The following is a 56,372-nucleotide window of genomic DNA, read 5'->3' as shown; positions in this document are numbered from 1 at the left end:
CCGCCGGACACCCCGCGGGGCGCGCTCGCGCGTGGTGCGGTGGCCCAGCTCAGGGGCGGCGGTCGTGGGGCGGGGGAGGAGTCACCCGATGGCCCCGGTGCTGCCGCCCGCGGCCCCAGGCGCGATGGCGGGGCCGCCCGCCGCCCGGGAGGGTCTCGTGGCTCTCGGGGGACATGCGGTTGCCGTTCTGGACATTGGTCCGGTGGATCAGCAGGGCGCCCACGGCGATCAGCGCGAGGATGACGACCACGGTGATCAGGGTCTCCATGGCTCACTCCCTGGGGCCGGGCCCACAGCTGGAGGGGATCCGGCCGGTTTGTGCGAAATGCTCCTGGTGTCTATACGGTACCTCCGGCCGGAGGTGGCGTCGCTTCCCGTGCGCGGGGCCCCGGCGTCCGCACGCGCCGAGCGTCCGCACGCGCCGAGCGCCCGCGCACGCCGAGCGCCCGCACCCGGCGTCGGGAACCGGGTGCGGGCGGTCAGGCCCTGATCCAGCGGATCAGCGGATCAGCGGGTTCGGCGGGCCGACGGGCCCAGCGGGTGGCTCAGTGGCTCTTGGCCAGCTGCTTCTCGAGCTTGGCCAGGCCATTGGCCCAGAGCTGGTTCACGCGGCTGATCTCGGCCTGGTTCGGCTGCGAGTTGGTGCAGGACGTGCCGGGGCCGCCACCGGACATCAGCTCGCTGCACGGACCCGAGTAGTGGTCCGGCAGGCCCAGCACATGGCCGGTCTCGTGCGCGGTGACCCGGGTCGAGTCGTACTGCTGGTTCTGGGCGTAGTCCAGGAAGACATAGCCGCTGCCGTGCCCGTCGGTGCTCGCGTACGAGCCCCGGGGGTCATTGCCCTCGCGGTAGGTGAAGTCCGGGCTGCCGCCCTCCTGGAGCTTCACGTTGCTCACCGCGGAGTTCCAGATCTGGGTGGAGCGGGCTATCACCGACTTGAAGGTGGGGGCCTGGCTCGCGCTGTAGGTCACGGTGACGGCCGCCGTCGCGCTGCGCGCCTTGGCCCGCTTCTCCAGCGCCGACTTCATGACGGCCTTGATGAAGGCGTCGGTGTCGGCCCGCTCCTCGCCGCTCGCCGTGTAGGCGGCGGCCGCGGCACCGCGCTGGGCCGTGGAGTGGTCGGGCGTGGCCGCGGACGCGGGCATGGCGGACAGGGAGACCGCCAGGCCGAGGCCGATCGTCGCGGACAGCGCCAGCTTGGGGAGTGACATGGTGGGGGGCTCCTCATCGTCCTCGGGCCCCGGTCGCCGTGTGGGGTGGCGGCCGGGGCCGTGGGATGAACTCTTGGCTGACGCAGAGTCTTGAGGAGAACCGGCCGTACGCGGAGATATCAACTGGTGATAGGACGAGGGCATCTCCCCCGCCGGGTGTTCGGAAGCCGTCCGATGACCGGCGTTTGACACCCCGTTGACCCGTGTTTGACCGCCGATTGATCGTTTCCGGTACGAGTTGGCGGGGTTTCAGAGTCTGGTGTGACGGACAAGTGCGCAGTTATGCTCCCGCCGTGGAGCTCGAGGTGAGGCACCTCCGTGCACTGTGCGCCATAGCCGACACCGGCAGCCTACGGAAGGCTGCGCGTCAACTCGGCATGACCCAGCCATCCTTGACGACCCAGCTCCGGCGGATCGAGAACACCATCGGTGGCCGGCTGTTCTCGCGGGAGGTCACCGGCAGTCGGCCGACCCCGCTGGGGCGGTCCGTGCTGTGTCGCGCCCGGCCGATCGTTGCCGAGATGAACGCCCTCGTCAGCGAGGTCCGGCTGGAGGCGGGGCAGACCGCCGACGCCCGGCTGCGCATCGGCAGCACCGGCAGCCGCGCCGTGGTCGGCTGGCTGCGCAGGCTGCGCGCCCGCTACCCCGACGCGGACACCACCATCCACATCGACGTCTCCGCCAACGCGCTGCTGCAGATGGTCGCCGCCAACCAGCTCGACGTCGCCTTCGTCCACGAGGTCGAGGGCGCGCCGCTGCGGGTGCCCGAGGGCGTGGAGCGCCGGGTGCTCGTGGAGCGGGAGCCGCAGTTCGTGGCGCTGGCCGAAACCCATCCGGCCGCCGCGCGGCCCGTGGTGCGGCTCGCCGAGCTCGCCGCCGACCAGTGGATGGTGGACCCCAGCGTGGACGGCGAGGGCCCCGGGCTGCGCCGGGTGCTGGCCGCCGCCGGGCTCAATCCGAGGGTGGTCTATGGGGACTATCTGACCGCCGCCGACCTGGTCGCCTCGGGCGAGGTGGTCACACCCTGCCAGCCCACCGCGCGGTCCCGCCAGGGCGTGGCGGTCCGCCCGCTGCACGGGGATCCGCTGACGGTCCGGCTGTTCCTGGCCTCACGGGCGGCTCCGGCGGCCCGTACCGGCGACGGCGGATCCGCTCCGGACGCGGTGGTCCGTACCGGTGCCGCCGAAACCGCCCCGGACGCGGCGTCCGCCGCGCCCCTCGGCGTCGAGGCCACGGCGTCCGGTGGACCCATCGACGTGGACGCCCTCTTCGGCGACCTGGCGGACGCGTACTTCGAGATCGCCTGGGCGAGCGTCGCGTACCGCCAGTGGCTGGTCCGCAACGAGAGCCCGCTGCTGCGCCTCCAGGAGCCCCCGACCCGCGACGAGCTCGACATCCTGGGGCTCGCCGGGCCCGCCGAGGTCTCGTAGCGCGGGGGTGGCGAGGCCCCGAAGGGGTGGCGAGCGATGACTTTCGCTCCGCCGGGCGGTCCAAGCACACGGGACCGCACCGGCCCGCCACACCATGCGAGGAGCGAGCAGATGATCACCGAGCACGAACCGCAGACCGCGCTGGACACCCGTTTCAGCAGCCCGGACGCCACCGCCACCGGCTGGCCGGAGGGGCGTGTGCGGCTGGCGGCGGCGGAGCTCTACTGGCTGTCCACGGTCCGCCGGGACGGCCGTCCCCACGTCACCCCGCTCATCGCCGTCTGGCTCGACGGAGCGCTCTGCTTCTGCACCGGCCCCACCGAGCAGAAGGCCCGCAACCTCGCGCACGATCCGCGCTGCGTCCTCACCACGGGTGCGGGGGTGCTGCGCGAGGGGCTCGACCTGGTGGTCGAGGGCGCGGCCGAGCCGGTGCGGGACGACGCCACGCTCCGGCGGATCGCCGCGGCGTACGTGGAGAAGTACGGCGACGAGTGGACCTTCGAGGTGCGCGACGGCGCCTTCCACCACGAGAGCCATGCGGCCCTGGTCTTCCGGGTCGCCCCGGCCACGGCGTTCGGCTTCCGCAAGGGCGAGTACGGCCAGACGCGCTGGCGCTTCTGACGCCTACGGGACGCCCCCCGCCGAGCCCCGGGCCGTTCGGCCCAGTCGGCCCAGTCAAGCCAGTGAGGCCAGTCAAGCCAGTGAGCCCAGTCAGCCCAATTGGTCCAGGCCGAGCAGCCCGCCGGGCAGCCCCACCGGAAGCGTCTGCTCCGACCAGATCGTCTTGCCCTCGGCGGTCTGCCGGCTTCCCCAGCGCTGGCTGAGCCGCGCGACCAGCAGCAGCCCGCGGCCGCCCTCGTCGAAGGTGCGGGCGCGGCGCATATGCGGGGCGGTGCTGGAGGAGTCGGTGACCTCGCAGATCAGCGAGTGGTCATGGATCAGCCGTAGCTGGATGGGCGGGACGGCGTGCCGGATGGCGTTGGTGACCAGCTCGCTGACGACCAGCTCGGTGGTGAAGACGGCCTCGTCGAGCCCCCATTCGGTCAGCCGCTCCGTCACGTCCCGGCGGGACCGGGCCACCCACGCCGGGTCGGCGGGCACGTCCCAGGTGGCCACGTGCGCCGTGTCCAGGGTGCGGGTGCGGGCGAGCAGCAGCGCCACGTCGTCCAGTACGCCCTCGCCGGGGAGGAGCGTCCGCAGTACGGCGTCGCAGGTGCCGCTCAGCGAGCCGCAGGGGTGGGCCAGCGCGTCCGCCAGCAGCAGACGCCCCTCGTCCACATCGCGGTCCCATTCGCCCATCAGCCCGTTGGTGTAGAGGGCGAGCACGGCGTTCTCGGGCAGCTCGGTCTCCATCGCCTCGAAGGGCAGCCCGCCGACCCCGAGCGGCGGTCCGGGCGGCACCGGCAGGAACTCCACGGAGCCGTCGGGCCTGGTCAGCGCCGGGGCCGGGTGTCCGGCCGCGGCCAGCGAGCAGCGGTGCGAGACCGGGTCGTAGACCGCGTACAGACAGGTGGCCCCCACATCGCCGGTGGCCTCCTCGGCCCCGGTCTCCGCGGCCAGATGGATCACCAGGTCGTCGAGGTGGGTGAGCAGCTCGTCCGGCGGCAGATCGACGTCGGCGAGGGTACGGACCGCCGTCCGCAGCCGGCCCATGGTGGCCGACGCCTGGATGCCGTGGCCGACCACATCGCCCACGACCAGCGCGACCCGCGCCCCGGAGAGCGGGATGACGTCGAACCAGTCCCCGCCCGCCCCCGCGTACGGACCCGCGGGCAGATAGCGGGAGGCGACCTCGACGGCCGGCGGCTGGGGCAGGGTCTGCGGCAGCAGGCTGCGCTGAAGCGCCAGGGCGGTGTTGCGCTCCCGGGTGAAGCGTCGGGCGTTGTCCACGCAGACGGCGGCCCGGGTGGTGATCTCCTCGGCCAGCACCACATCGTCCTGGGTGAACGCCTCGGGGGTGCGGTGGCGGGCGAACACGGCCACCCCGAGCGTCGTCCCCCGCGCCCGGATCGGCACCGACATGATCGAGTGGACGCCGAACCGCCGGATCGTCCCGGCGCGCTCGGGCTTCAGCGCACCCCACTCGGCGATCGAGGGGTCGGTGGACGTGTGGATGATGGGATGCCCCGCCACCAGGCATTCGGCCATCGGCGAGACCTGCGGGTAGGTGTCCACCTTCCCCACCGGCACCACGGACTCGGGGCATCCCTCGTAAATGGACTGCCGGGCGGTGCGGCGCAGCACGACCGGGTCGGCGAGCGGCCCGGACGGCAGCTCCTCCTCCTGGGTCAGCCGGTCCAGCAGGTCGATGCTGGCGTAGTCGGCCAGCCGCGGTACGCAGACGTCGGCGAGCTCCTGCGCGGTGTGGTCGATGTCGAGGGTGGAGCCGATCCGTTCGCTGGCCGCGCTCAGCAGCAGCAGCCGCTGGCGGGCCAGATACTGATCGGTGATGTCGTGCGCCGCCATGCAGACCGCGTACACCCGGCCGTCCCTCGCCTGCAGCGGGGCGAACCGGGTCGACCAGGCCTGTTCCTTGATCTCGCCGCTGCCGGTGCGCAGATACGTCTCCACCTCGCGCGGCTCGCCGGTGGTCAGCACATGGTGCATGGCCGCCTCGAGCTGTTCGCTCTGGAGCTTGCCCTTGATCTCCGACAGCCGCAGACCGCGGATCTCCGACTCGGGGAGGCCGGTGACGCGGGCCATCTCGGCGTTCACCTTGCGCAGCCGCATATCGGCGTCGTAGATCGCCATCGGGCAGGGCGACTGGGTGTAGGCCCATTGCATCAGCGCGTCGTTCCACGACTCGGAGGGCTGCTCCGCGTGGGGTGCCGCGGTCACCAGCAGCCAGTCGCCCTCCGGCCGTCTGCGGTGCGCCAGCAGCGGTACGGGGACCTCGTGGCCGTCCCGGTGGCGCAGCGCCACGGTCCCGTGCCACCGGGTCAGCCGGGTGCGGGCACGGCGGGCCTCGGCGTCCGTCGCACGGCCCGGATCGGCCAGCAGCTCGGCGGCGGGCCGCCCCACGACATCGGGGGACGGATGCCCGAGCAGCCGACGGGCGCCCTCGTTCCAGCTGGTCAGCGTCCCATCGTCGCTGACGGTGGCGCGTGCGGTATCCGCTTCGTCGAAGCCGCCCCGCTGCCGCGCGGGGCCGCCGTCGTGGCGCTTCATCCTCGCCATCCCTCCGGGACGGCACCATCCCTCCGGGACGGCACCGGGTCCGTCCACCAGGGCTCCCTTCCACCCTCGTCCACTCCGGTCCGGGCATCAACCACAGCCCGGAGCCCGGAGCCCGGAGCCCGGAGCCCGGAGCCCGAGCCCGGAGTGGACGCCTTGGGGAGCGCGTGGGAGCGCGCGGGTCAGACCACCGTGGGCCGCGCGGGCCGCAGATGGCGTCCGGCCCACTCGGCGAAGCCGGTGAGCGGGAGGCCGAGGGCCCGCGCGAACTCGGGGCGGGCGGGCTGGCCGACCGTGTTCGTCCACTCATGTCCGAGGCCCCACTGCGGCATCCCGGCGGCGAGCGCCTCGTCCACGGTCATCGACGGGGCGGTCAGATCGGTGCCCGTGACCTCGGAGAGGACCTCGGCGACCCGGGCCATGGTCATGTGGTCGCCCGCCAGCTCCAGCTCGACCTCGTGGAACCGCTCCGGGTCGGCGAAGGCCGCGGCGGCCGCCGTGCCGATGTCGGCGACGGCGATGAGGGCGAGTTCGGTGCCGGGCTTGAGGATGGTGGCCAGGCCGCCCTCGGGGCCGTTCGGGAGCAGGGACAGGAAGTTCTCCATGAAGAAGGCGGGCTTGAGCAGCGTCCAGTGGCGGAAGCCCGCCTCGCGGACCCGGTCCTGGAGGCCGGTCTTGGTCGCGAAGTAGTGCTCCATCGCCGCCCAGCGGCCCTCCGCCCAGCCGGGCGCGGTGTGGTGCTGCCCGGCGCCGGAGACGGAGGTGTGCACGAACTGCGCCACCCCCGCGTCCCGCGCGGCGTCGATCAGGTTGCGCCCCTGGACCCACTCGGAGTCGCCCTGGAGATCGTTCATATCGGGCATCTGGATCGAGAAGACGGCACGCGCCCCCTCGGCGGCCCGCCGCACCGAGTCGAGGTCGAGGAGGTCGCCCTTGACCAGCTCGGCGCCGAGCGCCGCCACGGCCTTGGCCCGCTCGGTCGCGGGGTCGCGGACCAGGGCCCGCACGGGAACGCCCGCCGAGAGCAGGGCGCGGGCGGTGGCACCGCCCTGCTGTCCGGTGGCACCGGTGACAAGGACGGGGGCGGACGTCGGGGATTGCGAAGGCATGCTGCTCCTCGGGCAGAGGTGAATCGACTCATCGACAAGTCGACCGGAAAGGCTAAACGGCGGGCCCCGCCACTTATGTCTCGGTACGATACGGAGGACCCCGCCACTTAGCAACCCGGAGGTGACCGCCATGCCCGCCCAGCGCGCGGACGCCCGGCGCAACTACGCGCGCATCCTCGCCGTCGCCGAGGAGGAGGTCGCCACCCACGGCGCCGAGGCCTCCCTGGAACAGATCGCCCGCACCGCCGGAGTCGGCTCGGCCACCGTGCGCCGCCACTTCCCCACCCGGCACGCCCTGCTGGAAGCGGTCTTCCGCGAGCGCATCGAATCCCTGGCCGCCCGTGCCCGTGAACTCGCGGAGGCGGACGACATACGGGCCGCCCTGCTGGACTGGCTGGACGCGCTCACCGTCTACTCCGCCACCGTCCAGGGCCTGGCCGCCGCGCTCCTGCGGAACGGGGAACTCGACCCGGAGCACGCGAACCCCTGCGTCAGCACCCTCGCCGAGGCGGGCGAACCCCTGCTGCGGCGAGCCGCTCAGGTCGGCGCGGTGGCCCCCGGCGTGACCCCGGTCGACCTGGTCACCCTGGTCGCCGGCATCGCCCTGACCACCCAGCACCACCCCGACCCGGCCACCGAGGCGACCCGGCTGCTGCGCCTGACCGTGGCGGGCATCAGCCCGCGGGGGTGAGGGGCGGGGCGTCAACCGCGGCGCTCGGCAAGGACGTTCAAGGCAAACCAGCAAGGTTCACGCAAAGTTCACGACAAAGAAAACCGCACCCGGGCCACTCGGGGCGGCTCGGGTGCGGTCTGGTGGTGCTACGGAAGGGCGGGGTCAGCCCTTCTTGGTCTCCCAGAAGATCTTGTCGATCTGGGCGATGTAGTCCAGGGCCTTCTGCCCGGTGGCCGGGTCGGTCGAGCCCTTGGCCGCGCTCAGGGCCTTGAGGGTGTCGTTGACCAGCTGGTGCAGCTCGGGGTACTTCTCGAAGTGCGGAGGCTTGAAGTAGTCGCTCCACAGCACCGAGACATGGTGCTTGGCGAGCTCCGCGCGCTCCTCCTTGATGGTGGTGGCACGGGCGCGGAAGTGCGGGTCCTCGTTGGCCTGGTACTTCTCCTGGACGGCCTTGACGGACTCGGCTTCGATGCGGGCCTGGGCCGGGTCGTACACACCGCAGGGCAGGTCGCAGTGGGCGCTGACCTGAACCTTGGGGGCGAACAGGCGGGAGAGCATAGAGCTGTCCTTCCATTCGTGATCGTCTTCTCAGGTGCGAGATTACTCCGTGGGGGAAGCCTTTTCTCGGGTGCCCCGGGGGGCTTAGGTCAAAAGTCCAGTGCAAGGCTGGGATGCCTGGGATCGTGATGGGTGCAGGGTGAGGACCGGAGGTGCCGTGATGCGGGAGCAGCAGGGCGATCGCGGGCAGGAGTCGGACCGCGACCAGCGCGGGCTGCTGCGGATCGGGCTCGCGGAGGTGTACAACCCGTCGATGCAGCCGACGCTGTACCCCGGCGACCAGTTGGTGGTGCGCTACGGCGCGCCCGTACGGCCGGGGGACGTGGTGGTTCTGCGCCATCCGTTCCGGCAGGATCTGCTGATCGTCAAGCGCGCGGTGGAGCGGCGCGACGGCGGCTGGTGGGTCAAGGGCGACAACCCGTATGTGGAGAACGACAGCCGGGAGTTCGGCGTCGTGCCGGACGAACTGGTGGTGGCGCGGGCCTGGGTGCGGCTGCGGCCGCTGCGCGGCGCCGGGCGAGGTGGTCAGCGGTCGATGGCCGGGCTGGTCTCCTGGGCGGTGTCCGCCGTACGGCCCGTGGGCTCGCGGTCCTGGCGTCGGCTGCGCTCGGCGCCGGCCGTCCGCTCGGCGTCCAGGCGTTTGCGGGCGCGGTAGGCGGCCACATTGGCGCGGGTGGCGCAGCGGTCGGAGCAGTAGCGCCGGGAACGATTTGTCGATGTGTCGAGATAGGCGTTGCGACAGGGTGACGCCTCACAGATGCCCAGCCGGTCGGCGCCCAGTTCGGTGAGGTGGAAGGCCAGCCCCATCGAGGCGGTCGCGGCGAAGCCGGCGCCCGCGTTGGCGGCGTAGTCCGCGATGTGCATATGCCAGTCGGGGCGGCCGTCCTCGTCGCGGGTCTCGTGGCCGGAGATCTGCGGGCTCACCGGGAACTCGATCAGCAGCGCGTTCAGCAGGTCCACCGCCAGCACCTCGTCGCCGCCCGCCGCCGCCTCGAAGACCGCGCGCAGCCGGGCCCTGACCGACCTCAGCCGGGTGACATCGGCGTCGGTCGTCCGCCGGGCCGCCTGCTGGCTTTCCCCGAAGAGCGCCCGTACGGCCTCCACCGAGGTCAGGGTGTCGGTGCCGCGGCTCGGCTCCTCGCTGTTGACCAGGCGCACGGCGAGATCCGAGTAATAAGCCAATTCCACTTGTGGTCCTTACGGTGGCGGTCTAGGGTCATATCGGGTCAGGTAAGAGGCGTTCTGCCTACGAGGGTATTACGGGCGGATGCGCCGAGGCGATGACGCATGGCTTGGAGGGGCTCGATGACGGACACCGTCGCCGTGGCGGACTGGCAGGCGTGGCAGCGGAGCTGGGACCGGCAGCAGGAGTGGTACCTCCCCGATCGTGAGGAACGGTTCCGGGTGATGCTCGACGCGGTCGAGGCCATCGTCGGCCCGGAGCCCCGGATCCTCGACCTGGCGTGTGGCACGGGCAGTATCTCGGACCGGGCGCTGCGCCGGTTCCCGGGCGCCACCAGCACCGGCGTGGACCTCGACCCCGCGCTGCTGACGATCGCCCGCGGCCACTTCGCGGCCGAGCCGCGCGCCGAGTTCGTGACCGCCGATCTGCGCGACCCCGGCTGGACCGAGCGGTTGCCGCACCGTGCGTACGACGCCGTGCTGACCGCCACGGCGCTCCACTGGCTGCGCTCGGACGAGCTGCGGGTGCTGTACGGGCAGATCGCGGGCGTGGTGCGGGAGGGCGGGGTGTTCCTCAACGCGGACCATATGCCCGATCCGGCCACGCCCCGGCTGAACGCCGCCGACCACGCGTACCAGGAGGCGCGGCGGACGCGGGCCAGGGCCGAGGGCAGCCAGGACTGGGCGGACTGGTGGCGGACCGCCGCACGGGACGAGGTGCTGGCCGGGCCGGTCGCCGAGCGGTTCACGATCTTCGGCAACCCGGCCGACGGCGACCACGCGGACGGTGAGACGCAGTCCGTCGCCTGGCATGTCGGGGCACTGCGCGAGGGGGGCTTCGGCGAGGCGCGGGCCGTCTGGTGCTCGCCCTCGGACGCGATGGTGCTCGGGCTGAAGTGACCCCGGGGCGGAGTGCGCGAGGGCGGTACGGGCGGGTGCCCGTACCGCCCTCGCGCATATGCGGCGGCTCAGCGCTCCGCTGGAAGTGCCCTGACCTGCCGTCGATCGTCCGCGGCGCCGTCGTGGCTGGTCGCGCAGTTCCCCGCGCCCCTTCGGGGCGCCACCGAACCCCAGCCGACTTCCGCCGATCCGCCTACAGCACCTTGGAGAGGAACGACTTCGTCCGCTCGTGTCGCGGATTGGTCAGCACCTCCCGCGGATGCCCGGACTCCACCACCACGCCGTCGTCCATGAAGACGACCGAGTCCCCGACCTCGCGCGCGAAGCCCATCTCATGCGTCACGACGATCATCGTCATGCCGTCCTCGGCGAGCCCGCGCATCACATCGAGCACATCGCCGACCAGTTCCGGGTCGAGCGCCGAGGTGGGCTCGTCGAAGAGCATCAGCTTCGGCTCCATCGCCAGCGCCCGCGCGATCGCCACGCGCTGCTGCTGGCCGCCGGAGAGCTGGGAGGGGTAGTTGGCCGCCTTGTCGGCGAGGCCCACCCGGTCCAGCAGCTTCAGCGCACGCTCCCGCGCCACCGCCTTGGACTCCCGCTTGACCTGGACCGGCGCCTCGATCACGTTCTCCAGCGCGGTCATGTGCGGGAAGAGGTTGAAGCGCTGGAAGACCATGCCGATATCGCGCCGCTTCTCGGCGACCTCGCGGTCCTTGAGCTCGTAGAGCTTGTCGCCCTTCTGGCGGTAGCCGACCAGATCGCCGTCCACGTACAGCCGCCCGGAGTTGATCTTCTCCAGGTGGTTGATGCAGCGCAGGAAGGTGGACTTGCCGGAGCCGGACGGGCCGATCAGGCAGAACACCTCGCGCGGGGCGACTTCGAGGTCGATGCCCTTGAGGACCTGAACCGGGCCGAAGGACTTGTGGACGCCCTCGGCCTTCACCATGGCGGTCATACGTTGACACCTCCGGAGCGGTTGCCGAGGGAGAGCAGATTGGCCCGGACCCGCTGCAGCGGGGTGTCCGGCAGGCTACGGCTCGAGCCGCGCGCGTAGTACCGCTCCAGGTAGTACTGGCCGACGCTGAGCACGGAGGTCAGGATCAGGTACCAGGCGGCCGCGAGGAAGAGCATCTCCGCCGTGGCGCCGGAGTTCTGCCCGACCTCGGAGGTGGCCTGGAGCAGGTCCCAGTACTGCACCGCGATCACCAGCGAGGTGGTCTTGAGCATGTTGATGAACTCATTGCCGGTCGGCGGCACGATCACCCGCATCGCCTGCGGCAGCACCACCCGGCGCAGCGTCTTGGCGTGGCTCATGCCGAGCGCCTGGGCGGCCTCGGACTGGCCCTCGTCGACCGACTGGATGCCGGCCCGGCAGATCTCGGCCATGTACGCGGCCTCGTTCAGGCCCAGGCCCAGCAGGGCGGCCAGGAACGGGGTCATGAAGTCCGACCACTCGTCCTTGTAGATCGGCATGATGTTGATGTAGTCGAACACCAGACCGAGGTTGAACCAGACCAGCAGTTGCACATAGACCGGGGTGCCGCGGAAGAACCAGATGTAGCCCCAGGCGATGGAGGCGGTCACCGGGTTCTTCGACAGCCGCATCACCGCGAGGATGATGCCGAGGGCCACGCCGAGCACCATCGAGAGGATGGTGATCCAGACGGTGTTGCGAACGCCCTTGAGGACCTCGCCGTCGAAGAAGTAGTCCGGGATGGCGTTCCAGTTGACATCACCGCGGGCGAAGGCGGAGATCAGCAGGGCGATCAGGGCGATGGCGATGATCGCGGCGACCCAGCGGCCGTAGTGCCGCACCGGGATGGCCTTGATGCTCTCCGGCGCCGGCGGCGGGGCGTCGACCGGGCCCGCCTTTTCGATCTTAGTAGTCACGGATGGTGCCTTTCAGCGCGAGCGCGGACGGGGGAGGGCCGGATCACTTGCCGCCGTTGATGATGGCCTTGGTGACCGCGCCGTCCTTGACGCCCCACTTCGCGATGATCTTGTCGTATTCGCCGTTCGCGATGATCAGGGCGAGGGCCTGCTTGATGGCATCGCGGAGCTGGGTGTTCTTCTTGGCGACGGCGATGCCGTACGGGGCCGCCTCCACCTGATCGCCGACGAGCTCGAAGTCCTTGCCACCGCCCGAGGTCTTCACCGCGTACGCGGCCACCGGGAAGTCGCTGGAGCCGGCGACGGCGCCACCGCCGCGCAGCCGGGTCTGGGCCTCGGTGTCGTTGCCGAACGCCTCGACCGAGATCTTGCCCTTGCCGTTCTTCTGGCAGGTCTTCGACTGGGACTTGGCCAGGTCGTGGGAGACCGTGCCGCGCTGCACGACGATCTTCTTGCCGCACAGGTCGTCCCAGGTCTTGATCCCCGAGTTGGCGCCCCTCTTGGTGTAGATCGAGACACCCGCGGTGAAGTAGTCGACGAAGTCGACGCCCTCGCCCGCCTTCTTGCCGGTGTCCGGGTCGACGCCCTCCTGGCGGCCCTTGTTGTCGGTCATGGCCGACATGGCGATGTCGTAGCGCTTGGAGCGCAGACCCGAGAGCAGGGTGTCGAAGGTGCCGTTGTTGAACTCGAACTTCACCCCGAGCTGCTTGCCGAGGGCGTCCGCGATGTCCGGGTCGATGCCCATGACCTGGCCGTTCTTCTTGAACTCGACCGGCGGGTAGTTGATGTCCGAGCCCACCTTGATCACCTTGGAGCTCTGGATCTCCTTGGGCAGCTGGTTGAACAGCGGGGCGGAGTTGCTGTTGGAGCCGCCCGTGGCCTTGTCGGTCTGATCGCCGCAGCCCGTCAGCAGCAGGACGCCCACCACCGCTATCGCGCCGACGGGGGCCATCCGGGACTTCAGGGTGGCCCCACGGGGCGTGAAGCTGGCGGTCATGCTGGTTCCTCCGGCAGGGTGAGGGGGCGAGATCTGGGGAACACGTTTGTGGGTGTCGCGATCTCGTGTGATTGGGGCATCTTGCCATCGGACAGGCCCGTACGGGCCGCTGGCCATGTCAAAATCGGATAACGGGCGATCCCCGTGGTGCACAACCGGACAGCGGTACCGGCCGGACAGCGGCGGCCGGCGGCGCGGGGCGGGCTCATGATCACGCGGGGAACAGCGCGTGACAGCGGCGTGGACTTTCCCTAGAGCTTCGCCCGCCTTCAGGCGTAATGCCTGGTTTTCCGGCGTCATGGCACCAGAACTCGTTCGTCCCTCGACGCGCGCTTCAGGTAGAACAGACGGCTACCCCCCTCACCCGGGGCTCAGGGCGCGTGTGCGACGCGCCCGGCGTTCGTACCCACACCCATGCGGTGGTCATCCGCTGAATGGGACGACGCGGTGCCCGCCCGCTCCGAACCTGGGGCGGATACCCTCGACAGAAAAACGACAAAGGGGTCAAACAGTGGCAGCGGAGATGGTCAATCCTCGCAGCGACAGCACAAGCGACAGCGGCGAAGGAGCCGAAGGCGTGACCGATGGTGAGCCCTTCGATCCGGCGTTCGCCCTGCACCGCGGCGGCAAGATGGCCGTCCAGGCGACCGTGCCCGTGCGGAACCGGGACGATCTGTCCCTCGCGTACACACCGGGCGTGGCCAAGGTGTGCAGCGCGATCGCCGAGCAGCCCGAGCTCGTCCATGACTACACCTGGAAGTCCCAGGTCGTCGCCGTGGTGACGGACGGCAGCGCGGTGCTGGGGCTCGGTGACATCGGTCCGGAGGCGTCCCTTCCGGTGATGGAGGGCAAGGCGATCCTCTTCAAGCAGTTCGGCGGTGTGGACGCGGTGCCGATCGCGCTCGACTGCCGGGACGTGGACGAGATCGTGGAGACCGTCGCCCGGTTCGCGCCCTCGTTCGGCGGCGTCAATCTGGAGGACATCTCCGCGCCCCGCTGCTTCGAGATCGAGCGAAAGCTCCAGGAGCGGGTCGACATCCCGATCTTCCACGACGACCAGCACGGCACGGCGGTGGTCACCCTCGCCGCGCTGCGCAACGCGGCCAAGCTGACGAACCGTGCGCTGGGTCAGCTGCGCGCCGTCATCTCCGGGGCGGGCGCCGCCGGTGTGGCCATCGCCCGGATCCTCACCGAGGCGGGCATCGGCGATGTGGCGGTGTGCGACCGCAAGGGCGTCGTCTCGCCGGACCGCGAGGACCTCACCGACGTCAAGCGCGAGCTGGCCGGCTTCACCAACAAGGCCGGGCTCACCGGGTCCCTGGAGGCCGCGCTGGACGGCGCCGACGTCTTCATCGGCGTCAGCGGCGGCACGGTGCCGCAGGACGCGGTGGCCAAGATGGCGCCGGACGCCTTCATCTTCGCGATGGCCAACCCCAACCCGGAGATCCACCCGGACGTCGCCCACCGGTACGCGTCCGTGGTCGCCACCGGGCGCAGCGACTTCCCGAACCAGATCAACAACGTCCTCGCCTTTCCCGGCATCTTCGCGGGCGCCCTCCAGGTCCGGGCCTCCCGGATCACCGAGGGCATGAAGCTCGCGGCCGCCGAGGCGCTGGCCGCCGTGGTGGCCGACGAGCTGAGCGCGGACAAGGTGATCCCCTCGCCGTTCGACGAGCGGGTCGCCCCCGCCGTGACCGCGGCCGTCGCCGCGGCCGCCCGCGCGGAGGGCGTCGCCCGCCGCTGACGCCACGCCCGCCGGGGCCCGGGTGACGTTCACAGGTTCACGGATCCGGGTGCCGCGTTACGGGCCGGGTGCCTTTACGGGCCAGGTGCCGCTACGGGCCGGGTGCCTTTACGGGCCAGGTGCCTTTACGGGCCGGGTGCCTTTACGGGCCGGGCCGTCCCTCGGCCGGAGGGGCGGCCCGGCCCGTGCGCTGTCCGGCCCGGCGGGCGAGCGGGGTCACACCGCGGTGCGGTTCCGCGGGGTCGCCCCGCGGCCTATGGTCGGGATCATGTTCGCTGCCTATGCCGCACGTATCGACCGTGACCAGCCGCTGAGCGGCCTCGAACTGGGGGAGCGCCCCGAGCCGGTGGCCCGGCCCGGCTGGACCACCGTGAACGTCAGGGCCGCCTCGCTCAACCACCACGACCTGTGGTCGCTGCGCGGGGTGGGCCTCGGCGAGGAGTCGCTCCCGATGATCCTCGGCTGTGACGCGGCCGGGATCGACGAGGACGGCAACGAGGTCGTCCTCCACTCCGTCATCGGCCAGAGCGGACACGGCGTCGGCCCGAAGGAGCCCCGCTCCATCCTCACCGAGCGGTACCAGGGCACCTTCGCCGAGAAGGTGACCGTCCCGAGCTGGAATGTGCTGCCCAAGCCCGAGGAGCTCTCCTTCGAGGAGGCCGCCTGTCTGCCGACGGCCTGGCTGACCGCGTACCGCATGCTGTTCACCAACGCGGGGGTGCGCCCCGGCGACAGCGTCCTGGTCCAGGGCGCCGGCGGCGGTGTGGCCACCGCCGCGATCGTGCTGGGCGCGGCCGCCGGGCTGCGGGTGCTGGCCACCAGCCGCGACGAGGCCAAGCGGGCCCGCGCCGTCGAACTGGGCGCCGAGGGCGCGTACGAGCCGGGGGAGCGGCTGCCGCGCCGGGTGGACGCCGTGATCGAGACGGTGGGCGCCGCGACCTGGTCGCATTCGGTGAAGTCCCTCAAGCCCGGCGGCACGCTGGTGATTTCGGGCGCCACCAGCGGCCCCAACCCGAAGGCCGCCGAGCTCAACCGGATCTTCTTCCTGGAGCTGAAGGTCGTCGGCTCCACGATGGGCGGGAAGGACGAGCTGGAGGACCTGCTGAGCTTCTGCGCCGCGCGCGGGGTACGGCCCGTGATCGATTCGGTGCTGCCGCTGGACCGGGCCCGCGAGGGGTTCGAGAAGATGGCGGGCGGCGATCTCTTCGGCAAGGTCGTACTCACGGTCTGAATATCGCGGTGGCATATCCCCGGCCGTTGTGCGGGTCCCCGGCCGTTGTGCGGGCCGGGGATTCCCGGACTAATACGCGGCGGCCGACTCGCCCTCGCGGGTGAATTCCCGGAATTCCGTTACGACGCCGACGGCCGTACGAAGCTCCGCCGGAAGCGATAGGAGCGGGACGAGGCACCCACCCGGGCGGGGAAGTCGCGCACCCGGTCCCAGGCGGACGAGCCGCCGTCGCGCGGCCCGCCGGCCGCCAGCGCCGCCTCGTACGCCGCCTCGTCGGTCCAGCGGGCGTAGTTGAGCACCCGGGCGCGGTCGGTGGACAGATGGCGCTCGCCGTCGGCGATCAGGTGGAAGTCGGCGGAGAGCAGGCCCGGGTCGGGCTCGTTCTCCAGGGCCTCGATGACCAGGTCCACCCAGGACCGGCGGACCTGGGGATCGGGATCGTTGAAGTCGATCTCGACCACGACGAACAGCCCGGGGTCCGCCGTTTCGCCTTGCGCGGCGCGGAAGCCGCGGTAATGGCGGTAGTACGCGAGGCCGAGCCGCTTGATGCCGGGGACCGCGCCGTCGATGGCGTCGTTGCGCTGCTGGCGCTGGGTCCGGAAGAAGGCGTGGTACGCGGCCTCGTCGGCCCACTGGGAGTGGTGCAGCAGCGTATCGCCGTCCGTACCCGCGTAGAGGTTGTAGGAGAGCAGCTCGGGCGCCGGCCAGGGGCGGCTGTCCCACTCGGCGGCGATCGCGTCGACCGTGGCCCGCTGCCGTTCCGGTGTGCCGACGCTCCAGGTACTGAACAGCGCGGCGCCCACATCGGGCCGGGTGAGGTCGGGCAGCGGTCCGGAGCTGGTCGGGGTGGCCATGGCGGTCTCCTCGCGGTTGGGGACGTCGGAAAGCCGAGCGAGCCGGGGGAGAGGGGATCGGGGCCGGAGGGGCGCGCTCCCCCGTGGTGCGCCCCTCCGACCCCGATCCTGAGACTTCAACCGCGATTCAAGTCAAGCGGCAGCGGCGCGGAGTCGCATACGGATGCTTTCCCCTCCCCGCTCCTTCCCGTTACCAGGGGCTTCGCCCCTGGACCCTGGGGCCCAGCGGCGGAGCCCCACACGCGGCGGAGCCTCACACGCGGCGGAGCCTCACACGCGGCGGAGCCGCATATCGATAGGTGTCGGGAAGGGGCGGGGCGGGGAGGGGAGCAGCCCGCTGCAGGCGTCACCCCACCCCCCGCACAGCCCTAGGCCCGGTGGTCCCCCCGCAGCAGCGCCGTGATCCGCGCCGCGGCCGCCCCCAGGTGATGGCGGGCCTCGGACAGCTGGGCGTCCGTCACCCCGTGGTCGCGGGCCGCGTCGCGGACGTCGTCCCGGAACCGGTCGAGCAGCCGCTCCAGATCGCGGGCGGGGGCGCCGGAGGGGGTGAAGTCCCTGGCCCACTCGGGCTCCCGCACCCCGGCCGTGCCGCTCGCGGTCCGGCCGCCACCGTCCCCACCGGTCGGCTTCTCCTCCGCACCGCCGTCCTTGGCGGTCGGCTTCTCCTCCCCGCCGCCCCCCTCCGGCTTCGTCATGTCCACCCGCTCGACCGTGACATCCGGCCCGGACGCCTCGTCGTCCCAGCCCCAGCCCCAGTCCGAGCGCGAGGTGCCCGGCCGGGAGATCCGGCCCATACCGCGCGACACCTCGGCCAGCCCCTCGCGCACCGCCCGCTGCCAGTCGCCCGCCCGGATGTGCTCCTGCGTCTGCTCCTGGACCCGCCGGGCGATCCGCTGGACCTCCTCGCGCGCGAAGTCCTGCGCGTCCCTGGCCTGCTTACGGGCGCGCTGGGCGTCCTGCCGGGCCCGGCGGCTCTCCTCCTTGGCCCGGCGTGCCTGCTCCTTCCACTCCTCCTTCGCGCGCCGCATCTCCTCCTTCGCCTGCCGCCAGGTCTCCTTGTCGCCCCACGCCCCCTCCCACGGGGCCTGCTTGTCCTGGGCGCCGCCCGAGGCGCGGGCCTGCTGTGCCGCCTCCCGCATCTCCCGCCGCAGATCGCTCGCCGAGCCGCGGACGTCCTCCCGGATCTCGGCGGCGAGTTCGGCGACCGACTCGCGGATCTCCAGCTCCAGATCGGCCAGCTCACCGCTGCGGTCGGCCAGTTCGGCGCGCCCGGCGTCGGTGATGGAGTAGACCTTGCGGCCGCCCTCGGTGGTGTGGGTGACCAGCCCCTCGGCCTCCAGCTTGGCCAGCCGCGGATAGACGGTGCCGGCCGAGGGCGCGTACAGCCCCTGGAACCGCTCCTCCAGCAGACGGATGACCTCATAGCCGTGGCGCGGCGCCTCGTCGAGCAGCTTGAGCAGATACAGGCGCAGTCGGCCGTGGGCGAATACGGGGGGCATCAGAGGACCTTTCCCTGGGTGCCGTCGGTGGTGTCCGTGTCGTCCTCGGACGGCGGACGGCGCAGCAGCGCGATGGCGCCCGAGACGGTGGTGGCCTTGAGACTGCCATTGCCCGTGCCGAGCCGGCCGGTGATCCTCTTGGCGCCCCACTGGCCGGTGACCCGCAGATCGTCGAAGCCGTTGGAGACCGAGCCGCTGGCCGTGTTGGCCTCCACCTCGGCGTCGGTGGGGTGCGGCAGCCGGATGGCGATCTCGCCGGAGACGGTGGTGAGGCAGATGTCGGAGCACTTGGGGGCGGGCGCCAGGTCGAGCACCATGTCGCCACTGACCGACTCGGCCCGTACCGAGGGCCCGGAGCCCTCGATCACGGTGAGGTCGCCGGAGACGGAGTGGAACCGCAGATCGCCCGTGACGGCCTGGGCCTCGACCCGGCCGGATACGGTGTCGGCCTGGACCGGGCCGGTCAGCCCGAGCAGGGTGAAGTCGCCGGAGACACCGTGCAGTTCGGCACGGCCGGACAGCCCGGAGACCACGGCGGAGCCCCCGACGACGCCGACGGTGGCGCTGGTGCCGACGGGCACGGTGAGGGTGACATGGGCGGTGCGGGTGTAATGCCCGAGCCACTTGCGGAAGCCCTTCCGGGGGAGGTCGTCATAGCCGACGCTCAGGGTGCCGTCGATGTGGGTGACCTTCAGCGGCGGGCCGTCGATCTCCGAGACCTCGAGGCGGGCGGGGCCGGGTGCGGCGCCGACCACATTGACCGTGCCGCCCGCGATCTGGACGTCCAGCGCGGACACCGGGTCGTCGAGGGTGAGCTTCTGTGGTGCGTTGATCGACCACTGTGATCGGGCTGACATCCCCTGGCCTCCCCTGGTTGGACGTGCGACGCGTCCACTGGACGCAACATATCGTGTCTCTCGCTCAACACGATATATCGCGGTCGTGCGGAGTCAAGCCCGGTCCGGCCCTGGCCCGACCCTGATCCGGCCCTGGCCCGGCCCCGATCCGCCCCTGGCCCGGCCCCGAGCCGGCCCCGACCCGTTCCCCAGTCCGCCCCGGCCCGGCCTCGCATCCGTGCACAATCGCACGAGGTGGTGGAAGGTGCATGGCGCAGCCATCGTTTCTCTGTGGGCTGAATCGCACTTTTTGAAGAAACTCCTCCGGCCTGATAATTTCCGCTAGAGTTTCGCTGGAGTCCTGGTAGAGCGTCATGGAGACATATGTTCGGGACTGTTACCTTCGTGGCCTCAGAATCGGGAAGGAAGAGGGGCCGTGGGGGGAATGACGTCACAATCCTTGAATGCCTCGGTACCAGAGGAAGAAGCGGAACCGAACTCGGTCGCCCGGCTGTTGTTGCGGGCGGCGCGCGAGCATGCCCATTCGGGAGTGCGCTATCTGGTCGGGCCCACCGCGAGTGAATCCGTGCGGCAGCCCTATCCGGAGCTTTTGGAATCGGCGCTCGGGCTTCTCTCCGCACTCCGCGACCGGGGGTTGCGGCCACAGGACAAGGTGGCCCTGCTGCTGGACCGCCAGCCGGAGTTCCTGACGGTCTTCTGGGCCTGTCTGCTGGGTGGTTTCGTGCCCTGCCCGATGGTGCCGATCTCCGGCGACCCGGCCCGCTGGGCGGCCCAACTCACCCACGTCAACCAGCTGTTGGACGGCCCGCTGCTGGTGACCACCGAGGCGACGCGGGCCGAGCTGCCCGAGGTACCCGGGCTCGCGGTGGCCGTCGTGGAGGAGCTGCGGGCGGCCGACGACGCCTCCGGCGCCGAGCCCGGACAGCCGCCCGCCGTGCACGCCGCGGCCCCGGACGACCTCGCCCTGCTGGTGCTGACCTCCGGCTCCACCGGGAATTCCAAAGCGGTCATGCTGACCCATGGAAATATCCTGGCGTCGATGGCCGGAAAGGCGGGAAAGCAGCGGCTCACGGCCGCCGACACCACCTTCAACTGGATTTCCTACGACCATGTTGCCGCGCTCCTCGAAGCGCATATGCTGCCGCTTTACGTGGGCGCCGAGCAATTGCATGCGGAAGCCGCGGTCATTCTCGAGGAGCCGCTGCGGTTCCTCCGGATCATATCCCGCCACAAGGTCACGATGACCTTTACGCCGAATTTCCTCCTCGGTCCACTCAATTCCTCCGTCCATGAGATAGAGGAGGAGATATCGGCGGGTGGCGAAGGGCTCGATCTCAGCGCGCTGCGCCATATCGTCAGCGGCGGTGAGGCGAATGTCGTCGCGACCGGCGAGGCATTCCTGGCGCATTACGCCCCGTACGGACTGCGGGAGGCCGCGCTCTGGCCCGCCTTCGGCATGACCGAGACCTGCGCGGGCAGCATCTACAACCGCGCGTTCCCGGTCACCGACGTCGGCCAGGAGTTCGCCAACCTCGGCACCCCCGTCGAGGGGCTGCGGATCCGGGTCGCCGACGACGACCACCGGGCGCTGCCCGCGGGGGAGATCGGTGAGCTGCAGCTCAGCGGCCCGATGATCACCCCCGGCTACTACAACAACGACGAGGCCACCGAGGAAGCCTTCACTCCCGACGGCTGGTTCCGCAGCGGCGACCTGGGCCGGATCGACGAGGGCCGGCTGACCCTCGTCGGGCGCAGCAAGGACAGCGTCATCGTCAATGGCGTCAACTACTTCAGCCATGAGATAGAGGCAGCTCTGGAGCAGCTCGACGATGTCGCGGGCGGCTATGTCGCGGCGTTCCCGACCCGCCGCCCCGGCAGCGACACCGAGCAGCTCGTCATCGCCGTCAGCCCCGAGCCGGCGGACGACGACGAGGCCGGGCTGCACCGCATGATCACCGCGGTGCGCTCCACCGTCGTGATCCACTGGGGCTTCCGGCCCTCCCTCATCCTGCCGCTGCCCAAGGACGCGTTCCCCAAGACCAGCCTCGGCAAGACGCTGCGCCGCCGGATGCGCCGGCGCCTGGAGTCCGGCGGATACGACGACGTCATCGAGCGGGTCGCGGAGCTGACCACCCGCCGGCTCGGCGGCCACACCCCGCCCGAGGGCGAGACCGAGCGGATCCTCGCCGAGATCTACGCCGAGATGTTCGACACCACCGCGGAGCGGATCAGCGCCACCGCCAGCTTCTTCGACCTGGGCGGCACCTCGCTGGACATCCTGCGGCTGCGGCGCCAGGTCCACCGGCGCCTGGGGGTCGGGGATCTGGAGGTCATCACGGTGCTCACGGCACCGTCGGTACGGCAGCTCGCCGCCCGCCTCGACGGCGGCGGGGCGCCCGGCTCCGCGGTGTACGACCCGGTCGTACCGCTCCAGACCGGCGGCGAGAAGACCCCGCTGTTCTGTGTCCACCCCGGGGTCGGTGAGGTCCTGGTCTTCGTCAACCTCGCCAAGTACTTCGTCGGCGACCGGCCGTTCCACGCGCTGCGCGCCCGCGGCTTCAACGAGGGCGAGAAGCCCTTCACCAGCTTCGAGGAGATGGTGGAGTGCTATGTGGAGGCCATCCGCGCCCGCCAGCCGCACGGCCCCTACGCCGTCGCCGGGTACTCCTACGGCGGCGCCGTGGCCTTCGAGATCGCCAAGGCGCTCGAGGCCCAGGGCGAGCGGGTCGACTTCGTCGGCAGCTTCAACCTTCCGCCGCACATCAAGTACCGGATGGACGAGCTCGACTTCATCGAGACCGCGACCAACCTCGCCTTCTTCCTCGACCTGATCAACAAGAAGCAGTCGCTCGACCTCCCGGCCGAACTGCGCCCGCTGTCCCAGCAGGAGCAGCTCGCGCATCTGCTGCGGATCGCCCCGTCGGCCCGGCTGGACGAACTCGACCTGGACCTGGACAAGTTCACCGCCTGGGCGGAGCTGGCCCATGGCCTGACCACCCTGGGCCACGACTACCATCCCAGCGGCACCACCCGTTCCATGACGGTCTTCTACGCGATCCCGCTGCGCGGCACCAAGGAGGACTGGCTGGCGAACGAGCTGCGCCGGTGGGACGACTACACCACCGAGCCCAACCGGTATCTGGACGTACCCGGTGAGCACTACACACTGATGGGCCCGCGGCATGTCGCGGCCTTCCAGGCGGTTCTGCGCAGGGAACTCGACCGTGCGCTGGAGGACGCCGACCGGGCCCGGACCGCGGGCCAGTCATAGGCCCATGAGGGCAAGTCATAGGCCCATGAGGGCCAGCCAGGCAGGAGACCCCGACAGGGCCAGGCAGGATACCCCGACAGGGCCAGGCACAGGACCCGACAGGGCCAGGCACAAGGAGAAGAGCAGGGTGGAAGGCAAGAAGATCCTGGTCACCGGCGGCACCGGGCAGGTCGCCCGGCCGGTGGCCGAGGCGCTGGCCGGGCGCAACGAGGTGTGGTGCCTGGGCCGGTTCGGCACCCCCGGTGTCGAGAAGGAGCTGAACGACCAGGGGATCACCACATTCCACTGGGACATGAACGACCCGCGCGAGGCGGCGTACGAGGGGCTGCCGGACGACTTCACCCATGTCTTCCACTCGGCGGTGCGCCGCGGTGAGGACGGCGATGTCAACGCGGCCATTGAGGTCAACTCGGTGGCCACCGGCCGGCTGATGTCCCACTGCCGGACGGCGGAGGCGTTCCTCTTCGTCTCCACCGGGGCGCTCTACAAGCGGCAGACCCTCGACCACGCGTACACCGAGGACGACCCCGTGGACGGAGTGGCCGACTGGCTGCCCGCCTACCCGGTGGGCAAGATCGCGGCGGAGGGCGCGGTACGGGCGTTCGCCCAGGTGCTGAACCTGCCGACGACCATCGCCCGGCTCAACATCGCCTACGGTCCCGGCGGCTACGGCGGGGTGCCGATGCTGTACTTCAAGCGGATGCTCGCGGGCGAGCCGATACCGGTGCCCATGGAGGGCCAGAACTGGTGCTCGCTCCTCCACACCGACGATCTCATCGCCCACGTCCCCCATCTGTGGCGGGCGGCGTCGACCCCGGCCACGCTGGTCAACTGGGGTGGGGACGAGGCGGTCGGGATGACCGACTGCGTGCGCCATCTGGAGGAGCTCACCGGGGTCACCGCCCGGCTCGTCCCGAGCGAGGTCACCCGGGAGACGTACCACTTCGACCCCACGAAGCGGCGGGAGCTCACCGGCCCCTGCCGGGTGCCGTGGCGCGAGGGCGTACGGCGTACGCTGCAGGCGCTCCACCCCGAGCACCTTTCGTCTTAACGCGGCACACCGCCGTCTGAGGAGTGGCGACCACCATGGCATCACCGAACATCGAGGCCATCCGCGCCTCCTACGCGGGCTTCCGCGACCGTGACATCGAGGGGATCCTCTCGGGCATGCACCCCGATGTGGAGTGGGTGCATCCGGAGGGGATGGCCAAGTACGGGCTCGGCGGCACCAAGCTGGGCCATGCGGGGATCAAGGAGTTCCTCGCCCATGTGCCGACCGTGCTGGGCGGGATGAAGCTCGCGCCGAAGGAGTTCATCGAACAGGGCGACCGGGTCGTGGTCTTCGGCACCCGCGAGGTGACCTCGCGGAGCGGCAGGACCGTGACGCTGGACTTCGTCCACTCGTGGACGATGCGGGACGGCCGGGCGACGAGGATGGAGGACATCTTCGACACGGTCGCGTTCCACGAACTGATCGAGAGCTGATCCGGAGCTGACCGGAACCGGCAAGCCCGTACAGCCGTCCGCTCCCGCGCCGAGAAGGCACGGGAGCGGACGGCTGTCGGCCATCAGACCGTACGGAAGACCTCTTCGTACTCCAGGCGCGGCAGCCGCCCCATCCAGGCGTCCGGACCCGGCTTGCCGATGTTGACCACGCAGACCGCCGCGTGCCGCCCGTCCTCGAAGAACTCCTTGGAGACGGCCGCGTGATCGAAGCCGATCATGGGCCCGGCGGCGAGTCCCGCGGCGCGCACGCCCAGGATGAAGTAGCCCACCTGGAGCGCGGTGTTGAACCGCGCCGAGCCCTCCCGGGCCTCCGGGTCGGCGAACATCGCCTGCGGGTTCTCCATGAACGGCACCAGCCGCGGCAGCTCCTCATGGAAGTCCAGGTCCGCGGCGAGCACCGCCACCAGCGGGGCCTTGGCGGTCTTCTCCTGGTTCCGCCCCGTCATCAGCGTCACCAGCCGGGCACGCGCCTCCTCCGAGCGGACCAGCGCCACCCGCAGCGGCTGCTGGTTCAGCGAGGTGGGGGCGTACTTGACCAGTTCGTGGATCGCGCGGACCTGCTCGTCCGTCACCGGCTCGTCGGTGAAGGTGTTGGCCGTGCGGGCCTCCAGGAACAGCTGCCGCTGCGCCTCCGCCGCCAGGGTGAGGGGGCCCAGGGCCGCGCTGCTCTCCGGTGCGCTCATGGAGCTCTCCTTGTGAAGCGATGGTGAAACAACGTGATCCGCCGATGAATTAATTGGACTAGACGGGCTAGTCCACTGCGGTAAACGAAGGCTAGACTCACAAGTCCATCGAGGGCAAGACCGGCTTGGAGCGAGGAGGTTGGGCCGTTGCGGACGGACAGCGGTCCCCGGCGCGGCGCGGTGGGACGGCCCGTGGGCCCCCAGCCCGCCAAGCGGCAGGCGATATTGGAGGCGGCGGTGGCCGTCTTCCTGCGCGAGGGGTACGACCGGACGAGCGTGGACGTCATCGCGGACGAGGCCCGCGTCTCCAAGCAGACCGTCTACAACCACTTCGGCGACAAGGAGCGGCTGTTCATCGCCGCCGTCGAGGAGGAGCGGGAGCGGGTGGCGGCCGGTTTCGCCGCCGGTTCGCCGTACGCCGTCGAGCCGGACGGCGCCGGGACCCCCGAGACGTACGACCGCGGCGACGCCCGCACCGCGCTGCTCGCCTTCGGCCACCGGGTGCTCGCCGTACTGCTCGACGCACGGGCCTCCGCGCTGCGCCGCCTGGTCATCGCCGAGGTCGCCCGCCACCCCTCGCTGCGCCCCGCGTGCGCGGAGGGCGAGCCCCAGCAGCTCGTGAAGTACCTCGCCGAGATGCTCGGCCGGCGCACCGGCAGCGGCGAGCTGAGCGTGCCCGATCCGGCCGTCGCCGCCCGCCAGTTCGTGGCCCTGATCATTCAACAGGGGCTCTACCAGTCGATGTACGGCACCCGCCCGCTCGCCGAGGACGAGGCCGCGGCCGTCTGCGAGAGCGCCACCGACCTGCTCGTCCGGGCGTACCGCCCATGAAGCCCGAAGAGAGGTGCCGCCCATGCGTGTGAGCGTGCTCGGACCGCTGACACTCGGCCTCGGCACCCGGTCCGGAGTGCCCAGCGCGATGAAGCCGCGCAAGGTGCTGTCCCTGCTGCTGCTCAACGCGGGCCGGATGGTGCCGGTGCAGTCGCTGATGGCCGAGCTGTGGGGCGATCAGCCGCCGCGCACCGGGCTGACCACGCTCCAGACGTACATCCTGCATCTGCGCAAGCTGCTCGCCGAGGGGCTGGGGATGTCGTCGGCCGCCGTCACCCGGGATGTGCTGCAGACCCGGCCCGGGGGGTACGCCATGGTGGTGAACCCGGGCGAGCTCGACGTCCATGAGTACCGCGACCTCGTCGCCGAGGGCGAAGGCGCGCTGGAGGCCGGCGACGAGCGGACGGCGGACACCTCCTTCCGGCGGGCGCTGGCCCTCTGGCAGGGCCCGGCCCTGGTCGACGTCACCCCGCACGGGCGGCCGCTGCAGGCGGAGGTCGCCCGGCTGGAGCAGTCCCGGCTCACGGTCACCGAGCGCGGCATCGAGACCCGGCTGCGGCTCGGCGGCCATCTGGAGGTGCTGAGCGACCTCGCCTCGCTGGTCGTGGAGCACCGCTTCCACGAGGGCCTGCACGGTCAGTACATGCTCGCCCTCCACCGCTCGGGCCAGCGCACCCGCGCCCTGACGGTCTACCAGCGGCTGCGGATGGCGATGACGGAGGAGCTGGGCCTGGAACCCTCGGCGAAGCTTCAGCGGCTCCAGCAGGCGGTGCTGGTGTCCGACCCCCGGCTGGACCACGAGGCGGGGGCGCCGGGGCGGGGTCCGGTGGTGGCGTGAGGGGCGGCCGGTAGGGCCGCGCAGCCCTGTGGAACGAAGCCCCTGCGGAACGAAGCCCCTGCGGAACGAAGCCCCTGCGGAACGAAGCCCCTGCGGAACGAAGCCCCTGCGGAACGCGCGGCCCTCAGACGTCGTAACTCTCAGACGTCGTGACCCTCGGACGTCGTGACTCTCAGACGTCGCGGCCCTCAGACATCGTCGTCCTCCTCGTCGAGCCGGGCCAGCCAGGTTGCCAGCCGCTCCACCGGAACCTCGAAGTCCGGGTTCAGGTCGACGAACGTCCGCAGCTGCTCGGCCAGCCACTCGAAGGTGACCTCCTCACTGCCGCGCCGCTGCTCCAGCTCCTCGATACCGCGATCGGTGAAGTACAAGGGTCGCTCCGGTAGGGGTGATGTGGATCTACCCGCCCAGGATATGCGGCCCTGGGCCCCGGCGGGCGACCCGAGGGCCGACGGGCTTGACGTTCACGCGGGCGTCAATGTTTACGGTCCATCGACATGACCGACATGAAAGCAGCGCACTTTTCCGACAGAGCAGTGATCGTCACCGGTGGAGGCACGGGGATCGGGCGGGCCACCGCGCGGACCTTCGCCGAGCAGGGCGCCCAGGTCCTGGTGGTCGGCCGTACGGCGGCCCGGCTCGCCGAGACGGCCGCCGACGCCCCGGGCATCCGGACGCTGACGGCCGACATCGCGGCCCCCGGCGCCGCCGAGTTGATCGTGAACACCGCGATGGAGGCGTTCGGCCGCATCGATGTGCTGGTCAACAACGCCGCCGTGGTGCGGGAGGCGCCGCTCGGGGACATCCGGCGGGAAGCCGTCGACGAGATGCTGGCCATCAATCTGCTCGCCCCGATGTACCTCACCCAGGCCGCTCTCCCGCAGTTGAGCGAGAGTGCGGGGGTCGTGATCAACGTCAGTACGGCGATCGGTCAGCGCGGCTGGCCGATGTCCGGTACGGAGCTGTACGCCGCGCTGAAGGCCGCGCTGGACACGCTGACGCGCAGCTGGGCCGTCCAACTCGCCCCGCGCGGGGTGCGCGTGGCCGGTGTGGCGCCCGGCCCGATCGCCACCGGGATCTCGCGTCACCAGGGGCTCGACGCCGAGCAGATCGACGCCCTGCGGATGACCCTGATCGAGCATGTGCCGCTGAGGCGGCTCGGCCGACCGGAGGAGGTCGCCTTCTGGATCACCCAGCTCGCCCGGCCCGAGGCGGCCTACACCACGGGTGTCGTACTGCCGGTGGACGGTGGGGCGCTGGTCGGCTAGGGGGTGTCCGACGGCTGTTTCCCCTCCCCGCCCCTTCCCACTACCAGGGGCTCCGCCCCTGGACCCCGGGGATCGACGAGCCGGATGTGCGCGGTTGGTGTGCCGGTGGGGTGGATGATCTCGTACATCCGGGCCGCTCGGCCGGGGTCTGGGGCGGGGCCCCGGTTTCGGGGAGGGGCGGGGAGGGGAGCGGCCCGCCGCAGGCGGCACGGTCCGTTGGACGGGCCTGGGTGCGGGTGGTCGCTCGGGTGGCATGGGTCTGCGGCTCCGCCGCGTGCCGGAGTCTGGGGCGGGGCCCCGGTTTCGGGGAGCGGGTCGGCGCAGGCGGTGTGGTGGGGCGGGCATTCCTGGGCGCCGGTAGTCTCGCGGCCATGCGGATAGGGGAGTTGGCGAAGGCCACCGGTGCCACGACCAGGGCCTTGCGCTTCTACGAGGAGCGGGGGCTGCTGAGCTCCGCACGGGCGGTCAACGGCTACCGGGTGTACGACGAGGGGGCGGTCAAGCGGGTGGCCAACATCCGCTATCTGCTCGACGCCGGGCTCACGCTCGAGGACATCGAGCACTTCGGCGCCTGCCTGGACCGCGACGTGCCGAGCAGCCGGCCCGCCGAGGCCATGCTGGACATCGCGCGTCGCCGCCTGAGCGTGCTGGACGACCGGATCGACACCCTCACGCGGGTGCGCGACGAGCTCGCCGAGCGGCTGGCCGCCGCCTCCGGCGACCGGATCGCGGCCAGTGCGTCTGGCTGAGCGGCCAGGACACCAGCGCGCGGACGGCCCCGCCGGGGCGCTGGGCGATACGCCGGGGCCCCGCCGGGGCGCTGGGCGATACGGCGGAAGGCCCGGCCCCGCGCGACGCGGGACCGGGCCTTCCGTGGCGAACAGGGTGAATCAGATCTCGAAGACCTCGCCCACCAGCGCCCCCTGCTCCGACTGGTGCCGCTTGTTCGACCCCACCGCGGGCGAGGACGAGTGCGGGCGGGAGACCCGGACCAGCCGCTCGGCGGCGGGGACGTCCGCGCCGACCGACAGCTCCAGGTGGTCGATCAGGTTGAGCGCGACGAACGGCCACGCACCCTGGTTCGCCGGTTCCTCCTGCGCCCAGACGAACTTCTCGACGCCCGAGTACTTGGCGATCTCGGCCTGCAGCTCCGCACCCGGCAGCGGGTACAGCCGCTCCAGGCGGATGATCGCCGTGTCGTTCGCACCGCGCTTGTCCCGCTCCGCGGCCAGGTCGTAGTAGACCTTGCCGGAGCAGAAGACCACCTTGCGCACCGCGGCCGGGTCGACCGTCTCGTCGCCGATCACCGGGCGGAACGAGCCGGAGAGGAACTCGTCCGTCTTCGACGCCGCCGCCTTCAGACGCAGCATCGACTTCGGGGTGAAGACGACCAGCGGCTTGTGGTGCGGGTTGTGGACCTGCCAGCGCAGCAGGTGGAAGTAGTTCGACGGCAGCGTCGGCGCGGCGACCGTCATGTTGTTCTGCGCGCACAGCTGGAGGAAACGCTCGATCCGGGCCGAGGAGTGGTCCGGGCCCTGGCCCTCGTAGCCGTGCGGCAGCAGCAGGGTGACACCAGAGGTCTGGCCCCACTTCTGCTCGGCCGAGGAGATGAACTCGTCGACGATGGTCTGCGCGCCGTTGACGAAGTCACCGAACTGCGCCTCCCACATGACCAGCGCGTTCGGGCGGGCCAGCGAGTAGCCGTACTCGAAGCCCATCGCCGCGTACTCGCTGAGCAGCGAGTCGTAGACGTTGTACCGCGCCTGGTCCTCGGTGAGGTAGAGCAGCGGGGTGTAGTCGTCGCCGGTCTCGCGGTCCACCAGCACCGCGTGGCGCTGGCCGAAGGTGCCGCGGCGGGAGTCCTGGCCGGCGAGCCGGACCGGGGTGCCCTCCATCAGCAGCGAGCCGATGGCCAGGGTCTCGCCCATGCCCCAGTCGATCGAGTCGTCCTCGATCATCGCCGCGCGCCGCTGGAGCTGCGGGAACAGCCGCGGGTGGACGGTGATCCGGTCGGGGGTGTTGACCTGGGACTCGGCGATCCGCTTGACGACCTCCTGGGAGACCGCCGTCTGGACCGAGACCGGGAACTCCGCCTGCGGCTCGGGGACCGCGGCCGGGGCCGGGGCCGAGACCGCGTCGCGGACCTCGGTGAAGACCTTCTCCAGCTGGCCCTGGAAGTCCTGCAGCGCCTGCTCGGCCTCTTCCAGGGTGATGTCGCCGCGCCCGATCAGCGACTCGGTGTAGAGCTTGCGCACCGAGCGCTTCTTGTCGATCAGGTCGTACATCAGCGGCTGGGTGAAACCGGGGTTGTCGGTCTCGTTGTGGCCGCGGCGGCGGTAGCAGATCAGGTCGATGACCACGTCCTTGTTGAACGCCTGGCGGAACTCGAAGGCGAGCCGCGCGACACGCACGACGGCCTCCGGGTCGTCGCCGTTGACGTGGAAGATCGGCGCCTCGATCATGCGCGCGACGTCGGTGGCGTACATCGAGGAGCGGGACGCGGCCGGGGCGGCGGTGAAGCCGACCTGGTTGTTGATCACGATGTGCACGGTGCCGCCGGTGCGGTAGCCGCGCAGCTGCGACATGTTCAGCGTCTCGGCCACGACGCCCTGGCCTGCGAAGGCCGCGTCGCCGTGGAGGGCGACGGGCAGCACCGTGAAGTCGGTGCCGGCCTTGCCGATGATGTCCTGCTTGGCGCGGACGACGCCCTCCAGGACCGGGTCCACGGCCTCCAGGTGGGAGGGGTTCGCGGTGAGCGAGACCTTGATCTGCTCGCCGTCCAGACCGGTGAAGGTGCCCTCGGCGCCCAGGTGGTACTTGACGTCGCCGGAGCCGTGCATGGACTTCGGGTCGAGGTTGCCCTCGAACTCGCGGAAGATCTGTGCGTACGACTTGCCGACGATGTTGGCCAGCACGTTCAGCCGGCCGCGGTGGGCCATGCCGACGACGACCTCGTCAAGACGCGACTCGGCGGCCGCGTCCAGCACCGCGTCCAGCAGCGGGATGACGGACTCGCCGCCCTCCAGGGAGAACCGCTTCTGGCCGACGTACTTGGTCTGCAGGAAGGTCTCGAACGCCTCGGCCGCGTTGAGCCGGCGCAGGATGCGCAGCTGCTCCTCGCGCTCCGGCTTGTCGTGGCTGCGCTCGACGCGGTCCTGGATCCACTTGCGCTGCTTGGGGTCCTGGATGTGCATGAACTCGATGCCGGTGGTGCGGCAGTACGAGTCGCGCAGCACGCCCAGGATGTCGCGCAGCTTCATCATGGACTTGCCCGCGAAGCCGCCGACCGCGAACTCGCGCTCCAGGTCCCACAGGGTGAGCCCGTGCTCGACGATGTCCAGGTCGGGGTGCTTGCGCTGGCGGTACTCCAGCGGGTCGGTGTCGGCCATGACATGGCCGCGGACCCGGTAGGAGTGGATCAGGTCGAAGACCCGCGCCGCCTTGGTGACGTCGTCGTCGTGGCTGACGTCGATGTCCTTGAGCCAGCGGACCGGCTCGTACGGGATGCGCAGCGCCTTGAAGATCTCGTCGAAGAAGTCGTTCTCGCCGAGCAGCAGCTGGCTCATGATCCGCAGGAACTCGCCGGAGGCGGCGCCCTGGATCACCCGGTGGTCATAGGTGCTGGTCAGCGTCATGACCTTGGAGATGCCCAGCTTGTTCAGGGTGTCCTGGGAGGTGCCCTGGAACTCGGCCGGGTACTCCATGGCGCCGACGCCGATGATCAGGCCCTGGCCGGGCATCAGCCGCGGCACCGAGTGGACGGTGCCGATGCCGCCGGGGTTGGTGAGGGAGGCCGTGACGCCGGTGAAGTCCTCCATCGTCAGCTTGTTCGCGCGGGCGCGGCGGACGATGTCCTCGTACGCCTGCCAGAACTCGAAGAAGTTGAGCGTCTCGGCCTTCTTGATCGCCGCGACGACGAGCTGACGGTCGCCGTTGGGCTTGACCAGGTCGATGGCGAGGCCGAGGTTGATGTGCTCGGGCTTGACCAGGGTCGGCTTGCCGTCCTTCTCGGTGAACGAGTGGTTCATCGAGGGCATCGCCTTCAGCGCCTGCACCATGGCGTAGCCGATCAGGTGCGTGAAGGACACCTTGCCGCCGCGGGCGCGCTTGAGGTGGTTGTTGATGACGATGCGGTTGTCGAACAGCAGCTTCACCGGGACCGCGCGGACCGAGGTGGCGGTCGGCAGCTCCAGCGACGCGTTCATGTTCTTCGCCACGGCGGCGGACGGGCCGCGCAGTGTGACCAGCTCGGGCCCCGCGGAGGGCGCGGCGGGCTCCTTCTTGGAGACCGTCGGCTCGGCCGGGGTCGGCTTGGCCGCGGGCTTGGCCGGGGCCGCGGGGGCGGCCTTCGCGGCGGGTGCCGGGGGCTGCGCCGCCGCGGGCTTCGCGGCAGCCGGAGCGGCAGGGGCCGCGGCGGCCGGCTTGGCCTCGGCGGGCTTCGCGGCCGGGGCGGCGGGCTTGGCCTCCGCCGGCTTGGCCGCGGTGGGCTGGGCCGGGGCCGCCGGGGCGGCGCTCGCGGCTACTCCCTGTGGTGGCTTGGCCACCGCGGAGCCGGTGTCCTGACCCGGCTTGTAGTCGGCGAAGAAGTCCCACCAGGCTCGGTCGACCGAGTTCGGGTCCTGGAGGTACTGCTGGTAGATCTCGTCGACGAGCCACTCATTGGGGCCGAAGGCAGCGGCAGGGTTACTCCCCTGCCCGTCCTGTTCATCGGTCGAGACGCTCGAGGTGTTGGGGGACTGTGGCGACACGGCGGCAACCGCCCTCTTCCGCTTCCTAAAGGTGGTGGACAGCGGGAATAAAGGCTACGCCTCTTCGACCCTTACGTGCAGGCCGCACTGGTCATCGTCGCGCAAGTCACATTGATTGGCGGGTTTCAGCGCATGACGCACCGGGAAACACACGAGGTTTCGTGCGTTTCCTCTGGCGCGGGGCAGCGCAGACGTGCACCCCTGCCGCTCGTATGTGCGCGACAGGGCCGACTTTACTTCAGCTTTGATCTCAGGGGGTGCCAGGTTTGAGTTCCGGGGCAGGTCCGGGGAGGCTGACCTTGATCCGGCAGCCGCGCGCGGACTCCGCCACCCCTATCCGCCCGCCGTGCAGATCCACCGCCCAGCGCGCGATCGCCAGCCCCAGACCGGTGCCGCCGTCGCTGCCCTGCCCCGGCCCCGGCCGCCGCCGGCCGTCCACCGGGGAGAGCCCGCCCCGGTTGAACCGCTCGAAGACCCGGTGCCAATCCGCCTCCGGGATGCCGGGGCCCTCGTCCAGCACCTCGAGCTCCAGGCTCTCCGGGCCGTCACCGCGCCGGGCGCGGACGGTCACCCGGCCGTGTGCCGGGCTGTGCTTCACCGCGTTGTCGATGAGGTTCGCCATCACCTGGTGCAGCCGCTCGGCGTCGGCGTGGGCGGTCAGCTCGGGCGGCGAGACGTCCAGATTGAGATGGACGTCCTTACGGGTGTGCGCGCCCGAATGGGACTCCGCGCCCTTGGCCATGCCGGCCTCCTTGAGGATTCCGGCCAGATACGGCCAGACCTCGAACCGCCGCGCGTGCAGCGGCACCACCCCGTTGTCGAGGCGGGACAGATCGAGCAGCTGGTCCACCAGGCGGCCCAGGCGCTGGGTCTGCTTCAGCGCGACCCGCATGGTCTCCGGATCGGCGTCCGAGACCCCGTCCACCACGTTCTCCAGCACGGCCCGCAGCGCCGCGATCGGGGTGCGCAGCTCATGCGAGACGTTGGCCACCAGCTCCTTGCGGTGGGTGTCCACGGCCTCCAGGTCGGCCGCCATCCGGTTGAACGCGGACGCCAGGTCGCCGAACTCGTCCCCGCGCTGCGCCGCCCGCACCCGCCGGGTGTAGTCCCCGTTGGCCATCGCCCGGGTGACCTCGGTCATCTCGTCCAGCGGGGCCGTGAGCCCGTTCGCCACGAACTGGGTGATCAGCAGCGAGGCGATGATCGAGAAGATGGTGATGACGCGCAGCTCGGTGTCGGAGTGCATCGCCGCGAAGACGAGCAACGTGGTGATGATCACCGAGCCGACGACCAGCGCCCCCAGCGCCGCCTTGACCGAGCGGTACGGGTCGAAGGGGCGCAGCGCCTCCCAGATCCGGGCCCAGGTGGCGCGGGACCACGCCCGCCGGCCCGTGGGGGCCCCGGGCAGCGGGCAGACCTTCGGGGCCCTGCGCGGCCAGAGCCTGGGAGCCTTGTCCGCCCAGACCCGGGGAGCCCTGCGTGCCCAGCCCCCGCGTGCCCAGCCCCTGGGGGCCTTGCCGGCCCTGACCTTGGGGAGCCTGCGTGCCCAGCGGGCCTTCGTCATGCCGCCGGGGTCTCCAGGGCGTAGCCCACGCCATGCACCGTACGGATCCGCTCCGCGCCGATCTTCCGGCGCAGCGCCTTGATGTGGCTGTCCACGGTGCGGGTGCCCGAGGCGTCCGCCCAGTCCCACACCTCGGCCAGCAGCTGCTCGCGGGAGAGCACCGCGCGCGGGGTGTTGGCCAGACAGACCAGCAGATCGAACTCGGTCGGGGTGAGGTGTACGTCCGAGCCGCGCACCCGCACCCGGCGCTGGGCGTGGTCGATCTCCAGCTCGCCCAGGCGCAGGATCCCGCTGCGCGGGGTGTGCGCGGCCAGCGCCGCCCGCTCCACCCGCCGCAGCAGTACGTGCACCCGCGCGGCCAGTTCGCGCATGGAGAACGGCTTGGTCATGTAGTCGTCGGCGCCGACCCCGAGCCCCACCAGCATGTCGGTCTCGTCGTCGCGCGCGGTCAGCATCAGCACGGGCACCGGCCGCCGGGCCTGCACCCGTCGGCAGACCTCCAGGCCGTCGAAGCCCGGCAGCATCACGTCGAGGACGAGCAGATCGGGCTGCCACGCCTCGGCCGTGTCGACCGCCGCCGGACCGTCTCCCGCCGTCTGGACCTGGAACCCCTCGGCCCGCAGCCGGGCCGCGATGGCGTCCACTATGGTCGGATCGTCCTCGACGACGAGGACCCGGCGCTGTGCGCCAGGGGTGGTCGTGGCGGTCCCGTTGTGACCGTTGTGAGTCTGCTCCATACGCCCGCCCCTGCGTCTTCCGGTGAAACCCGCGGCTCGCGCCTGGTCATCGCTCAGCCGCGTTTGGTAGGCAAGCAAGCGTAAAGCCAGCGTACGCGGCTTTGCTACGCGCCCCGAACCGCGAGATGGACGACGTCGGGAACACCCCGGGCAACGGCCACCTCTTCCGTACGCACCTGTGTGAACCCGGCATTCAGGAGAGATTCCTCGAACGCGGGCGACGGCTGCGCCGACCATACGGCCAGCACCCCGCCCGGTGCGAGACGCGCCGCGCAGGCCGCGAGCCCGGTGGGGGAGTAGAGGCCGTCGTTGTCCTCGGTGACGGTCCAGTCGGGGCCGTTGTCGATGTCCAGGCACAGCGCGTCATAGGTCCGCGGGCCCGTTCGCAGCCACTCGACCAGATCGGCGTGGACGATCTCGGTGCGCGGATCGGCCAGTGCCCCGGCGGTCACGGCCGCCAGGGGGCCCGCGCGGTGCCAGTCGATCACCGCGGCCTCCCGCTCGACCACCGCGATCCGCCCCCACCGGGGCTCCGCCACCGCCTCGACCAGCGAGAACCCGACGCCGAGCCCGCCGATGAGCAGCGCGGGCGAGGGCCGGTCGGCGGGCAGCGCGTCCAGGGCGGCACGGATGAGCAGCCGCTCGGAGCGGCCGTCGGAGGTGTCCATGAGGAAGCACCCATTGGCGATGATCTCGAAGACGGCACCGGCCGACGACCCCTCGCCACCGCCGCGCCGCCGCAGCACCACCTCGCCGTACGGGCCCTCCCGGCGGTCGACGGTCACCGGCCGGTCGTCGTCGGCGGCGGCATGGAGGTCGTACGGCGGCTGGGGCTGCATGGGTGTGGGGTCCTCCCGGGCGGTTCCTGACCCGGCCATCCTCGCGCCGCCTCGGCTCGCTGGTCCAACCGATTCACGGTGGCCCGGGGCCGTGACGTCGTCCATGTCACAGCTGGAGGCGTCGTGACATGACTCACGGCGTCCTGGTTGTTGTTCCGGCCGTGGTGGATAGGCGAGGAGCAGGGGGAGCGGCGACGGGAGTGGGAAAGGGGCGCGGGCGTTGACGACATCGGTAAGAGGGACGGATGCGGACCCCGAGGACGCGCATGCGGATGCCTCCGGCAAGGTTCCCGCGGCGTTGCCGGGGTGCGTGATTCCCGCCGCGTCGGCAGGGCCGGTGGCCCCTGTGGCGTCGGCGGAGCCCGAGACCCTTACGGCGCCGCCAGAGCCGGCGTCCCCTGTGGCGTCGGCGGAGCCCCGGCCGGCCGCCACGGCTCGGCGTCCGGTCGTTCCGGGCGCGCGGGCGAGGGGCGACAGCGACTCGGGCGGATCCCGGGCCGCCACCGCTGGCCCATGCGCCCGCGCGGCCACCGCACCGCGGATGCCGGGCCGCGGCTGGCCCGCGGCCGTCGGGGCCAGTACGCCTCGGCTGCCGGGCGCCGAGCGGCGGCCCGGACGCCGTACGGAGGCGTTGGCGCGCTCGCTGCCCCGAGCGCTCCTCACCGTGCCGTTCACCCTCGGCTACACGCTCGTCCTGATCGGCACCGGGCTCTACGCCCGTCTCGGCGACCCCGGCACCGTGCGCGATCTGCTCGCGGGCTCCAGCACCGATGTGTCCAACCTGTCCCAGCGGCCGCTGCTGACGCTGCTGGTCAGCGCGTTGTGGGTGGTGGACGGGATCACCTCGCCGTATCTGGTCGTCTTCCCCCTGGTGCTCGGCGCGCTGGAGCGGCGGCTCGGCGGGGTGCGCACCGTCGCGGTGTTCCTGCTCGGGCACGTCCTGGCGACGCTGCTCACCGAGGTCCCGGTGGCCGTCTCCGTGGCCGCCGGGCATCTCCCGGACAGCTCGCTGCGCCGCCTCGACTACGGGGTGAGCTATGGGCTGATCGCCTGCGCCGCCGCGCTCGCCGGGCTGCTGCCGCCCAGGCGCCGGTGGGCGCTGCTCGGCGGGATCGGCCTCGCGCTCGCCGCCGGAATCCTCGTCGACTTCGATCCGCTCACCGACTGGGGCCATACCTTCGCCCTGCTGTTCGGCGTCCTCTCCTGGCCGTACGTCCGGCGAAACACCAGGTGGCGCCCGCGGTCACGGCGAAACGACGACGCCTCGCCCGGCTTCGCTCACAGCGAACGAGCCTCCGGGAACACCTGAACCCCCTCCGCGCATTGAGTGGGCATTGACTTATTGAGTCCTTGTGACTCAACTTGCCTGCCGAAGGGGAGATCATGGCTTCGCTGTCCACACCGCTCACCCTGCCCGTACTGCCTCTCGACGATGAGGTGGTGCTCCCCGGCATGGTGGTGCCGCTGGACCTTTCCGATACCGAGGTACGCGCCGCGGTGGAGGCCGCCCAGGCCGCCGCACGCTCCAGTGGGAGCGGAGGCGGCAAGCCGAAGGTGCTGCTGGTACCGCGCGTCGACGGCACCTACGCCGGTATCGGCACGCTCGGCACCATCGAGCAGGTGGGCCGGCTCTCCGATGGCGACCCCGGCGCGCTGATCCGCGGGGTGCGCCGCGTCCGCATCGGGGCCGGGACCACCGGACCCGGGGCGGCCCTGTGGGTGGAGGGGACCACGGTCGAGGAGATCGTGCCCGATCCGCTGCCGGGCGCCGTCACCGAATTGATCAAGGAATACAAGGCGCTGGCCACCAGCTGGCTGCGCAAGCGCGGCGCCTGGCAGGTCGTGGACCGGGTGCAGCAGATCGACGATGTCTCGCAGCTCGCCGACAACTCCGGCTACTCGCCCTTCCTGTCCGTGGCCCAGCGCGTCGAGCTGCTGGAGACCACCGACCCGGTGGCCCGGCTGAAGCTGGCCGTCACCTGGCTGAGCGCCCACATCGCCGAGCAGGACGTGGCCGAGTCGATCGCCAAGGACGTCCAGGAGGGCGTCGACAAGCAGCAGCGCGAGTTCCTGCTGCGGCGCCAGCTCGAGGCCGTCCGTAAGGAGCTGGCCGAGCTGAATGGCGACCCCGAGGACGAGTCCGACGACTACCGCGCCCGCGTGGAGGCCGCCGATCTGCCCGAGAAGGTCCGCGAGGCGGCTCTGAAGGAGGTCGACAAGCTGGAGCGGTCCAGCGACCAGAGCCCCGAGGGCAGCTGGATCCGCACCTGGCTGGACACCGTCCTGGAGCTGCCCTGGAGCGAGCGCACCGAGGACGCGTACGACATCCAGGGCGCCAAGGCCGTGCTGGACGCCGACCACGCGGGCCTGGAGGACGTCAAGGAGCGGATCACCGAGTACCTGGCGGTGCGCAAGCGCCGCGCCGACCGGGGTCTCGGCGTCGTCGGCGGCCGCCGCGGCGGTGCGGTGCTGGCCCTGGTGGGCCCGCCCGGCGTCGGCAAGACCAGCCTGGGCGAGAGCGTCGCCCGCGCGATGGGGCGGAAGTTCGTCCGGGTCGCGCTCGGCGGCGTCCGTGACGAGGCGGAGATCCGCGGCCACCGGCGCACCTACGTGGGCGCGCTGCCCGGCCGGGTCGTCCGGGCCATCAAGGAGGCGGGCTCGATGAACCCCGTCGTCCTCCTGGACGAGATCGACAAGGTGGGCTCCGACTTCCGCGGCGACCCGGCCGCGGCCCTGCTCGAGGTCCTGGACCCGGCGCAGAACCACACCTTCCGGGACCACTACCTGGAGGTCGAACTCGACCTGAGCGACGTGGTCTTCCTCGCCACCGCCAACGTCCTGGAGGCCATCCCGGAGGCGCTCCTGGACCGGATGGAGCTGGTGCGCCTGGACGGCTACACCGAGGACGAGAAGGTCACCATCGCCCGTGACCACCTGCTGCCCCGGCAGCTGGAGCGGGCCGGTCTGGAGCCCGGCGAGGTCACGGTGACCGATGAGGCGCTGCGCAAGCTGGCGGGCGAGTACACCCGCGAGGCGGGCGTACGGACCCTGGAGCGGTCCATCGCCCGGCTGCTGCGCAAGGTGGCGGCCCAGCACGAGCTCGGCGAGCGCGAACTGCCCTTCACCGTCGGTGTGGCGGAGCTGCGCCCGCTGATCGGCCGGCCGCACCACACCCCCGAGTCCGCCCAGGACCCGGCCGAGCGCCGCACCGCCGTCCCCGGCGTGGCGACCGGGCTCGCGGTCACGGGCGCGGGCGGTGACGTGCTGTTCGTGGAGGCGTCGCTGGCCGACCCGGAGACGGGCGGCGCGGGGCTGAACCTCACCGGTCAGCTCGGCGACGTCATGAAGGAGTCCGCCCAGATCGCGCTCTCCTTCCTGCGCTCGCACGGCGCGGAGCTGGAGCTGCCGGTCGGCGACCTGAAGGAGCGCGGCGTCCACCTCCACGTCCCCGCGGGCGCGGTGCCCAAGGACGGCCCGAGCGCGGGCGTCACCATGACCACCGCGCTGGCCTCGCTGCTCTCCGGCCGCCAGGTGCGCCCGGACGTGGCGATGACCGGCGAGGTGTCCCTGACCGGGCGGGTGCTGCCCATCGGCGGCGTCAAGCAGAAGCTGCTGGCGGCGCACCGGGCCGGGGTGACGACCGTGATCATCCCCAAGCGGAACGAGCCCGACCTGGACGACGTCCCCGCCGAGGTCCTGGACAAGCTCGACGTCCACCCGGTCTCCGACGTCCGCCGGGTGCTGGAGCTGGCCCTCGAGCCCGCGCGGGCGGCGACCCCCGAGGTTCCGGTAGCGGCGTGACGGACGCTGCCGGTGGCGCAGTGGCCCGGGGCCCCGTGTCGAACGGGGTTCCGGGCCACGCGTGACCTCTCGGCCGTGCGTATCGTTGGACTAACCGGCCGCAGGCTCTGTGCCTGCGGCGGGGAGGAGCGGCACGATGACCGTCACAGAGACTGACAGGATCGAGATGGCCGACAGCGACGAATTCAGCCTGGACGAGATGTTCGACTGGCTGGAGCGGAGTCATGTCCCCGAGGGCTACAAGGTCGAGGTCGTCGAGGGGGCCGTTTTCATGTCGCCGCAGAGGGACGTTCACTGGTCCATCATCCGCAGGATCGTGCGAGCTCTCGAAGATCGTTTCGGGATGGATGTGAAGGTGCTCTCGGATGTGCGCATCGACTTTCCCGGGTGTAAGAACGGTTTCGCCCCGGATGTCGTCAAGGTCTCGCAGAACGCGGCGAAGACCGACCAGGGCCGTTGGCGCAGTGAAGACGTCGAGTTCGTCGCCGAGGTGATTTCCAAAGACACGGCGGGGAACGACTACGGCCCCAAGAAGGTGGCCTACGCGGAGGCTGGGGTTCCCGTCTACCTGATCGCGGACCCCTACACGGGCAAATGCCACCTGTTCACCGAGCCCAAGGAGGGCGACTACCTCAGTGAGCTGTCGGTTCACTTCGGCAAGGAACTCGACCTGACCGGCACCGCCGTGGATCTGATGCTCAAGACCGACGACTTCCCCCGCGACTGACGATCATGCTCCCCGGGGCGGGGCTGGGACGACCAACGCCCTCCAGCGCACAGGCAGACCTGTCCGTACGCCGGAGGGCGGGGCGCGTCACATGCGGTCGGACGCGCCAGGTGTGGGGGGTGACGCGAGGCGGGGCTCAGCCGTTGGCGAGGGCCTGCAGCCGGTCGAGGGCGCCGTTGAACTGGTTGTGGTCGCCGACCGTCGGGCCGGTGGAGGTGTACTGCCAGATGGTGTGGAAGCCCCAGCCCGCGGGCAGCTCGCCGACGGACGAGCCGTAGCGCGGGATCCACAGCGGGTTGACGCCACCGAAGGCGGCGGAGTTGCCCGTGCAGGTCTTCCACCAGCTGGTGGAGGTGTAGATCACCGGATCGCGGCCGGTGCGCGACCGGTAGGTGTTGCTGAAGTCCTTGACCCAGTTGACCATCGCACTCGCGCTCAGTCCGTAGCAGGTCGCGCCGTAGGGGTTGTACTCCATGTCGAGCGCGCCCGGCAGGGTCTTGCCGTCCTTGGACCAGCCGCCGCCGTGGTCGACGAAGTAGTTGGCCTGTGCGGCACCGCTCGAGTTGCCCGGCAGGGCGAAGTGGTACGCGCCGCGGATCATGCCGACGTTGTACGAGCCGTTGTACTGCTGGGCGAAGTACGGGTTGATGTAGCTGGTGCCCTCGGTCGCCTTGACGTAGGCGAACCGGACGCCGCTGCTCCACAGCGTCGACCAGCTGACATTGCCCTGGTGGCCGCTGACGTCCACGCCCTCGACGGTGGCGAGCAGCCCCGTCGGCGCCTCACCGGTCGTGGGTCCGCCCTCGTGCTTGGCTATCTGGGAACCCGCCCAGTCGTCCTCGGGATGGGGGATGGCCTTGTCGCCCTGCCCCTGGGCGGCGAACGCCGAACCGGGTAGTGCGAGGGCCATGGCGAGGAGAGCGGCGAGAATGCCGATCAGCGCACTGAGGGCGCGTCGGGCCGTACCAGGTCTGTGCACGGGCATGGCGTTGCCTCCGAAACCTCGGTGGGGGGAGAGGTGCTCCGATTGGAATGACCATGTCAGGACTTGGCGCTACGGGCGTAGACGCTACGGGCGTAGATAGGCAGGCGGAAGGGGGAGAGTGTGATGCCGTTGGTCTAATCCTGCGAAATACTGGTGGAGCTGCGGTAACAGCCGCGCGTGGTAGAAACTTTCACGAAGTGAAAACCCGGAGAGGGCTCTGACGTGCACAACAACGGGGCGTTGCCCCCCGAGCGGGGTGAGGGTGGCGCCGTGGGCGGCATTGGCGTGGACCATGCATTCCTGGCTCTGGAGCGCGAATTGGCGGTTTTCCTCCGCAGGGCCCGAGCCGCTTCGGGGGAATTGGCCCGGGAGGTCCACCCGGAGCTCGAATCCGCCGCCTATGGACTGCTGATGCGTCTGGAGGACGCCGGTGCGCAGCGCGCCACCGAGCTCGCGGGCTTCGTGGGCGTCGGTAAGGCCACGATGAGCCGTCAGCTCCGGGCCCTCGAGGGGCTCGGGCTGGTGACGCGGACGCCCGATCCGGCCGATGGCCGGGCCTTCCTGGTGGAGTTGACCGAGGAGGGCCGCAGCCGCTTCCGCGCCGTGCGCGGCGCACGGCGGGCGCGGTATGCGCGCCGCCTCGCCGCGTGGGAGCGCAGCGAGGTCGCCGAACTCGCCAGGCTGCTGCACCGGTTGAACGCGGAGCAGGAGGCCGACGACCGCGGTCAGGCGGCGCGTGCGGCGCAGGAGTAGGGCGCTCATACACGTCAGGATCGGCGACCCGCGCGCATCCGGCGACGCGAACGTGGCAACCGCGCTACCCCACTGATGAGGCGGCCCTTGCGGTCACGGCTCCACGAAGACCACGGCGGCGTCGTCATGGGTCTTGCCCCGGGGAAAGGCCGTACGGTCCGGATCGGCGTGCTCGGCCGCCCGCACCCGGTCGATCAGCGCCTGCGGGCCCTCCTTGCGCAGCAGCGCGAAGCACTCGGTCCAGTCGCCCTCACCGAACCTCTCCACCCAGCGCGACGCCCCGTCGGTGAGCGCCGCCAGCGCCCGCACCTCGCCGCGCGGGAGCTCCCCGGTGACCGCCTTACCGGAGACATCGGGGTCGGCGGCGGCGGTGAAGAAGCCGTCCGCCGCGTTGCGCAGCGGGGCGAGCCGCCGGCCCTCGGCCCGCAGCCGGTCGATGCGGTCGTCCAGGACCGGGGTCACTCCGTCATGGGTCCGCTCGATGAGCAACACCGAGTCGGACAGCACCAGATACTCGATTCGCTCCGCGTTCCAGCGCGCCGTGACGACCGTCGCCTGGGGCGTAAGAGGGTGAGAAAGGTCACATGTTGAACTATGGGCGGTGGCGGTTCGGGTGATCGCCTCGGAGAGGCACTGTGTCAGTGGCATATCCCGTCGCGAACCGGACAGTTCGAGCAGCGATCCGCCGAGCCGCGCGGTGAACCAGTCCACGCTGTGGACGCATCCGTCCCCTTCCTCGGGCGGGGTCACTCCGTCGAGCACCACCAGCGCACCGCCGCTCCCCGAGGCCGGGAGGGCTACCGAGGCGTAGTCCTCGTTGGGATATTGCCGATCGCCGGGGGCGGTCGCGAGTTCGATGCGCATTCCCCCAGTCTGCCGGAACTCTGTCGATCACCGCGTCGCCGAGGCCCGGACCGGATGTTGGTCCGTACCAAATCCGTCGCCGGTTGCTCCGCTGCCTGATTGGGGCGGGATTGACACTTCTGGGAAGCTGCGGGTGCGTATCTTGTCAGGGCGCCGAGGTCTTTACCAATCCGCGCAAGGTGGCGGGAAGGTATGGCCGCGAGTCAAAGTTGGTGGTCAACTACGCAATACGGTTCACTCGTTCGGGTGGCCGGGCGGGTGATGCGTACCTGCCCCAGACCCGTCCTGAAAGGGTCGGAATCCCTACCAGAGGTGGGGAAACACCATTGTTGATCCGTCGTCACCTCTGGTCCACGTCAGCGGTCGGGCGAGAATGGATTGTGAGCACCGGTGCGGAAGAAGCGGCTTCGGGGCACCACGCGCGATGCGGTCGGCGAGCCACGCCAGGATGAGGCGGCGCCGAGACGGCGCACCGTACGCGTCCGTCGTCGGCTCACCACGTCCGTCGCCCTCGTCTCCGTCGCCGTCCTCGGGGCCGGAACCCCCGCCGTCCTGCTCGCCCTCGACGACACCACCGACGCCCAGCACCTCGTCGACCTCGCGGAGACCAACCGCTCCACGGTGACCCTCGCCCACGCCCTCGCCGACGAGCGCGACGCCATGACCCGCTATGTCGCCGACGGCCGTACCTCGGCCTCCGGCCGCGGGGTCTCCGAGGAGATGCGCGCCCGGGTCGACCGCCGGGTCCGCGAAGTGCGCGGGGAGGTCCCGGCCTCGATCCGGCGGCGCCTCGACGCCCTCCCCGAACTGCGGCAGGAGGCGCTGACCGGCAAGGGCTCGGCCACCGACGTCTTCACCGCCTACACCCGCACCGTCCAGGCGCTGAACGGGATCACCGACACCCTCGCCCGCGGGCTCCCGGCCGACGCCGAGTCCGGCGGCACCGCCGCGCTGGCCCCGCTCGGCCGCGCGGTCGAGGAGGCGTCCGCCACCCGCGCACTGCTGCTGGCCGCGCTCGACGCGGGGGGCGGCCAGCCCACGCTGGTATCCGCCGCCCAGCGGACCAACCTCCGCGAGCAGTCCGCGCTCGACGACTTCGGGCAGCTCGCCCCGGCCGCCATGCGCGACGCCTACCAGCGCACCGTCAACGGCAGCGAGGTCGACTCCGCCGAGCGCTACCTCGTCCGGCTCACCGACCAGGGCCGCCTCGCGGGCAATGACTTCTTCCTCCAGAAGGGCCGCGTCGAGGCCGCCCTGAACGCCCGGATCGACCAGATGCGCGGCGCGCAGTCCTCGCTTGCCTCCGCCGAGGCGGCCCAGCTCGCGCGGGTGCGGGACGACGAGGTCACCGACCTGGAGCTGCGCATCGGCATCGTCGGCGCCGCCCTGCTGGTCGCCCTCGCCGCCGGAGTGCACAGCGCCCGCTCGATGACCCGGCCGCTGGCCGCGCTGCGGCTCGGCGCCCGGCGGGTCGCGGCCGATCCGGCGGCCGAGGAGCCGGTGGCCTTCAAGGGCCGCGACGACGAGTTCGCGGACGCCGTACGGGCGATCAACGAACTCCACGCCAAGGCCGCGCAGACCTACGAGCGGGTCGCCGAGCTCGAGCGCGAGCGCACCCGGCTCGTCGGCGAGCGGCAGCGGCTGGCCGATGAGCGGGACGGGCTGCGCGCCGAGCGGGACGCGGTCGCCACCCGTCTCGAGGGGCTGCGGGCCCGGGTCCACGGCAGCTTCGTCAGCCTCGCGCTGCGCTCGCTGGGCCTGATCGAGCGCCAGCTCGCCATCATCGAGTCCCTGGAGGAGCGGGAGCAGGACCCCGACCGCCTCGAGACGCTCTTCCAGCTCGACCACCTGGCCACCGGGATGCGCCGCTACGGCGAGAACCTCCTGGTCATCGCGGGCTCCGAGCAGAAGGCCACCCATCCGGGGCCGGTGCCGCTGCTGGATGTGCTGCGCGCCTCGATCAGCGAGGTCGAGCGGTACGACCGGGTGCAGATCCAGGCGCTGCCGCCGCATGCCCAGGTCGCGGGGTTCGCCGCGGACAGCGTCAGCCACCTGATCGCCGAGCTGCTGGAGAACGCGACATCGTTTTCTCCGCCGGACGCCGCGGTCCAGATCTCCGGCTGGCTGCTGGAGACCGGCGAGGTGATGCTCTCCGTCCAGGACGAGGGCATCGGCATGACGCCCGAGCGCTTCGTGGAGCTGAACAACCGGCTCGCGGACCCGGTGCCGGAGTACTGCCAGGGCCCCCAGCCGGAGGACCCGCTGGGCCTCGGGCTGTATGTGGTGACCCGGCTCGCCGCGCGCCACGGCATCCGGGTGCAGCTGCGCGAGCAGCAGCCGGGCGGGGTGGCGGCCGTGGTCGTCCTCCCGACGAAGATCCTCCCCTCCGGTCCGCCCGGCGCCGGGCTGCCGCCCGCCCCGCCGGTGGGCGCGACATTCGGCGCCACCGGACCGTCGTCGTTCCTGGGCTTCCCGGGCTCGGAGGCGGAGGCGAACTCCAACGCGCTGCCGGGGCAGGCCCGTTCGGCCGTGGTCGACCAGGAGGGTGTGGCGGGGGCCGACGCGGAGCCGCCGGCCGAGCCGGTCGCGCCGCCCGTGGAGCCGGACCCGGTGCCCCAGGCCGTCGAGCCGGTGGCCGAGCCCGCCGACGCCGCCGTGGAGCCGGAGCCGAGCGCCCCCTGGGCCGCCCCCGGTGAGCGGTGGGGGCTGACGGGGGACACGGGCCGCGACTACCCCATGGAGCCCACGCCGCCGCGTGGCCATCCGGCCGCGGAGAGCACCGGTGCGCTGCCCGCCCTGCCCAAGCGCGTCCCCAAGCTGGCCCAGACCGAAGGGCAGGACGGCGCCCGGTCCGGCGCGGACGACCAGGCCCCGGCGGCCCGGCCCGAGGAGCCGGAGGTCCCGGCCGTCGAGCAGACGATGGAGCTGACGCTCCGCCGCCTGCGCGAGAGCCAAGGGGACTCCGAGGACCGCGGTGGCCGCTCGGACCGTACGGATCCCGCCGACCCCGGAAGCCGCCAGGACCGCGAGGACCGTGGGGGTCGGGACGTACGTGCGGACGCCGCGAACCGTGCGGACGCCGACGGCCGCGACGCCCACGTGGACCCCGACGGCCAGGCGGACCGCGAGTGGTACCTCGGCGGCCACGGCATACGCCCGGTCGGCGCGGCCGCCTGGGGCCCGGCCAACGGCGGTCCGGCACACAGCGCCCCGGCGTCGTACGACGGCCCGGAAAGCAGCGCCCCGCCGTCGTCCGGCGGCGGGACGGCGGAGGGTGGTGAGCGGGCAGGCGGCGGTGAGCCGTCCGCCGATCCGTACGCCATCGGCCCCGACCAGCACGCCCGCCCGGACGACGAGGCGGCGCGCACCGACAAGGGGCTTCCCAAGCGCCGACCGCGGAACGTGGCCCTCCGGGAGCCCGATCCACGGGAGCGGACCGGCTCGGTGAACGCGGAGGAACTGCGCCGCCGGCTCGGTGGTTTCCAGCGCGGCGCCCGCGAGGGACACCGCGACGCCGCCGCCGAGGCCGCCGCCCGCGGCGAGCCCGCGCGGGGGCACGGAGGACCAGCAGGGCAAACGGGGGCGCAGAACGAGGGTGGCACGGTTGAGGAGGCACGCGGGTGAATGCGCCCAGTAGTACCTACGGGTTGAGTCGCGAGGCCCGTAATCTGCACTGGTTGCTGGCGAACCTGGTCGAGGAGGTGCCGGGCGTCCGCTCGGTCGTGGTCGTCTCGACCGACGGGCTGATGCTGCTCTCCTCCGACACACGGCACCACGCCGCGGCCGCGGCGGCCGATCCGTCGGCGCAGGACGGCCCCAAGGGCTCCAGCGCGGATCTCGCGACGATCGTCTCGGGGCTCGGCAGCCTCACGCTCGGCGCGGCGAAGCTGATGGACGCCGGCGGTGTCAAGCAGACGATGGTGGCGATGGACGAGGGCAGTCTGTTCGTCATGTCGATCAGCGACGGTTCGCTGCTGGGGGTGCACGCCACCCCCGACTGCGACATGACCGTCGTCGCCTATCACATGGCGCTGTTCGTGGGCCGGGCCGGACATGTGCTCACCCCCGAACTCCGCAATGAACTACGCAGGTCGCTGGAGCACGCGCAGTGACGGCCGCCGGGTCCGGCCGACCCGCCCGTAAACCCGCTCGCGTACGTCCGTACTCACTCACCGGTGGCCGCACCCGCTCCGGCCATGTGCTGCTGGTGGAGACCTTCGTTGCGGCGCTGGAGTCTCCGGACGGACGGCTCGACCTGGCCCCCAGCGGGTTGAACTCCCGGATGCTGCCGGAGATCCGGGCGATCATCGAACTGTGCGGCAGGATGCGCTCCGTCGCGGAGGTCTCCGCGATGCTCAAGATTCCACTCGGTGTGGTGCGCGTCCTGCTCAGCGACCTGGCCGACCAGGGAAAGATCCGCGTCTACGGCACCGGGCGGGGCCCCGGCCAGCCGGATCGCGCGTTGCTCGAAAGGGTGCTCAGTGGACTTCGCAGGCTCTGAGACGATCACGGCGACCCCGCCGGCGACGTCGGAGATACCCGGGGCCGGGATACCCGGGGCCGAGGAGGTGCTCCAGAGGTGGCAGACGGACCGCTCCCGCGCGCCGATCGCCACCAAGATCGTGATAGCGGGAGGCTTCGGCGTCGGCAAGACGACGTTCGTCGGCGCGGTCTCGGAGATCACTCCGCTGCAGACCGAAGCGCTGATGACGCAGGCCAGCGAGAGCGTGGACGACCTCGAGGCGACGCCCGAGAAGCTGACCACCACCGTCGCGATGGACTTCGGCCGGATCACGCTGGAGAACGATCTGGTCCTGTATCTCTTCGGCACCCCCGGTCAGCAGCGCTTCTGGTTCATGTGGGACGACCTGATGCGCGGGGCCATCGGCGCGGTGGTGATGGTCGACACCCGGCGCCTGGACGAGAGCTTCCCGGCGCTCGACTACTTCGAGAGCCTCGGACTGCCGTATGTGGTGGCGGTCAACCACTTCGAGGGGACTCCGCTCTACCAGGCCGAGGACGTACGGGACGCGCTCTCCGTGGCGTCCTCCGTCCCCGTGGTGATGATGGACGCCCGGCGCCGGATCGCGGTCGTGGACGCGCTGCTGGCGCTGGTGAGGCACGCCGTTGACGTGTCACCCGAGTGACGTAACGTAACCCCTGCTCCGCCCGTGGGAAGGAATGCTCCGTTCCTCGTTCCGGCCCGAGCTGAGGGAGTCGACAGCCATGCGGAAGATACTCATCGTGGGTGCCGGTCAGTCCGGCCTCCAACTCGCTCTCGGCCTCCAGTCCCGGGGCTACGAGCTCACGCTGATGTCCAACCGGACGGCCGATGAGATCCGCGGCGGGCGGGTGATGTCCACCCAGTGCATGTTCCGCACCGCGCTGGGCCACGAGCGCGATCTGGGGCTCAACTTCTGGGAGGAGCGGGCGCCGCGGGTCGAGGGGCTCGGGGTCTCGGTCGCCGGGCCGCCGGCTCCCGGGGGCCATCCACGGGTCGTCGACTGGCTCGGCCGGCTCGACGGCCACGCCCAGTCCGTCGACCAGCGGATCAAGATGGCCGGCTGGATGGAGACGTTCGAGCAGCGCGGCGGCCAGGTGGTCGTCCACGGCGCCGCCGTCTCCGACCTGGACGTCCTCGCCAGGAAGTACGACCTGGTGCTGGTGGCCGCGGGCAAGGGCGAACTGGTCTCGCTCTTCGGCCGGGACGCCGCCCGCTCCCCGTACGACACCCCGCGGCGCGCCCTCGCGGTCGCCTACGTGCACGGCCTCGGCCCGCGCCCCGAGCACCCCGGCATCGACGCGGTGCGCTGCAATCTCGTGCCCGGCGTCGGCGAGCTCTTCGTGATGCCCGCGCTCACCAACAGCGGCCGCGCCGACATCCTCTTCTGGGAGACCGTCCCGGGCGGCCCGGCCGACGCGTTCCAGGGCATCACCGACCCCTCGGAGCACCTGGAGCGCGTCCTGGAGCTGATGGAACACTTCACGCCCTGGGAGTACGCGCGAGCCACCAGGGTCGAGCTGACGGACGCGGGCGGCACGCTGTCCGGGCGGTACGCGCCGACCGTACGCCACCCGGTCGGGCGGCTGCCGGGCGGCGGTCTTGTGCTGGGCGTGGCCGATGTCGTGGTGGCCAACGACCCGATCACCGGCCAGGGCGCCAACTCCGCGGCCAAGTGCGCGGCGGCCTATCTGGAGAGCATCCTCGAGCGCGGCGACCGGCCGTTCGACGAGGAGTGGATGCGGACGACGTTCGACCGCTACTGGGAGAGCGCGCGGCACGTCACCAAGTGGACCAACACGATGCTGGCCCCGCCGCGGGAGCACACCGTGAACCTCCTCGGCGCGGGGTCCGTCTTCCCCGCCGTCGCCCACCGCGTCGCCAACGGCTTCGACGACCCCTCCGACTTCGAGAACTTCTTCTACGAGCCGGAGAAGGCGGCCGCCTATCTGGACGAGGTCAGGGAAGAGGCCGAGGCGGCTGCGGCTGCGACTGCGGCTGCGGCCGAAGCCGAGGCGGAGACTCGTGCCGCCGGAGCGGCCGAGGCAGTCGACGAGGCCGAGGCCGTCCGGTCCTTCCGCTGACACCGGCCGCCGCCGGGGCCGTCACCGCTTCGTGGCCACCCTGACCGGACCCGGGCGCACCACGCCCTGCAGCGGATTGGAGGCGAGCGGGGAGAGCTTCACCCGCTGGCCGGGGCGCGGCGCCTGGACCACCTGGCCGTTGCCCGCGTACATCGCCACATGGCTCGCACCCTTGTAGTAGATCACCAGGTCGCCGGGGCGCAACTGGTTGAGCGGCACCCGTGGCAGCCGGCGCCACTGCTCCTGGCTGGTGCGCGGGATGGTCCGCCCGGCATACGCCCAGGCGGAGGAGGTCAGCCCCGAGCAGTCGAAGGAGTCCGGCCCCTCGGCACCCCAGACGTACGGCTTGCCGATCTGGCTCAGCGCGTAGGCGAGCGCCCGCCGCCCGGCCTCCGCGGACGCCATGCCGGGGCGGCGGCCGGGGGACTGCTGGGGGCGCGGGCCGGGCTCGGTGACGGTGGCCACCGGGGAGGGGGTGCCCGCCGCCGGGGTGTCCCGGCCGCTGCCGGGGGCCGGGGTGGCGCCGCTGCCCGTGCCACCGTTCGAGGTGGCGGGCGGGCCCGCGGCGCCGGGGGAGGTGCCGTTCGCGGTGCCGCTCGCGGAGCCGAGCGCCCCGGAGGCGAGCAGTTTGCGCTGGGCCTTCGCGGTCTCCTGGCGTTCGCGCTGGGCCACCTGGGCGATCTGGCGGGTGCTGAGCGCGGCCAGCAGCTTCTCGATGGAGCGGAGCTGCTTCTTCACCTTGTCCCGCTGTTTCTTGCGCTTCGCGGACAGGGTCAGCTGTTTGTCCAGCGCGGTCCGCGCCCGGGTGGCGACGGTGTCGGCGCGCCGCTCGCCCTTGGTCAGCCGCTGGATCAGGGCGGCCTCGCGACCGGCCGCCCGGTCCAGCTCGCGCGCCTCGTCGGCGGCGTTCTCCGGATGCGGGGTGAGCAGGGTCAGCAGGAAACTGTAGGAGGAGAGCGCGCTGTGGCCCTGGTACTGCCGGCGGGCCAGGCGTCCCGCGTCGTCGTGGCTGACGGCGAGTTCCGTACGGGCGTGGACGAGCTGGGCCGTGAGCTCCCTGGTCCTGGTGCGCTGCTTGCGCAGCTTCTCCTCGGTCCCGTTGTACGCCTCCGTCGCCTCCTCGGCCTTCCGGTACAGCGTCTTGAGCTGCGTCAGCAGCTCGGATACGGACCGGTCGGCGGGGCGGGCGGGGGCGGCCGACGCCTTGGCCGCCGGAACGGCGGGCACCAGCGCGGCGGCCGCGGTGATCGCCGCCGCGCAGACCGAGCCCACGATCCGTCCTGACACGTGATCACCTCCGGCTTCGAGACGCCTCTGTTCGGCGTCCAGCTCAGCAGGGATCGTGGCATGACGTTCGTATCTTCAGGAGAATTGTGGGCGAGTCGGACGAATACGGTCACCCGTCCGGCGGGGGCCGTCACCCGGCCCGGCGGTCAGTTCGGCCCGGCGGTCAGTTCGGCTTGGACCACGGCCACTTCGGCCCGCCGCCCGGCTTTCCCTCCGGGTCGTACTCATAGGCCCAGCCCCGGACCAGGCCCAGCCGCTTGGAGGTGGCGGCGGGAACCCTGCGGTAGACATACACCGTCGGCGGTCCGCCCGCCTCGTCCTCCACCGGCACCTCGTAGCTCTTCGGCGGCTGGCCCGTGAGGCCGACCAGCACCGGCAGCACCCGGCCGTCCAGCGGCCCGCCCACGAAGGGCGTCTCCTCGCTTCTCACGCCATGACCGTACGTCGCACCGCGGCCATTCGTCTCATCCCGGCCGCTCGACCGTACGTCTCACCGGCCGTGCGCGTCACAGCAGATGCGACGCCTCGTCCAGCGCGGGCACCACGCGGCGCGCCAGCCGCCCGACCGGTCCCTCGGCGGGCTCCATCCTGAGCGCGGCCCTCATCACCCGGGCCGTCGGCGGATCGGTGGCCGCGGTGGCGGTCAGCATCGCCACGAACTGGTCCACCAGCCAGTCGCGCAGCTCCGCCGGCGACGGCCGCTTCTCCTCGTCCAGCCAGATCAACGAGGCCGCCTCGACGGCCGTGATCCAGGTGCGCACCATCATCCGCAGCCGCGCACCGGGCTCCTTGACCGCCAGATGGAGCAGGATCTCCTCGGCCGCCGCCCGCCGCACCTCGTCCACGATCGCGTTGGTCCGCGAGGTCTCGGCCACGCTGCCGCTCTGCAACAGCGCGCTGAACCCCGCGTCGTGCTCGTCCACGAAGGCCAGATAGCGGTCCAGCACCCGGCTCAGCCGGGCGCTGAGCGGACCGCTCCTGGGCTCCTCGAAGCACCGTTCCAGCTCATCGGCGGCGCTGCGCAGCGCCGCCTCGTACAACTGCTGCTTACCGCCCGGGAAGTAGCGGTAGACCAGCGGACGGGAGGCCCCGGCGGCCGAGGCCACATCGTCCAGCGACACGTCCTCGGGCGCGCGGTGGGCGAAGAGGCCGAGCGCGGCGGTGAGGAGTTCGGCGCGCCGCGCCTCGACGCTCAGCCTGCGGTAGCTGCCCCGGCGCGCGGCCGGTGGGCTCGCGGTGGCCGGGGGTTCCGCCGCCGGGCGCGCGGCGGCACTCGCCTCCGCCGGGGGTGTCGCCTCCGGGGGTGCCGGGGCGGTGCCGCTGCCTGTCGTCATGCCTGGCAGCGTAACCGCCCACCGTTACGAAGCGGATGCCCCCTTCGGCCCGACCCGAAGAGCCGGGCGGGTCCGGCGCGAACATGCCCTTGGGGCCGACGGCCCAACGTCCCTTGGCCCGGCGGCCGATGACTCCCTTGGCCCCAGCCCTACGGGATGTTCGGCGGATCTTCGCCCCCTGGGCCCCGGGGGCTGGGGCGGAGCCGCGCCTTCCAGCCCCTCCGGCGCTTGAGGAGCGGGGTCTGGGGCGGAGCCCCAGTTTCGGGAAGGGGCGGGGAGGGGAACAGCCCGCGACAGGCGCCCCCTAGGCCACGGGCACCCCTAGGCCAGCAGCCCCGAGCTCTTCCAGAGTCGGCGCCCGACGCCCCGCATCACCCCGACGTCATCGAGGAATTCGGTGAGCTTGCGGGCGCCGTTGCGCATCACCTCGCGCCGATGGGCGCTGGCCCGCACTTGAGCGACGGCCGCGCGGCGGTCGAGTCCCACGTCCGTGTAGACCTTGGGGTTGATGAACGCCTGCGAGAAGATCCGGGAGAACTCCCCGGAACCGATCCGGGTCAGCTCCGCCTCCCAGCGCGGCGCCCGCAGCATCTGGCGGCGCAGCTCCTCGCGCGCGTACCGCACATGGCGGGCCTCCTCGACCACATGGATCCGGGTCACCCCGCGAATCAGCGGCTGAACGCGCTCGTCGGGGAAGGTCAGCCGCTGCATCCAGTCCAGGATCTCCTCGCCGAGGAGGGTCGCGGTGAACGAACCGGGCGTGGTGGAGAACGTCTTGAAGAACCGGCCCAGGTTGTGGTGGAGCGGGGCGACCGGATACGCCGGGGTGCCGCCCTTGGTGATCAGCCGCGCGAACATCTTGGAGTGGCGGCACTCATCTTCGATCTCGGTGAGCGCGTACCGCACATGCGCGCTGGTCGCGGGCTTGTCGTAGATGTGCCGGGTGAGCAGCTGGATCAGGATGATCTCGAACCATATGCCCAGGGAGGCGAGGGCCGCCGCCTCGTGCTGGGACAGCAGCAGCCGCTGCTCCTCCGACATCCGGCGCCACATGGGCGTGTCGTAGAGCGACACCAGCTCCGGTGGCCAGAACCACTTGCCTGGCTCGAACGGCGCGTCCCAGTCCAGTTCGGTGTCGGGGTCGAAGGAGTGCTTGGCGGAGGACTGGAGCAGCCGCTCCGCGACCCGTTCGCGGTCCTTGATCAGCCCGAGCGCGTCCCGGAGCGCGGGTGGTTCGGTCATGGTGGACATCGTCGAGGGCACCTCACTGATGGCTCGGACACACACCGGTGGGAACGGTTACCGGCGGATACCTCTTATGAGACTCCGTGTCAGCAAGGCCGTCAATCCCCTGGGGAGGTCTTATTGACCGCCGAGTAACGACGTGTGAGCCTGCCGAGTACGCATCCGTTCACGGGGGAGCGAGGCGAAGGAGGCGTCGGTGGCGACGCGAGAGCTCTACGCGATGGATCCCGGAGACCCCCTCTGGCAGGTGCCCGCCGGCGGCGCCGCCCGGTTCAGCTGGGAGTACGACGACCACCGGGCCCGGCTGCTCGCCCTCTACCAGAAGGGCAAGGACAAGCAGTGGGACGCGGTCAAGCGGATCGACTGGGGCCTGGACGTGGACCCGTACGATCCGCTGGGCACCCCCGATGAGTCGCTCGCCCTCCACGGCACCCGCCACTGGGACCGGATGACCGACCGGGACAAGGGCGAGCTGCGCCATCACGTCGCCGCCTGGCAGTTCAGCCAGTTCCTCCACGGCGAACAGGGCGCGATGGTGTGCGCCGCCCGGATCGTGGAGGCCGCGCCCGACCTCGACGCCAAGTTCTACTCCGCGACCCAGACCATGGACGAGGCGCGCCACGCCGAGCTGTACGGCCGCTTCCTGCACGAGAAGCTCGGCACGGTCTACCCCATCAACACCGATCTGCGGACCCTCCTCGGCGACACCCTCCGCGACTCCCGCTGGGACATGGCCTACCTGGGCATGCAGGTGCTCATCGAGGGCCTGGCGCTCGCCGCGTTCGGCCTCATCCGCGACACCACCGACAAGCCGCTGCCCCAGCAGATCCTCGCCTACGTCATGCAGGACGAGGCCCGCCATGTGGCCTTCGGCCGGATGGCGCTGCGCGACTACTACCGGCAGTTGAGCGACGCGGAGCTGCGCGAACGCGAGGAATTCGTCATCGAGGGCTGCTACTTGATGCGCGACCGGCTGCGCGGCGTGGAGGCCCTGGAGAACTTCGGCATCCCGAAGGCCGAGGCCGAGGAGTACTGCGAGCAGTCGCAGTTCCTGCACATGTTCCGCAAGCTGCTCTTCAGCCGGATCGTGCCGTGTGTGAAGGACATCGGGCTGTGGGGCGAGCGGCTCCAGCGGGCGTATGTCGACATGGGCGTGCTGGAGTTGGGCGACAGCAACCTCGACCTGCTGATGAACCAGGATGAGGAACTGGCCGAGCGCCTGGACCAGCGGCGCTTCGCGGCGGAGGAGGCGGCGCGCACGGGCGAGGTGGACGAGGCGATCGCGGAGGGGGCGGCCGCCGAGGCGTGAGGGCACGGGGGAGGCCGCCTACTGAGATGACGCCCCCTCAACCTCGCCCCCACGCACCGATCTTGGTAGATTCATGATCACCGCCAGCGGAGAAGGCCGAGGTCATTGGGGTGACCTCGGTCCGATGGCGTTCATATGCGTTCATATGCGTTCATATGAAGGAACGGCCGAAGGGTGCTCCCCACGGCGGTGGGGGGCACGCCTTTGTCGCGGCGTTCCGGAGGATGATGGTGGGGTGCGGATTCGAACGAGCACCAGTGAAGAACTCCCCGTCCTCCAGGACATAGAGCGCGCCGCCGGACTCTGCTTCCGGGACATCGGAATGGACGAAGTCGCCGATGACGAGCCCCTGAGCCTGGAAGAGCTGAGCCGCTACCAGCGGGCCGGACGGGCCTGGGTCGCGGTGGACGACGCCGAGCGGGCGATGGCGTACCTGATCACCGACCCCGTCGACGGAAACATCCATATCGAGCAGATCTCGGTCCACCCCGACTGCGCCCGCCGGGGCGTGGGACGGGCCCTGATCGACCACATCGCGACGCGGGCCGCGGGCGACGGCGTCCCCGCGCTCACCCTGACCACCTTCGTCGACGTGGCCTGGAACGCCCCGTACTACGCCGCGCGATGCGGCTTCCGGACCCTGACCGAGAACGAGCTGACCCCCGGCCTCCGCGAGATCAGGCTCAGCGAGGCCGGTCATGGGCTGGACCGCTGGCCACGGGTGTGCATGCGCAGGGACGTGGGCCAGGGGCTGTCCGGCGGATGGTGACGCCTGCGGCGGGCTGCTCCCCTCCCCGCCCCTTCCCTCAACTGGGGCTCCGCCCCAGACCCCGGGGTCCAGGGGCGAAGCCCTTGCCACGCGGCGGAGCCGCATATCGATGCTGCGGGGAGGGGAAAGCATCGATACGGGGCTCCGCCGCGCGGTCCACCGGACACCCCGTAGCCGCGCCGCCGACCTGGCGCTGACCGAGGGCCCGACACGGGGAGAACCCCGGAGGACCACAGCGCCCGGCAGGGGGACGGCCCCGAGGTGGCTGAGGACCCCTAAGCGCACAGCTCCGCCACCGCCCGCCCGAACGCCCGTAACCGCGCGGTCTCGTCCGCCCGTCGCCACACCAGGCCGAGCATCGAGTCCGGCACCCCCTCGACCGGTACGAAGGTGATGTCCCGGCGGCGGTGGTACTCCGCCGTCGGGGCGCACAGCAGCATCCCGCCCCGGCCCGCCGCGACCGCCGCCAGCCCCTCCTGGAGTGTGTGCACCAGCGGCCCGCGCGGGATGGGCCGCCCGCCGGGGGTGGCGGCGGGCGCCATCGCGTCGTGCCAGTAGCGCGGCGCGGGGGCGGACGGTCCGATCAGCGGGCAGTCGGCCAGCGCCTCGGCGTCCACCCGGCCGCGGTCCGCGAACGGATGGCGGGCGGAGACCACCACGGTCTGCGGCTGCTTGGAGAAGACCGGGCCGAGGACCAGATCGGGCTCGGTCACCGGCAGGCAGACGATCGCGGCGTCCACCTCACCGGCCCGCACCGCGCCGAACGGATCGGCCAGCGGGATCTCGACGGTCGTCGGCTCACAGTCGGGGTGGCGCTCCCGGAAGCCCGCGATGGCCGCGGTCACCCGTTCATCGGCGGCCCCCTGGAACCCGATCCGCAGCACGCCGTCCACCCCGCGCGCGGCCCCGCGGGCGCTCTCGAAGGCCCCGTGGAGCGCCTCGTAGGCGGGTCTGAGCTCGGCCAGGAACCGCTCGCCGAGCGGGGTCAGCCGCGCCCGGCGGCTGGTGCGCTCCAGCAGCCGGGCGCCGATCCGGCGCTCCAGGGACCGCAGCAGCTGGCTCACCCGGCTCTGCGAGACATACAACCGCTCCGCCGTACGGCCGAAGTGGAGCTCCTCG

At 71.5% G+C, this 56,372-nt stretch carries 49 protein-coding genes and 1 pseudogene (1 of these 50 cut by a window edge); 25 read left to right on the top strand and 25 right to left on the bottom strand.

Annotated features, from left to right (window positions below; translation table 11 throughout):
- Positions 1–49 precede the first annotated feature (49 nt).
- On the bottom strand, positions 50–268 hold the full coding sequence (locus NP777_RS25495) for a hypothetical protein (protein ID WP_256652519.1): 219 nt from the start codon (positions 266–268) through the stop codon (positions 50–52).
- A 277-nt stretch (positions 269–545) separates the two neighbouring features.
- Positions 546–1,211 carry a snapalysin gene (snpA, locus tag NP777_RS25490; protein ID WP_256652518.1) on the bottom strand — a complete coding sequence of 222 codons (666 nt, stop codon included), beginning with the start codon at positions 1,209–1,211 and terminating at the stop codon, positions 546–548.
- A 305-nt stretch (positions 1,212–1,516) separates the two neighbouring features.
- Here snpA and NP777_RS25485 point away from each other — a divergent pair, with 305 nt between their 5' ends.
- Together NP777_RS25485 and NP777_RS25480 are read left to right on the top strand one after the other, a co-directional pair.
- Entirely contained in the window at positions 1,517–2,641 is a 1,125-nt protein-coding gene (locus NP777_RS25485; RefSeq protein ID WP_391858571.1) for a LysR family transcriptional regulator, read from the top strand.
- Positions 2,642–2,752: 111 nt separating this feature from the next.
- Entirely contained in the window at positions 2,753–3,262 is a 510-nt protein-coding gene (locus NP777_RS25480; RefSeq protein ID WP_256652516.1) for a pyridoxamine 5'-phosphate oxidase family protein, read from the top strand.
- Between the two features lie 90 nt (positions 3,263–3,352).
- Here NP777_RS25480 and NP777_RS25475 read toward each other — a convergent pair whose 3' ends face one another.
- Entirely contained in the window at positions 3,353–5,809 is a 2,457-nt protein-coding gene (locus NP777_RS25475; protein ID WP_256652515.1) for a SpoIIE family protein phosphatase, read from the bottom strand.
- A gap of 188 nt (positions 5,810–5,997) precedes the next feature.
- Positions 5,998–6,924, bottom strand: coding sequence for an NmrA family NAD(P)-binding protein (locus NP777_RS25470; protein WP_256652514.1), 927 nt, complete (start codon positions 6,922–6,924; stop codon positions 5,998–6,000).
- A 130-nt stretch (positions 6,925–7,054) separates the two neighbouring features.
- Between NP777_RS25470 and NP777_RS25465 the strand changes: the two genes are divergently transcribed.
- Entirely contained in the window at positions 7,055–7,615 is a 561-nt protein-coding gene (locus NP777_RS25465; protein WP_256652513.1) for a TetR/AcrR family transcriptional regulator, read from the top strand.
- A 144-nt stretch (positions 7,616–7,759) separates the two neighbouring features.
- Here NP777_RS25465 and sodN read toward each other — a convergent pair whose 3' ends face one another.
- Positions 7,760–8,155, bottom strand: a complete 396-nt coding sequence (gene sodN, locus NP777_RS25460) for a superoxide dismutase, Ni (protein WP_020868495.1) — start codon at positions 8,153–8,155, stop codon at positions 7,760–7,762.
- A 160-nt stretch (positions 8,156–8,315) separates the two neighbouring features.
- Between sodN and NP777_RS48560 the strand changes: the two are divergent.
- Positions 8,316–8,576: pseudogene (locus NP777_RS48560) on the top strand (S24 family peptidase); the annotation flags it as partial.
- A 104-nt stretch (positions 8,577–8,680) separates the two neighbouring features.
- Here the strand turns inward: NP777_RS48560 and NP777_RS25450 are convergent.
- Positions 8,681–9,343, bottom strand: a complete 663-nt coding sequence (locus NP777_RS25450) for a CGNR zinc finger domain-containing protein (protein WP_308405217.1) — start codon at positions 9,341–9,343, stop codon at positions 8,681–8,683.
- Positions 9,344–9,460: 117 nt separating this feature from the next.
- Here NP777_RS25450 and NP777_RS25445 point away from each other — a divergent pair, with 117 nt between their 5' ends.
- Positions 9,461–10,237, top strand: coding sequence for a class I SAM-dependent methyltransferase (locus NP777_RS25445; protein ID WP_256652511.1), 777 nt, complete (start codon positions 9,461–9,463; stop codon positions 10,235–10,237).
- A 193-nt stretch (positions 10,238–10,430) separates the two neighbouring features.
- Here NP777_RS25445 and NP777_RS25440 read toward each other — a convergent pair whose 3' ends face one another.
- Genes NP777_RS25440 through NP777_RS25430 form a run of 3 tightly spaced genes read right to left on the bottom strand, consistent with a single transcriptional unit; the run spans position 10,431 to position 13,124 of the window.
- The gene (locus NP777_RS25440) at positions 10,431–11,183 is read right to left on the bottom strand and encodes an amino acid ABC transporter ATP-binding protein (protein ID WP_037965037.1); all 753 of its coding nucleotides are present in this window, start codon (positions 11,181–11,183) and stop codon (positions 10,431–10,433) included.
- Between the two features lie 5 nt (positions 11,184–11,188).
- On the bottom strand, positions 11,189–12,127 hold the full coding sequence (locus tag NP777_RS25435) for an amino acid ABC transporter permease (RefSeq protein ID WP_256652510.1): 939 nt from the start codon (positions 12,125–12,127) through the stop codon (positions 11,189–11,191).
- A gap of 43 nt (positions 12,128–12,170) precedes the next feature.
- Complete coding sequence (locus NP777_RS25430; protein WP_256652509.1) at positions 12,171–13,124, bottom strand: ABC transporter substrate-binding protein; 954 nt, start codon at positions 13,122–13,124, stop codon at positions 12,171–12,173.
- 511 nt (positions 13,125–13,635) lie between these two features.
- On the opposite strand from NP777_RS25430, the gene NP777_RS25425 reads away from it, so the two are divergent.
- Both NP777_RS25425 and NP777_RS25420 read left to right on the top strand, forming a co-directional pair.
- A complete protein-coding gene (locus NP777_RS25425; RefSeq protein WP_256652508.1) occupies positions 13,636–14,868 on the top strand; it encodes an NAD(P)-dependent malic enzyme in 1,233 nt (410 codons plus the stop codon).
- Between the two features lie 268 nt (positions 14,869–15,136).
- On the top strand, positions 15,137–16,099 hold the full coding sequence (locus NP777_RS25420; RefSeq protein WP_256652507.1) for a zinc-binding dehydrogenase: 963 nt from the start codon (positions 15,137–15,139) through the stop codon (positions 16,097–16,099).
- 119 nt (positions 16,100–16,218) lie between these two features.
- Here the strand turns inward: NP777_RS25420 and NP777_RS25415 are convergent, their stop codons facing one another.
- From NP777_RS25415 to NP777_RS25405, 3 genes are all read right to left on the bottom strand, one after another.
- Positions 16,219–16,953 (bottom strand): antibiotic biosynthesis monooxygenase, encoded by a 735-nt coding sequence (locus NP777_RS25415; protein WP_256652506.1) that lies wholly within the window; start codon positions 16,951–16,953, stop codon positions 16,219–16,221.
- A gap of 368 nt (positions 16,954–17,321) precedes the next feature.
- Positions 17,322–18,452, bottom strand: coding sequence for a PadR family transcriptional regulator (locus tag NP777_RS25410; protein ID WP_256652505.1), 1,131 nt, complete (start codon positions 18,450–18,452; stop codon positions 17,322–17,324).
- Positions 18,452–19,309, bottom strand: coding sequence for a DUF4097 family beta strand repeat-containing protein (locus NP777_RS25405; protein WP_256652504.1), 858 nt, complete (start codon positions 19,307–19,309; stop codon positions 18,452–18,454). The genes NP777_RS25410 and NP777_RS25405 overlap by 1 nt, the downstream gene beginning before the upstream one ends.
- A 424-nt stretch (positions 19,310–19,733) precedes the next feature.
- On the opposite strand from NP777_RS25405, the gene NP777_RS25400 reads away from it, so the two are divergent.
- The 3 genes from NP777_RS25400 (at position 19,734) to NP777_RS25390 (ending at position 24,065) form a co-directional block, all read left to right on the top strand.
- On the top strand, positions 19,734–22,580 hold the full coding sequence (locus NP777_RS25400; RefSeq protein ID WP_256652503.1) for a non-ribosomal peptide synthetase: 2,847 nt from the start codon (positions 19,734–19,736) through the stop codon (positions 22,578–22,580).
- Between the two features lie 127 nt (positions 22,581–22,707).
- Positions 22,708–23,631 carry an NAD-dependent epimerase/dehydratase family protein gene (locus NP777_RS25395; protein ID WP_256652502.1) on the top strand — a complete coding sequence of 308 codons (924 nt, stop codon included), beginning with the start codon at positions 22,708–22,710 and terminating at the stop codon, positions 23,629–23,631.
- A 35-nt stretch (positions 23,632–23,666) separates the two neighbouring features.
- A complete protein-coding gene (locus NP777_RS25390) occupies positions 23,667–24,065 on the top strand; it encodes a nuclear transport factor 2 family protein (RefSeq protein ID WP_256652501.1) in 399 nt (132 codons plus the stop codon).
- Between the two features lie 83 nt (positions 24,066–24,148).
- Here NP777_RS25390 and NP777_RS25385 read toward each other — a convergent pair whose 3' ends face one another.
- A complete protein-coding gene (locus tag NP777_RS25385; RefSeq protein WP_256652500.1) occupies positions 24,149–24,769 on the bottom strand; it encodes a malonic semialdehyde reductase in 621 nt (206 codons plus the stop codon).
- 147 nt (positions 24,770–24,916) lie between these two features.
- Between NP777_RS25385 and NP777_RS25380 the strand changes: the two genes are divergently transcribed.
- Together NP777_RS25380 and NP777_RS25375 are read left to right on the top strand one after the other, a co-directional pair.
- Positions 24,917–25,600: a TetR/AcrR family transcriptional regulator gene (locus tag NP777_RS25380; RefSeq protein WP_256652499.1), complete on the top strand. Its 684-nt coding sequence runs from the start codon at positions 24,917–24,919 to the stop codon at positions 25,598–25,600.
- A gap of 22 nt (positions 25,601–25,622) precedes the next feature.
- Positions 25,623–26,438 (top strand): AfsR/SARP family transcriptional regulator, encoded by an 816-nt coding sequence (locus NP777_RS25375; RefSeq protein ID WP_256652498.1) that lies wholly within the window; start codon positions 25,623–25,625, stop codon positions 26,436–26,438.
- Positions 26,439–26,626: 188 nt separating this feature from the next.
- Here the strand turns inward: NP777_RS25375 and NP777_RS25370 are convergent, their stop codons facing one another.
- Positions 26,627–26,809 carry a DUF6104 family protein gene (locus tag NP777_RS25370; protein ID WP_256652497.1) on the bottom strand — a complete coding sequence of 61 codons (183 nt, stop codon included), beginning with the start codon at positions 26,807–26,809 and terminating at the stop codon, positions 26,627–26,629.
- 126 nt (positions 26,810–26,935) lie between these two features.
- Between NP777_RS25370 and NP777_RS25365 the strand changes: the two genes are divergently transcribed.
- Both NP777_RS25365 and NP777_RS25360 read left to right on the top strand, forming a co-directional pair.
- Positions 26,936–27,706 carry an SDR family NAD(P)-dependent oxidoreductase gene (locus tag NP777_RS25365; RefSeq protein WP_256652496.1) on the top strand — a complete coding sequence of 257 codons (771 nt, stop codon included), beginning with the start codon at positions 26,936–26,938 and terminating at the stop codon, positions 27,704–27,706.
- A gap of 371 nt (positions 27,707–28,077) precedes the next feature.
- A complete protein-coding gene (locus NP777_RS25360) occupies positions 28,078–28,455 on the top strand; it encodes a MerR family transcriptional regulator (RefSeq protein ID WP_256652495.1) in 378 nt (125 codons plus the stop codon).
- 141 nt (positions 28,456–28,596) lie between these two features.
- Here the strand turns inward: NP777_RS25360 and NP777_RS25355 are convergent, their stop codons facing one another.
- From NP777_RS25355 to NP777_RS25340, 4 genes are all read right to left on the bottom strand, one after another.
- Positions 28,597–32,454, bottom strand: a complete 3,858-nt coding sequence (locus NP777_RS25355) for a multifunctional oxoglutarate decarboxylase/oxoglutarate dehydrogenase thiamine pyrophosphate-binding subunit/dihydrolipoyllysine-residue succinyltransferase subunit (protein ID WP_256652494.1) — start codon at positions 32,452–32,454, stop codon at positions 28,597–28,599.
- Positions 32,455–32,704: 250 nt separating this feature from the next.
- Positions 32,705–34,018, bottom strand: coding sequence for a sensor histidine kinase (locus NP777_RS25350; RefSeq protein ID WP_256652493.1), 1,314 nt, complete (start codon positions 34,016–34,018; stop codon positions 32,705–32,707).
- Complete coding sequence (locus NP777_RS25345) at positions 34,015–34,755, bottom strand: response regulator transcription factor (protein WP_014054863.1); 741 nt, start codon at positions 34,753–34,755, stop codon at positions 34,015–34,017. The genes NP777_RS25350 and NP777_RS25345 overlap by 4 nt, the downstream gene beginning before the upstream one ends.
- Before the next feature lie 104 nt (positions 34,756–34,859).
- Entirely contained in the window at positions 34,860–35,594 is a 735-nt protein-coding gene (locus tag NP777_RS25340; protein WP_256652492.1) for a spermidine synthase, read from the bottom strand.
- Between the two features lie 541 nt (positions 35,595–36,135).
- On the opposite strand from NP777_RS25340, the gene NP777_RS25335 reads away from it, so the two are divergent.
- The 3 genes from NP777_RS25335 to NP777_RS25325 all read left to right on the top strand — a co-directional run bounded on the left by NP777_RS25335 (position 36,136) and on the right by NP777_RS25325 (position 40,122).
- Positions 36,136–36,903 carry a rhomboid-like protein gene (locus tag NP777_RS25335; protein WP_256652491.1) on the top strand — a complete coding sequence of 256 codons (768 nt, stop codon included), beginning with the start codon at positions 36,136–36,138 and terminating at the stop codon, positions 36,901–36,903.
- Between the two features lie 74 nt (positions 36,904–36,977).
- Positions 36,978–39,395, top strand: a complete 2,418-nt coding sequence (lon, locus tag NP777_RS25330; RefSeq protein ID WP_256652490.1) for an endopeptidase La — start codon at positions 36,978–36,980, stop codon at positions 39,393–39,395.
- Between the two features lie 136 nt (positions 39,396–39,531).
- Positions 39,532–40,122, top strand: a complete 591-nt coding sequence (locus tag NP777_RS25325; protein WP_256652489.1) for a Uma2 family endonuclease — start codon at positions 39,532–39,534, stop codon at positions 40,120–40,122.
- Positions 40,123–40,258: 136 nt separating this feature from the next.
- Here the strand turns inward: NP777_RS25325 and NP777_RS25320 are convergent, their stop codons facing one another.
- Positions 40,259–41,107, bottom strand: coding sequence for a lysozyme (locus tag NP777_RS25320; protein WP_256652488.1), 849 nt, complete (start codon positions 41,105–41,107; stop codon positions 40,259–40,261).
- A 222-nt stretch (positions 41,108–41,329) separates the two neighbouring features.
- Between NP777_RS25320 and NP777_RS25315 the strand changes: the two genes are divergently transcribed.
- Positions 41,330–41,860 (top strand): MarR family winged helix-turn-helix transcriptional regulator, encoded by a 531-nt coding sequence (locus NP777_RS25315; protein WP_391858570.1) that lies wholly within the window; start codon positions 41,330–41,332, stop codon positions 41,858–41,860.
- 93 nt (positions 41,861–41,953) lie between these two features.
- Here NP777_RS25315 and NP777_RS25310 read toward each other — a convergent pair whose 3' ends face one another.
- Entirely contained in the window at positions 41,954–42,724 is a 771-nt protein-coding gene (locus NP777_RS25310) for a protein phosphatase 2C domain-containing protein (protein ID WP_256652486.1), read from the bottom strand.
- Between the two features lie 390 nt (positions 42,725–43,114).
- Here NP777_RS25310 and NP777_RS25305 point away from each other — a divergent pair, with 390 nt between their 5' ends.
- The 5 genes from NP777_RS25305 to NP777_RS25285 all read left to right on the top strand — a co-directional run bounded on the left by NP777_RS25305 (position 43,115) and on the right by NP777_RS25285 (position 49,309).
- Positions 43,115–46,348 (top strand): sensor histidine kinase, encoded by a 3,234-nt coding sequence (locus NP777_RS25305; RefSeq protein ID WP_256652485.1) that lies wholly within the window; start codon positions 43,115–43,117, stop codon positions 46,346–46,348.
- Positions 46,345–46,836 (top strand): roadblock/LC7 domain-containing protein, encoded by a 492-nt coding sequence (locus tag NP777_RS25300; protein ID WP_256652484.1) that lies wholly within the window; start codon positions 46,345–46,347, stop codon positions 46,834–46,836. Before NP777_RS25305 ends, NP777_RS25300 begins: the two co-directional genes overlap by 4 nt.
- Positions 46,833–47,225: a DUF742 domain-containing protein gene (locus NP777_RS25295; protein WP_198278584.1), complete on the top strand. Its 393-nt coding sequence runs from the start codon at positions 46,833–46,835 to the stop codon at positions 47,223–47,225. Before NP777_RS25300 ends, NP777_RS25295 begins: the two co-directional genes overlap by 4 nt.
- Positions 47,226–47,259: 34 nt before the next feature.
- A complete protein-coding gene (locus NP777_RS25290) occupies positions 47,260–47,871 on the top strand; it encodes a GTP-binding protein (protein ID WP_106969044.1) in 612 nt (203 codons plus the stop codon).
- A 79-nt stretch (positions 47,872–47,950) separates the two neighbouring features.
- Positions 47,951–49,309 carry a styrene monooxygenase/indole monooxygenase family protein gene (locus NP777_RS25285; protein WP_256652483.1) on the top strand — a complete coding sequence of 453 codons (1,359 nt, stop codon included), beginning with the start codon at positions 47,951–47,953 and terminating at the stop codon, positions 49,307–49,309.
- Positions 49,310–49,330: 21 nt separating this feature from the next.
- Here NP777_RS25285 and NP777_RS25280 read toward each other — a convergent pair whose 3' ends face one another.
- The 4 genes from NP777_RS25280 to NP777_RS25265 all read right to left on the bottom strand — a co-directional run bounded on the left by NP777_RS25280 (position 49,331) and on the right by NP777_RS25265 (position 53,181).
- Complete coding sequence (locus NP777_RS25280; RefSeq protein WP_256652482.1) at positions 49,331–50,596, bottom strand: C40 family peptidase; 1,266 nt, start codon at positions 50,594–50,596, stop codon at positions 49,331–49,333.
- 163 nt (positions 50,597–50,759) lie between these two features.
- Positions 50,760–51,026, bottom strand: a complete 267-nt coding sequence (locus NP777_RS25275; RefSeq protein WP_256652481.1) for a hypothetical protein — start codon at positions 51,024–51,026, stop codon at positions 50,760–50,762.
- A gap of 76 nt (positions 51,027–51,102) precedes the next feature.
- Positions 51,103–51,930 (bottom strand): TetR/AcrR family transcriptional regulator, encoded by an 828-nt coding sequence (locus tag NP777_RS25270; RefSeq protein WP_256652480.1) that lies wholly within the window; start codon positions 51,928–51,930, stop codon positions 51,103–51,105.
- A gap of 321 nt (positions 51,931–52,251) precedes the next feature.
- The gene (locus NP777_RS25265) at positions 52,252–53,181 is read right to left on the bottom strand and encodes an AurF N-oxygenase family protein (RefSeq protein WP_256652479.1); all 930 of its coding nucleotides are present in this window, start codon (positions 53,179–53,181) and stop codon (positions 52,252–52,254) included.
- 190 nt (positions 53,182–53,371) lie between these two features.
- Here NP777_RS25265 and NP777_RS25260 point away from each other — a divergent pair, with 190 nt between their 5' ends.
- A complete protein-coding gene (locus NP777_RS25260) occupies positions 53,372–54,484 on the top strand; it encodes a ferritin-like domain-containing protein (protein ID WP_256652478.1) in 1,113 nt (370 codons plus the stop codon).
- A gap of 235 nt (positions 54,485–54,719) precedes the next feature.
- Positions 54,720–55,253 carry a GNAT family N-acetyltransferase gene (locus tag NP777_RS25255; RefSeq protein ID WP_256652477.1) on the top strand — a complete coding sequence of 178 codons (534 nt, stop codon included), beginning with the start codon at positions 54,720–54,722 and terminating at the stop codon, positions 55,251–55,253.
- Positions 55,254–55,528: 275 nt separating this feature from the next.
- Here the strand turns inward: NP777_RS25255 and NP777_RS25250 are convergent, their stop codons facing one another.
- A protein-coding gene (locus NP777_RS25250) for a LysR family transcriptional regulator (RefSeq protein WP_256652476.1) crosses the window boundary here: on the bottom strand, positions 55,529–56,372 show its 3' portion. The gene runs 47 nt beyond the window's last position; only the last 844 of its 891 coding nucleotides appear in the window; its start codon lies beyond the right edge, outside the window; it ends in the stop codon at positions 55,529–55,531.

It is taken from the genome of Streptomyces rugosispiralis (assembly GCF_024505145.1).
Taxonomy (GTDB): Bacteria; Actinomycetota; Actinomycetes; order Streptomycetales; family Streptomycetaceae; genus Streptomyces; species Streptomyces rugosispiralis.
Note: the sequence above shows the minus strand (reverse complement) of the source record. Positions and strands in the feature narration are given on the sequence as shown.

Excerpts from the sequence above, each read along its gene's own strand:
- NP777_RS25495 (WP_256652519.1), bottom strand. The coding sequence starts at position 268 with ATGGAGACCCTGATCACCGTGGTCGTCATCCTCGCGCTGATCGCCGTG.
- snpA (WP_256652518.1), bottom strand. The coding sequence starts at position 1,211 with ATGTCACTCCCCAAGCTGGCGCTGTCCGCGACGATCGGCCTCGGCCTG.
- NP777_RS25480 (WP_256652516.1), top strand. The coding sequence starts at position 2,753 with ATGATCACCGAGCACGAACCGCAGACCGCGCTGGACACCCGTTTCAGC.
- NP777_RS25475 (WP_256652515.1), bottom strand. The coding sequence starts at position 5,809 with ATGAAGCGCCACGACGGCGGCCCCGCGCGGCAGCGGGGCGGCTTCGAC.
- NP777_RS25470 (WP_256652514.1), bottom strand. The coding sequence starts at position 6,924 with ATGCCTTCGCAATCCCCGACGTCCGCCCCCGTCCTTGTCACCGGTGCC.
- NP777_RS25465 (WP_256652513.1), top strand. The coding sequence starts at position 7,055 with ATGCCCGCCCAGCGCGCGGACGCCCGGCGCAACTACGCGCGCATCCTC.
- sodN (WP_020868495.1), bottom strand. The coding sequence starts at position 8,155 with ATGCTCTCCCGCCTGTTCGCCCCCAAGGTTCAGGTCAGCGCCCACTGC.
- NP777_RS25445 (WP_256652511.1), top strand. The coding sequence starts at position 9,461 with ATGACGGACACCGTCGCCGTGGCGGACTGGCAGGCGTGGCAGCGGAGC.
- NP777_RS25440 (WP_037965037.1), bottom strand. The coding sequence starts at position 11,183 with ATGGTGAAGGCCGAGGGCGTCCACAAGTCCTTCGGCCCGGTTCAGGTC.
- NP777_RS25430 (WP_256652509.1), bottom strand. The coding sequence starts at position 13,124 with ATGACCGCCAGCTTCACGCCCCGTGGGGCCACCCTGAAGTCCCGGATG.
- NP777_RS25420 (WP_256652507.1), top strand. The coding sequence starts at position 15,137 with ATGTTCGCTGCCTATGCCGCACGTATCGACCGTGACCAGCCGCTGAGC.
- NP777_RS25415 (WP_256652506.1), bottom strand. The coding sequence starts at position 16,953 with ATGGCCACCCCGACCAGCTCCGGACCGCTGCCCGACCTCACCCGGCCC.
- NP777_RS25410 (WP_256652505.1), bottom strand. The coding sequence starts at position 18,452 with ATGCCCCCCGTATTCGCCCACGGCCGACTGCGCCTGTATCTGCTCAAG.
- NP777_RS25405 (WP_256652504.1), bottom strand. The coding sequence starts at position 19,309 with ATGTCAGCCCGATCACAGTGGTCGATCAACGCACCACAGAAGCTCACC.
- NP777_RS25400 (WP_256652503.1), top strand. The coding sequence starts at position 19,734 with ATGACGTCACAATCCTTGAATGCCTCGGTACCAGAGGAAGAAGCGGAA.
- NP777_RS25390 (WP_256652501.1), top strand. The coding sequence starts at position 23,667 with ATGGCATCACCGAACATCGAGGCCATCCGCGCCTCCTACGCGGGCTTC.
- NP777_RS25385 (WP_256652500.1), bottom strand. The coding sequence starts at position 24,769 with ATGAGCGCACCGGAGAGCAGCGCGGCCCTGGGCCCCCTCACCCTGGCG.
- NP777_RS25375 (WP_256652498.1), top strand. The coding sequence starts at position 25,623 with ATGCGTGTGAGCGTGCTCGGACCGCTGACACTCGGCCTCGGCACCCGG.
- NP777_RS25365 (WP_256652496.1), top strand. The coding sequence starts at position 26,936 with ATGACCGACATGAAAGCAGCGCACTTTTCCGACAGAGCAGTGATCGTC.
- NP777_RS25360 (WP_256652495.1), top strand. The coding sequence starts at position 28,078 with ATGCGGATAGGGGAGTTGGCGAAGGCCACCGGTGCCACGACCAGGGCC.
- NP777_RS25350 (WP_256652493.1), bottom strand. The coding sequence starts at position 34,018 with ATGACGAAGGCCCGCTGGGCACGCAGGCTCCCCAAGGTCAGGGCCGGC.
- NP777_RS25345 (WP_014054863.1), bottom strand. The coding sequence starts at position 34,755 with ATGGAGCAGACTCACAACGGTCACAACGGGACCGCCACGACCACCCCT.
- NP777_RS25340 (WP_256652492.1), bottom strand. The coding sequence starts at position 35,594 with ATGCAGCCCCAGCCGCCGTACGACCTCCATGCCGCCGCCGACGACGAC.
- NP777_RS25335 (WP_256652491.1), top strand. The coding sequence starts at position 36,136 with ATGCCGGGCCGCGGCTGGCCCGCGGCCGTCGGGGCCAGTACGCCTCGG.
- lon (WP_256652490.1), top strand. The coding sequence starts at position 36,978 with ATGGCTTCGCTGTCCACACCGCTCACCCTGCCCGTACTGCCTCTCGAC.
- NP777_RS25325 (WP_256652489.1), top strand. The coding sequence starts at position 39,532 with ATGACCGTCACAGAGACTGACAGGATCGAGATGGCCGACAGCGACGAA.
- NP777_RS25320 (WP_256652488.1), bottom strand. The coding sequence starts at position 41,107 with ATGCCCGTGCACAGACCTGGTACGGCCCGACGCGCCCTCAGTGCGCTG.
- NP777_RS25310 (WP_256652486.1), bottom strand. The coding sequence starts at position 42,724 with ATGCGCATCGAACTCGCGACCGCCCCCGGCGATCGGCAATATCCCAAC.
- NP777_RS25285 (WP_256652483.1), top strand. The coding sequence starts at position 47,951 with ATGCGGAAGATACTCATCGTGGGTGCCGGTCAGTCCGGCCTCCAACTC.
- NP777_RS25270 (WP_256652480.1), bottom strand. The coding sequence starts at position 51,930 with ATGACGACAGGCAGCGGCACCGCCCCGGCACCCCCGGAGGCGACACCC.
- NP777_RS25265 (WP_256652479.1), bottom strand. The coding sequence starts at position 53,181 with ATGTCCACCATGACCGAACCACCCGCGCTCCGGGACGCGCTCGGGCTG.